General features: G+C 61.6%; 52 protein-coding genes. 21 read left to right on the top strand and 31 right to left on the bottom strand.

Annotated elements, in window-relative coordinates:
* The first annotated feature begins 573 nt into the window (after nucleotides 1-573).
* The 4 genes from EIY71_RS22700 (at nucleotide 574) to dmeF (ending at nucleotide 2614) form a co-directional block, all read left to right on the top strand.
* A complete protein-coding gene (locus EIY71_RS22700; protein WP_102687780.1) occupies nucleotides 574-897 on the top strand; it encodes a type II toxin-antitoxin system RelE/ParE family toxin in 324 nt (107 codons plus the stop codon).
* 3 nt (nucleotides 898-900) lie between these two features.
* On the top strand, nucleotides 901-1212 hold the full coding sequence (locus EIY71_RS22695; protein ID WP_096822566.1) for a helix-turn-helix domain-containing protein: 312 nt from the start codon (nucleotides 901-903) through the stop codon (nucleotides 1210-1212).
* Between the two features lie 182 nt (nucleotides 1213-1394).
* Nucleotides 1395-1670, top strand: a complete 276-nt coding sequence (locus tag EIY71_RS22690; protein WP_085746055.1) for a metal/formaldehyde-sensitive transcriptional repressor — start codon at nucleotides 1395-1397, stop codon at nucleotides 1668-1670.
* An 11-nt stretch (nucleotides 1671-1681) separates the two neighbouring features.
* Entirely contained in the window at nucleotides 1682-2614 is a 933-nt protein-coding gene (gene dmeF, locus EIY71_RS22685; protein ID WP_041475578.1) for a CDF family Co(II)/Ni(II) efflux transporter DmeF, read from the top strand.
* On the opposite strand, the gene EIY71_RS22680 is transcribed toward dmeF, so the two are convergent.
* The gene (locus EIY71_RS22680; RefSeq protein WP_085746056.1) at nucleotides 2611-3711 is read right to left on the bottom strand and encodes a cytochrome P450; all 1101 of its coding nucleotides are present in this window, start codon (nucleotides 3709-3711) and stop codon (nucleotides 2611-2613) included. The genes dmeF and EIY71_RS22680 overlap by 4 nt on opposite strands.
* A 79-nt stretch (nucleotides 3712-3790) precedes the next feature.
* Here EIY71_RS22680 and EIY71_RS22675 point away from each other — a divergent pair, with 79 nt between their 5' ends.
* Nucleotides 3791-4552: a helix-turn-helix transcriptional regulator gene (locus tag EIY71_RS22675; protein ID WP_085746057.1), complete on the top strand. Its 762-nt coding sequence runs from the start codon at nucleotides 3791-3793 to the stop codon at nucleotides 4550-4552.
* Here EIY71_RS22675 and EIY71_RS22670 read toward each other — a convergent pair.
* Complete coding sequence (locus EIY71_RS22670; RefSeq protein WP_085746058.1) at nucleotides 4549-5292, bottom strand: SDR family NAD(P)-dependent oxidoreductase; 744 nt, start codon at nucleotides 5290-5292, stop codon at nucleotides 4549-4551. The genes EIY71_RS22675 and EIY71_RS22670 overlap by 4 nt on opposite strands.
* A gap of 261 nt (nucleotides 5293-5553) precedes the next feature.
* On the opposite strand from EIY71_RS22670, the gene EIY71_RS22665 reads away from it, so the two are divergent.
* A complete protein-coding gene (locus EIY71_RS22665; protein WP_134023216.1) occupies nucleotides 5554-6771 on the top strand; it encodes a putative DNA modification/repair radical SAM protein in 1218 nt (405 codons plus the stop codon).
* Entirely contained in the window at nucleotides 6771-7610 is an 840-nt protein-coding gene (locus EIY71_RS22660; RefSeq protein ID WP_064380563.1) for a TIGR03915 family putative DNA repair protein, read from the top strand. The genes EIY71_RS22665 and EIY71_RS22660 overlap by 1 nt, the downstream gene beginning before the upstream one ends.
* Before the next feature lie 52 nt (nucleotides 7611-7662).
* On the opposite strand, the gene EIY71_RS22655 is transcribed toward EIY71_RS22660, so the two are convergent.
* The 5 genes from EIY71_RS22655 to EIY71_RS22635 form a co-directional block, all read right to left on the bottom strand.
* Nucleotides 7663-8682, bottom strand: coding sequence for a branched-chain amino acid aminotransferase (locus EIY71_RS22655; RefSeq protein ID WP_011334831.1), 1020 nt, complete (start codon nucleotides 8680-8682; stop codon nucleotides 7663-7665).
* A gap of 236 nt (nucleotides 8683-8918) precedes the next feature.
* On the bottom strand, nucleotides 8919-10292 hold the full coding sequence (lpdA, locus tag EIY71_RS22650; RefSeq protein ID WP_085746061.1) for a dihydrolipoyl dehydrogenase: 1374 nt from the start codon (nucleotides 10290-10292) through the stop codon (nucleotides 8919-8921).
* A 4-nt stretch (nucleotides 10293-10296) separates the two neighbouring features.
* Entirely contained in the window at nucleotides 10297-11577 is a 1281-nt protein-coding gene (locus EIY71_RS22645; protein WP_085746062.1) for a dihydrolipoamide acetyltransferase family protein, read from the bottom strand.
* Nucleotides 11578-12636, bottom strand: a complete 1059-nt coding sequence (locus tag EIY71_RS22640) for an alpha-ketoacid dehydrogenase subunit beta (RefSeq protein ID WP_003224000.1) — start codon at nucleotides 12634-12636, stop codon at nucleotides 11578-11580.
* Nucleotide 12637: 1 nt separating this feature from the next.
* Entirely contained in the window at nucleotides 12638-13873 is a 1236-nt protein-coding gene (locus tag EIY71_RS22635; RefSeq protein ID WP_007952906.1) for a 3-methyl-2-oxobutanoate dehydrogenase (2-methylpropanoyl-transferring) subunit alpha, read from the bottom strand.
* Between the two features lie 185 nt (nucleotides 13874-14058).
* On the opposite strand from EIY71_RS22635, the gene bkdR reads away from it, so the two are divergent.
* A complete protein-coding gene (gene bkdR, locus EIY71_RS22630) occupies nucleotides 14059-14547 on the top strand; it encodes a Bkd operon transcriptional regulator BkdR (protein ID WP_085602691.1) in 489 nt (162 codons plus the stop codon).
* A 14-nt stretch (nucleotides 14548-14561) separates the two neighbouring features.
* Here the strand turns inward: bkdR and EIY71_RS22625 are convergent, their stop codons facing one another.
* The gene (locus tag EIY71_RS22625; RefSeq protein WP_085746063.1) at nucleotides 14562-15422 is read right to left on the bottom strand and encodes a tyrosinase family protein; all 861 of its coding nucleotides are present in this window, start codon (nucleotides 15420-15422) and stop codon (nucleotides 14562-14564) included.
* A gap of 127 nt (nucleotides 15423-15549) precedes the next feature.
* Entirely contained in the window at nucleotides 15550-16413 is an 864-nt protein-coding gene (locus tag EIY71_RS22620; RefSeq protein ID WP_102718256.1) for an MBL fold metallo-hydrolase, read from the bottom strand.
* Nucleotides 16414-16511: 98 nt separating this feature from the next.
* Here EIY71_RS22620 and EIY71_RS22615 point away from each other — a divergent pair, with 98 nt between their 5' ends.
* From EIY71_RS22615 to EIY71_RS22605, 3 genes are read left to right on the top strand one after another with little or no spacing between them, the layout of a single operon-like run.
* Entirely contained in the window at nucleotides 16512-16850 is a 339-nt protein-coding gene (locus EIY71_RS22615) for a helix-turn-helix transcriptional regulator (RefSeq protein ID WP_007952897.1), read from the top strand.
* Between the two features lie 38 nt (nucleotides 16851-16888).
* A complete protein-coding gene (locus tag EIY71_RS22610) occupies nucleotides 16889-18133 on the top strand; it encodes an FAD/NAD(P)-binding oxidoreductase (RefSeq protein WP_085746065.1) in 1245 nt (414 codons plus the stop codon).
* A gap of 9 nt (nucleotides 18134-18142) precedes the next feature.
* On the top strand, nucleotides 18143-18943 hold the full coding sequence (locus EIY71_RS22605) for a sulfite exporter TauE/SafE family protein (protein ID WP_085746066.1): 801 nt from the start codon (nucleotides 18143-18145) through the stop codon (nucleotides 18941-18943).
* 47 nt (nucleotides 18944-18990) lie between these two features.
* On the opposite strand, the gene EIY71_RS22600 is transcribed toward EIY71_RS22605, so the two are convergent.
* From EIY71_RS22600 to EIY71_RS22570, 7 genes are all read right to left on the bottom strand, one after another.
* Nucleotides 18991-20271, bottom strand: a complete 1281-nt coding sequence (locus tag EIY71_RS22600; protein WP_011334824.1) for a TRAP transporter large permease — start codon at nucleotides 20269-20271, stop codon at nucleotides 18991-18993.
* Nucleotides 20271-20798: a TRAP transporter small permease gene (locus tag EIY71_RS22595; RefSeq protein WP_129974002.1), complete on the bottom strand. Its 528-nt coding sequence runs from the start codon at nucleotides 20796-20798 to the stop codon at nucleotides 20271-20273. The genes EIY71_RS22600 and EIY71_RS22595 overlap by 1 nt, the downstream gene beginning before the upstream one ends.
* Before the next feature lie 78 nt (nucleotides 20799-20876).
* Nucleotides 20877-21848, bottom strand: a complete 972-nt coding sequence (locus EIY71_RS22590) for a TRAP transporter substrate-binding protein (protein WP_134023214.1) — start codon at nucleotides 21846-21848, stop codon at nucleotides 20877-20879.
* Nucleotides 21849-21905: 57 nt separating this feature from the next.
* Complete coding sequence (locus EIY71_RS22585; protein WP_129974004.1) at nucleotides 21906-22799, bottom strand: SMP-30/gluconolactonase/LRE family protein; 894 nt, start codon at nucleotides 22797-22799, stop codon at nucleotides 21906-21908.
* A gap of 46 nt (nucleotides 22800-22845) precedes the next feature.
* Nucleotides 22846-23670: an NAD(P)-dependent oxidoreductase gene (locus EIY71_RS22580; RefSeq protein WP_129974005.1), complete on the bottom strand. Its 825-nt coding sequence runs from the start codon at nucleotides 23668-23670 to the stop codon at nucleotides 22846-22848.
* A 149-nt stretch (nucleotides 23671-23819) separates the two neighbouring features.
* Complete coding sequence (locus tag EIY71_RS22575) at nucleotides 23820-25115, bottom strand: OprD family porin (protein ID WP_134023212.1); 1296 nt, start codon at nucleotides 25113-25115, stop codon at nucleotides 23820-23822.
* 172 nt (nucleotides 25116-25287) lie between these two features.
* On the bottom strand, nucleotides 25288-26238 hold the full coding sequence (locus EIY71_RS22570; RefSeq protein WP_134023210.1) for a polysaccharide deacetylase family protein: 951 nt from the start codon (nucleotides 26236-26238) through the stop codon (nucleotides 25288-25290).
* 195 nt (nucleotides 26239-26433) lie between these two features.
* On the opposite strand from EIY71_RS22570, the gene EIY71_RS22565 reads away from it, so the two are divergent.
* Both EIY71_RS22565 and EIY71_RS22560 read left to right on the top strand, forming a co-directional pair.
* Nucleotides 26434-28089 carry an MFS transporter gene (locus tag EIY71_RS22565; RefSeq protein WP_134023208.1) on the top strand — a complete coding sequence of 552 codons (1656 nt, stop codon included), beginning with the start codon at nucleotides 26434-26436 and terminating at the stop codon, nucleotides 28087-28089.
* Nucleotides 28086-29228, top strand: coding sequence for an HlyD family secretion protein (locus tag EIY71_RS22560; protein ID WP_039767224.1), 1143 nt, complete (start codon nucleotides 28086-28088; stop codon nucleotides 29226-29228). The genes EIY71_RS22565 and EIY71_RS22560 overlap by 4 nt, the downstream gene beginning before the upstream one ends.
* Nucleotides 29229-29230: 2 nt before the next feature.
* Here the strand turns inward: EIY71_RS22560 and copD are convergent, their stop codons facing one another.
* Genes copD through EIY71_RS22545 form a run of 3 tightly spaced genes read right to left on the bottom strand, consistent with a single transcriptional unit; the run spans nucleotide 29231 to nucleotide 30936 of the window.
* A complete protein-coding gene (copD, locus tag EIY71_RS22555; RefSeq protein WP_134023206.1) occupies nucleotides 29231-30088 on the bottom strand; it encodes a copper homeostasis membrane protein CopD in 858 nt (285 codons plus the stop codon).
* Between the two features lie 3 nt (nucleotides 30089-30091).
* Nucleotides 30092-30454 (bottom strand): copper homeostasis periplasmic binding protein CopC, encoded by a 363-nt coding sequence (copC, locus tag EIY71_RS22550; RefSeq protein WP_134023204.1) that lies wholly within the window; start codon nucleotides 30452-30454, stop codon nucleotides 30092-30094.
* A gap of 47 nt (nucleotides 30455-30501) precedes the next feature.
* Entirely contained in the window at nucleotides 30502-30936 is a 435-nt protein-coding gene (locus tag EIY71_RS22545) for a GNAT family N-acetyltransferase (RefSeq protein WP_134023202.1), read from the bottom strand.
* A gap of 146 nt (nucleotides 30937-31082) precedes the next feature.
* Here EIY71_RS22545 and EIY71_RS22540 point away from each other — a divergent pair, with 146 nt between their 5' ends.
* Nucleotides 31083-31703, top strand: a complete 621-nt coding sequence (locus EIY71_RS22540) for a TetR/AcrR family transcriptional regulator (protein WP_007952885.1) — start codon at nucleotides 31083-31085, stop codon at nucleotides 31701-31703.
* A gap of 295 nt (nucleotides 31704-31998) precedes the next feature.
* Here the strand turns inward: EIY71_RS22540 and preA are convergent, their stop codons facing one another.
* The 3 genes from preA to hydA all read right to left on the bottom strand — a co-directional run bounded on the left by preA (nucleotide 31999) and on the right by hydA (nucleotide 36258).
* Nucleotides 31999-33273: an NAD-dependent dihydropyrimidine dehydrogenase subunit PreA gene (gene preA, locus EIY71_RS22535; RefSeq protein WP_134023200.1), complete on the bottom strand. Its 1275-nt coding sequence runs from the start codon at nucleotides 33271-33273 to the stop codon at nucleotides 31999-32001.
* Nucleotides 33274-34641, bottom strand: a complete 1368-nt coding sequence (locus tag EIY71_RS22530) for an NAD(P)-dependent oxidoreductase (protein ID WP_134023198.1) — start codon at nucleotides 34639-34641, stop codon at nucleotides 33274-33276. It abuts the gene before it with no gap.
* A gap of 177 nt (nucleotides 34642-34818) precedes the next feature.
* The gene (hydA, locus tag EIY71_RS22525) at nucleotides 34819-36258 is read right to left on the bottom strand and encodes a dihydropyrimidinase (RefSeq protein ID WP_085648341.1); all 1440 of its coding nucleotides are present in this window, start codon (nucleotides 36256-36258) and stop codon (nucleotides 34819-34821) included.
* A gap of 620 nt (nucleotides 36259-36878) precedes the next feature.
* Here hydA and EIY71_RS22520 point away from each other — a divergent pair.
* Nucleotides 36879-38363, top strand: coding sequence for an NCS1 family nucleobase:cation symporter-1 (locus EIY71_RS22520; protein WP_102718265.1), 1485 nt, complete (start codon nucleotides 36879-36881; stop codon nucleotides 38361-38363).
* A 129-nt stretch (nucleotides 38364-38492) separates the two neighbouring features.
* Nucleotides 38493-39776 carry a Zn-dependent hydrolase gene (locus tag EIY71_RS22515; protein ID WP_134023196.1) on the top strand — a complete coding sequence of 428 codons (1284 nt, stop codon included), beginning with the start codon at nucleotides 38493-38495 and terminating at the stop codon, nucleotides 39774-39776.
* Nucleotides 39777-39879: 103 nt separating this feature from the next.
* Here the strand turns inward: EIY71_RS22515 and EIY71_RS22510 are convergent, their stop codons facing one another.
* The 9 genes from EIY71_RS22510 to EIY71_RS22470 all read right to left on the bottom strand — a co-directional run bounded on the left by EIY71_RS22510 (nucleotide 39880) and on the right by EIY71_RS22470 (nucleotide 49455).
* The gene (locus EIY71_RS22510; RefSeq protein ID WP_134023194.1) at nucleotides 39880-40089 is read right to left on the bottom strand and encodes a hypothetical protein; all 210 of its coding nucleotides are present in this window, start codon (nucleotides 40087-40089) and stop codon (nucleotides 39880-39882) included.
* A 150-nt stretch (nucleotides 40090-40239) separates the two neighbouring features.
* Nucleotides 40240-41628, bottom strand: coding sequence for an amidohydrolase family protein (locus EIY71_RS22505; protein ID WP_134023192.1), 1389 nt, complete (start codon nucleotides 41626-41628; stop codon nucleotides 40240-40242).
* 12 nt (nucleotides 41629-41640) lie between these two features.
* The gene (locus EIY71_RS22500) at nucleotides 41641-42996 is read right to left on the bottom strand and encodes a nucleobase:cation symporter-2 family protein (protein ID WP_134023190.1); all 1356 of its coding nucleotides are present in this window, start codon (nucleotides 42994-42996) and stop codon (nucleotides 41641-41643) included.
* 91 nt (nucleotides 42997-43087) lie between these two features.
* Complete coding sequence (locus EIY71_RS22495; protein WP_134023188.1) at nucleotides 43088-44152, bottom strand: GTP-binding protein; 1065 nt, start codon at nucleotides 44150-44152, stop codon at nucleotides 43088-43090.
* Entirely contained in the window at nucleotides 44149-44772 is a 624-nt protein-coding gene (locus tag EIY71_RS22490; protein ID WP_129974135.1) for a UbiX family flavin prenyltransferase, read from the bottom strand. The genes EIY71_RS22495 and EIY71_RS22490 overlap by 4 nt, the downstream gene beginning before the upstream one ends.
* 11 nt (nucleotides 44773-44783) lie before the next feature.
* Entirely contained in the window at nucleotides 44784-46169 is a 1386-nt protein-coding gene (locus EIY71_RS22485; protein WP_085746087.1) for a UbiD family decarboxylase, read from the bottom strand.
* A gap of 146 nt (nucleotides 46170-46315) precedes the next feature.
* Nucleotides 46316-47221 (bottom strand): amidohydrolase family protein, encoded by a 906-nt coding sequence (locus EIY71_RS22480; RefSeq protein ID WP_007952854.1) that lies wholly within the window; start codon nucleotides 47219-47221, stop codon nucleotides 46316-46318.
* Between the two features lie 4 nt (nucleotides 47222-47225).
* Nucleotides 47226-48155 (bottom strand): amidohydrolase family protein, encoded by a 930-nt coding sequence (locus EIY71_RS22475; RefSeq protein WP_007952852.1) that lies wholly within the window; start codon nucleotides 48153-48155, stop codon nucleotides 47226-47228.
* Nucleotides 48156-48522: 367 nt separating this feature from the next.
* Nucleotides 48523-49455 carry a LysR substrate-binding domain-containing protein gene (locus EIY71_RS22470; RefSeq protein ID WP_134023186.1) on the bottom strand — a complete coding sequence of 311 codons (933 nt, stop codon included), beginning with the start codon at nucleotides 49453-49455 and terminating at the stop codon, nucleotides 48523-48525.
* Between the two features lie 118 nt (nucleotides 49456-49573).
* On the opposite strand from EIY71_RS22470, the gene EIY71_RS22465 reads away from it, so the two are divergent.
* The 5 genes from EIY71_RS22465 (at nucleotide 49574) to EIY71_RS22445 (ending at nucleotide 55132) form a co-directional block, all read left to right on the top strand.
* The gene (locus EIY71_RS22465; protein ID WP_085602752.1) at nucleotides 49574-50038 is read left to right on the top strand and encodes a (2Fe-2S)-binding protein; all 465 of its coding nucleotides are present in this window, start codon (nucleotides 49574-49576) and stop codon (nucleotides 50036-50038) included.
* Nucleotides 50038-52245: a xanthine dehydrogenase family protein molybdopterin-binding subunit gene (locus EIY71_RS22460; protein ID WP_134023184.1), complete on the top strand. Its 2208-nt coding sequence runs from the start codon at nucleotides 50038-50040 to the stop codon at nucleotides 52243-52245. The genes EIY71_RS22465 and EIY71_RS22460 overlap by 1 nt, the downstream gene beginning before the upstream one ends.
* Nucleotides 52246-52251: 6 nt before the next feature.
* Nucleotides 52252-53142 (top strand): LysR family transcriptional regulator, encoded by an 891-nt coding sequence (locus EIY71_RS22455; protein WP_011334794.1) that lies wholly within the window; start codon nucleotides 52252-52254, stop codon nucleotides 53140-53142.
* Between the two features lie 77 nt (nucleotides 53143-53219).
* Nucleotides 53220-54710, top strand: coding sequence for a helix-turn-helix transcriptional regulator (locus tag EIY71_RS22450; RefSeq protein ID WP_134023182.1), 1491 nt, complete (start codon nucleotides 53220-53222; stop codon nucleotides 54708-54710).
* 179 nt (nucleotides 54711-54889) lie between these two features.
* Nucleotides 54890-55132 carry a DUF1652 domain-containing protein gene (locus EIY71_RS22445; protein ID WP_084776931.1) on the top strand — a complete coding sequence of 81 codons (243 nt, stop codon included), beginning with the start codon at nucleotides 54890-54892 and terminating at the stop codon, nucleotides 55130-55132.
* Nucleotides 55133-55432: the final 300 nt, after the last annotated feature.

Below are 55432 nucleotides of genomic sequence, written 5' to 3'. Positions count from 1 at the left end.
CTCAAAATGAGGCTGACACGTTCTTGCGACTAAACAATAGGTGGCAGCTGTACGCAGGTTAGTCGACCAGTACCCAAGCATTACCGGCGCACCCGAAGGCGCCCTGCGCACAGCTACCATTGAGTACAGGCGTAGAGATACCTGACTGAATGACAGTTTGCGAACTTGAGAAAAAGCACCGAGCGACTAAACCCGTTCACTGACCATTCAGTGATGCGAATCAAGTTACTGGCAGGCCCCAAGCTGCACAAGCCGGCGGATTCTGGCGTAGTTGTAGGCAAAGGCGCAAGGCGATGTAGCCTCTCGGATGAGGGCAAAATGATGCTTCATTTTTCAGTCCGCCATCGCGAGCAAGCTCGCTCCCACAAGGGTTCTGCGTCGGCATATCAGGTGCGCTGGCTCGCGAATTTCTACTTTGTGATACCAAATGTCAGATAAGCCAATTCAAACTTGATTTATATCGGTTTCGATATAGTCTGCTGGTATGTGATCGCTGCCATTCCTTGCAACACACCTGTGCAACACGATTCCGTCCGGGCTATTACGCTTTTCCTTCCAACACAGGAGAAGCCAATGCCAAGACACAAGGACGTGGTATTTGTCGGGAGTGCGCTCAAGGATCTGAGAGCTTTTCCCCTCGATGCTCGCAGAGCTGCCGGATTCCAATTGGATCTGTTGCAGCAGGGTGACGAACCCTTTGACTGGCGCCCCATGAAGACCGTCGGGCGGGGCGTCAATGAAATCCGAATCACCGAGGATTCAGGAGCGTATCGAGTGTTTTATGTGGTCAACCGGCCTGACGCGATTTATGTGCTGCACGCCCTGCAAAAGACCACGCGCAAAACCGAGACGCGAGACATAGAACTGGCACGGGCCAGATACCAGGAAATAGGTTGAACCATGACGGATCATCAAAACTCTTCCCAGCGTTTCGCAAGCGTCTGGGATGCACTGGAAGACACGCCGCAGGAAGCGGCCAACATGCGCCTGCGGGCCAAGCTGATGCGCACGTTGTGCGAAACGATTCGTGCCTGGGAGCTTCCGCAGAAGGAGGCGGCCAAGCGTCTAGGCATCACCCAGCCGCGCCTCAACGACGTACTCAACGGCAAAATCGACAAGTTCTCTCTGGATGCGCTGGTCAACCTGTCGGCTGCAGCGCAACTGGACGTAGACCTCTGCTTCTCGTCGTCCTCGCCACTGCAATGGGCCTGACAGACGAGGGTTCTCAACGATCCTGCCTCTGAAACACCTTCCAGAGGCGGTTGCCGACTGACGCTCCGCCTCAATCCTTTCACGTCAAAAATTCAAGCTGGGACGGATGGTCGAAAACAGGCCTTGCCCCTCTCGATCGGAACAGCGACTATGCTCGCCATATAGGGGTAGGAGGTATAGGTATGTCGCACACGCACGAACACAAAGGCGAATTGCTCAACCGGGTCCGGCGTATTGCCGGGCAGGTTCAGGCGGTTGAACGGGCGCTGGAGTCCGAGGCCGATTGTGCCAAGACGTTGCACCTGATGGCGGCGATTCGCGGCGCGGTCAATGGCTTGATGGAGCAGTTCATCGAGGCCCACGCCCGCGAGCATGTCGCCCGTCCCGACCTTAGCGACGAAGCCCGCGCCCAGGGCGTGGAAGAGTTGCTGCTGGCCATCCGCCGATATTCCAAGTGAGCGCCGACATCATGACCCTCAAGGTTGATGACTTTTCCCACAACCACCAGTTTCTCGGTGCTTCGCACGATGAAAACGCCCGCCGCACCCTGTGGGTGGTGGTGCTGACTTTCGTGATGATGATCGGCGAAATTGCCGCCGGTTATCTCACCGGTTCCATGGCATTGCTGGCCGACGGTTTCCACATGGCGACCCACGCCGGCGCCTTGGGCATCGCGGCGGCGGCCTATGGTTTTGCCCGGCGTAACGCCAACAACCGACGCTACAGTTTCGGCACCGGCAAGGTCGGCGATCTGGCGGGTTTTGCCTCGGCGATGGTGTTGGGGCTGGTGTCGCTGGGGATTGCCGGGGAATCGGTTTTCCGTCTGTTCCAGCCAACCAGTGTGGCGTTCGGCGAAGCAACCTTGATTGCAGTGGTCGGCCTGGGCGTCAACCTGCTCAGCGCTTTTCTGCTGGCCGGTCACCACAGCCATCACGACCACGGCCATAGTCACGACCACAGCCACGATCATGGCCATCACCACCATCACGACAACAACCTGCGTTCAGCCTACGTGCACGTATTGGCGGACGCGTTGACGTCGGTGCTGGCGATTGCCGCGCTGCTGGCCGGGCGCTATCTGGGCTGGGTGTGGATGGACCCGGTGATGGGCATCGTCGGTTCCATCGTCATCGCCAAATGGGCCTGGAACCTGATGCGCGACAGCGCCGCCGTGTTGCTCGACACCACCGATGAACCCGTGGCCGAGGAGATCCGCGAACTGCTGGAAACCTCCGATGATGTGCGCATCAGCGATTTGCACGTCTGGCAGGTCGGCCCGCAGGCGCGGGCGGCGATTGTCAGTGTGGTCGCGGTGGCGGGCGTGACTGCCGACGCGATCCGTGAGCGCTTGGCGCCGGTGCATGAACTTTCGCACCTGACCATCGAATTGCGCAACGCTTAAGGCTGCACCTCGCTGAACATCGGAATTCTCCCATTCAGCGAAGGCCGGTAGTGCCATGCGAATCGCCCCGGATCGATGTCGCGGGCGAGGATTTCAGTGAGTGTGGCGCTGGCGATCGTCATTGCCAGCATCTGTCCGGGACATTGATGCCGACCGCTGCCGAACGTGAAGCTGCGGCGATTCGGGCGATCCGGCATAAAGCGATCCGGGTTTTCATTGAGTGCCGGATCGCGATTGGCCGAGGCCAGCAGCACCAGAATCACGTCACCTGCTTCCAGCCGCACGCCGTCGATTTCACAGCTGTTCGCCACAAATCGACGGGTGTTCTGTACCGAAGGATCGAAGCGCTGGACTTCAGCCAGCAACGAATCCACTGACGCCGCGCGTAATTCAGGCTGACGCTGCAACGCCACCAGCGCATTACCGATAAGCCCGGCGGTGGCTTCGAATGTCTGCGAACAGAGGCCGATCAGGTTGGCGAGCAGCACATCCTCCTCGCCGACAAAACGCTGTTGGATGTCGGCGAGAAACGGATTCGGATCCGCCAGCAATTCAATAAAGTAACCGCGCAATTGCTCCGCCGCCCGATGGGCTGCGGCCAGTTGCAGGTCATTGCTCAGTGGCGACAGACACGCCGCGAAATCCGCCGTCAGTTCACTGATGACCCGCGCCTGCGCCGGGGTGAATCCGAGCAACGATGCAACCACGCACACCGGGCCGCGAAACATGGCTTTATAGAGGCCGTCGGAATCATTGGTGATCAACCGCGCGGACACCAGAGCGCTGACTCCTTCCCGATCAAAGAGCCCCAGCGGAGGCTCAATGGCCGAACGCGGGCAACGCTGAGCTTCACCGTCATTCATACGCATCAAGAGGCCAAACACCTTGCCCGCCATGCCATCGGCGATGGCTTTGGGCACCGGCTCCTGCACCGGACGCACCCTGCAATCCGGATGCGCCAACACCGCGCACACCGCGCGGGCGCTACTGGCAATCCACAGTTTCAGTCCGTGATGAAAAGTCAGCCCGCCCGCTGCGCGCAGTTCGGCGTAGTAGGGGTAGGGATCGGCGTGAGTCGCCGCGATGATCGGGTCCATGGATCGCAACCTTGTCGGTGGGGAAAGTGTTGCTACTATCTCCAGTCCTTGAGGGCGATGATTCGTCCGGGAGCGAAATATGCACGCAGAACATCAAGACATCGGCGTCTCGCAAGTGGCTGCCGCCATCGCGGAGCCGGCGCGGACCAAAATGCTGTGCTCGCTGATGGACGGCCACGCCCGCACCGCCACCGAGCTGGCGACCCTCGCCGACGTCAGCGCCTCGACCGCCAGCGCTCACCTGGCCAAGCTCAAGGACCTGGCGCTGGTGCGCCTGCACGTGCAGGGCCGCCACCGTTATTACAGCCTCGCCGACAAGCGCGTGGCCCAGGCGCTGGAAGCGCTGATGGTGATCGGTCAGAACCCCGCACCGACCTTCAAACCGCACACGCCGGATCGCCTGCAATTCGCCCGCACCTGCTACGACCACATGGCTGGGACGCTGGCGGTGTTGTTGCATGACCGGTTACTGGAGGGTGGTTGGCTGGTGGAAACCGACGAGCAGGTTTATCGCCTCAGTGAAAGCGGGGAGGCGTTTTTTGAAGGGCTGGGCATTGAGGTCAAGGATCTGCCGACGATGCGCCGCCGCTTTGCCTGCCCGTGCCTGGACTGGAGCATGCGTCGGCCACATCTGGGCGGTTCGCTCGGGGCGGCGTTGTTGCAGGCTGCGTTGAAGCGCAAATGGGTGACGCAGGATCTGGACAGTCGGGCGCTGACGTTGACGGTGCAGGGGCGCCGAGAATTGTCATCGCGCTGGGGGCTGGTTTTGCCCGAAGCCGGGCGGGATTCGTCAGGTCGCCAGTTGGCTGATTCCACGCCCGGATCGGTGCATGCGCGTTAGCTCAAGGTGTATCCGCTGTCGACCACCCAGTCCTGACCGATGACGCCGCGTGCGCCATTGCCCAGCTGGAACAGAATGACGTCGGCCACTGCCGCAGGTTCGAGGAATTGTCCGCCCAATAGTCGTTTGTTGACGCCTTGGGCCACGTCGCCGAGCGCTTCGTCACTCAGGCCCAGCGTTGACCAGATCGGCGTTGCGGTCGGGCCGGGGGAGACACAATTGATGCGCACACCGTGGGGTGCCAGCTCGACCGCGAGGGTTCGGGCGTGGGCGATCAATGCTGCTTTTGATGCGATATAGGCGGCCAGTCCCGCGAAACTGATTCCGGCCAGAAAAGTACCGATGAACACCACTGACGCCTTGTCTGCAAGGTGCGGGCGCAGGGCGGCCAAGGTGTTAAGGGCGCCGGCGCCGTTCACTGCCCATTGGCGATCGAACGCCGAACTGTCGAGCCCGTCGGCGAGTTCTGCGATACCGGCATTGGGCACCACGAAACTCACCGGGCCCAGACTCGCAGCTTGCTCGGCCAAGGAGGCAAGGTCAGAGGCTTGAGTGACATCGCCGGGTTGCCAGACCAGTTGCTGCGTATACCGCTCAAGCAGTTCGGCCAGTGCGCCGAGTTTTCGCGACATGGCCAATACGCGCGCGCCTTGATCCAGCAGACGCTCGGTCGCGGCCAGGCCTATGCCTGAACTGGCACCGGTGACGACGGCAAGCTTGCCCTGAAAAACATGATCCATGTTCGACTCCCGTTTTGGTCTTCAGCCAAATGGCTACGGGGAGTCAGTCAATTTTCGGGCCATGCCGGACAGCCTTTGATATCAAGGGCTGCGTAGGGTTGATAGTCATTATGACGCTTGTGGGGTCGAGTCAATCTGACTGCTGCTGAGTCAAATTGACCTGACTGCTGCGGTGCGACATTCCGACGAAGAGCGGCATTGCACCTTGTGTGAGCCAATCGCTGTCTATACTGTATATGCGAACAGTATCGAGTCCGTGCCATGCAAATCATCGACAAGCTCAGCATCCTCGCCGACGCCGCCAAGTACGACGCTTCTTGTGCGAGCAGTGGCGCGCCCAAGCGCAGCTCCGAGGGCAAAAGCGGGCTGGGATCAACCGATGGCATGGGCATCTGCCACAGCTACACGCCGGACGGGCGTTGCGTGTCGCTGCTCAAGATTCTGCTGACCAACTTTTGTCTCTACGACTGCCAATACTGCGTCAACCGGCGCTCCAGTGACGTGCCGCGTGCGCGTTTCACGCCCGAGGAAGTGGTGACGCTGACCCTGGATTTCTACCGGCGCAATTGCGTCAGCGGGTTGTTTCTCAGCTCGGGGATCATTCGTTCGGCGGACTACACCATGGAGCAACTGGTGCGCGTCGCCAAGCTGCTGCGCGAAGAGCATGAGTTCCGTGGCTACATTCATCTCAAGACCATCCCTGATGCGGATCCTGCGTTGATCGAAGAGGCCGGGCGTTATGCTGACCGTTTGAGCGTCAACATCGAATTGCCCACCGATGCCAGCCTGCAAACTCTCGCGCCGGAGAAGCACATCGGCTCGATCAAGCAGGCGATGAACACCATCTACACCGGTGTGCAGACCGTGCTCAACGAACCTCGCGCACCAAAGTTCGCCCCGGCCGGGCAGAGCACGCAAATGATTGTGGGTGCCGATGACACCGACGACAGCACCATCCTGCACAGCGCACAGGCGCTCTACGGCAACTTCCGTTTGCGCCGGGTCTATTACTCGGCCTTCAGTCCGATTCCCGACAGTCCTAAAAGTGTGCCACTGGCCGCACCGCCACTGATGCGCGAGCACCGCTTGTATCAGGCGGATTTTCTGTTGCGCGGTTATGGCTATACCGCCGGTGAGTTGCTTACGGGGCCGGACAATCTGGCGTTGGATATCGACCCGAAACTGGCCTGGGCGCTGCAGAATCGCGAGGTGTTTCCGCTGGACCTCAATCGCGCCGAACCGGCGTTGATTTCACGCATTCCCGGCATCGGCTTGCGCACCACCGAACGTCTGGTGGAACTGCGTCGGCAGCGGCGCATTCGCTACGAAGACGTGGCGCGCATGCGCTGTGTGCTGGCCAAGGCCAAGCCGTTCATCATCACCAGCGATTACCACCCGCAGCAGGCCGAGGTCACTAGCCAGATGCTTTATCAGCAGTTGCGCGACCGACCAATGCCGCAACAGATGGGGCTGTGGTGATGATCAATCTCGACTGCGACGACCTGTTCGACACCTGGCGCCAACAGGCGCGCTGGCTGCTCAGCCATGAAATCGATCCGAGTCTGGTGAGCTGGGCGTCGGAAGGGGTAAGTGATCTGTTTGCCAGTGACGTGTCAGTGCCCGAAGGGCAGGGGCCGTTTCAGGCACGGATTCCGCGTGCTTTGCTCGACACCCTGGAACAAGCATCTCGTTACCGGGGCGATCAACGCTGGAGTCTGCTGTATGAAGTGCTGTGGCGAGTCAGCCACGGTGACCGCACGGCAATGATGGCTGGCGACAAGCTGGGCAGCGAGTTGCAGCGGCGGATCAAGCAGGTGCAGCGCGAAGCCCATCATCTGCATGCGTTCGTGCGCTTCATCGAGCGCCCGCCAGAGCTGCCGGGCCCGCAATACGTCGCATGGCACGAACCGGCCCACGACATTCTGCACAGCGCCAGCGAACACTTTATCGGGCGCATGGGCCGGCATCGCTGGCTGATCGCCACGCCTCGCGACGGGGTTTATTACGATGGTGAACAACTGATCCATGAACGTCAGTGTCCGCTGGAGTGGCAGCAACTGGCGCAGAATGTCGACGATCCCCACGGTGACTTGTGGCTGACGTACTACAGCCACATCTTCAACCCGGCGCGTTTGAACGAGAAAGTCATGCAGGGGCATTTGCCGACGCGGTTCTGGAAGAACCTGCCGGAAGGAGAGCTGATTCCCGGATTGATTACCCAGGCACGAATGGGCAAGCAGCAGAACGGGCAGGCGAGCGGCATTGCCGGTCGTGCGGGCAAGCGGATTGCCATGAAGGCCACGGAGCCAAACGAATAAAAAAGCCCCCATCGATCACTCGATGGGGGCTTTTGTGCATCTGGCCGTCAGGTCAAACCTTGACGATCCAGCCTGCTGGCGCTTCGACGTCGCCAGTCTGTACGCCGGTCAGCTCTTTGTAGAGCTTCTGGGTCACAGGGCCGACTTCGGTTTCGCTGTGGAACACGTGCAGGTGGTCGTTGTAGCTGATGCCACCGATCGGGGTGATCACCGCCGCAGTACCGCAAGCACCGGCTTCCTTGAAGTCCGACAGCTTGTCGATGAACACGTCGCCTTCGACCACTTCCAGGCCCAGACGGGACTTGGCCAGTTCGATCAGCGACAGACGGGTGATACCCGGCAGTACCGAGGGCGAGTTCGGGGTCACGAACTTGTTGTCGTGGGTGATCCCGAAGAAGTTGGCCGAACCGACTTCCTCGATCTTCTTGTGGGTCAGCGGATCCAGGTAGATGGCGTCAGCGAAGTGCGCTTTCTTGGCCTGGGAGCCCGGCATCAGGCTGGCCGCGTAGTTGCCACCGACCTTGGCGGCACCGGTGCCTTGTGGCGCGGCGCGGTCGAAGGTGGAGATCTGGAAGTTGTGCGGGGTCAGGCCGCCCTTGAAGTAGGCACCGACCGGGATCGCGAACACCGAGAAGATGAACTCAGGTGCGGTACGCACGCCGATGTTGTCACCCACGCCGATCACGAACGGGCGCAGGTACAGCGCGCCGCCGGTGCCGTAAGGCGGGATGAAGCGCTCGTTGGCGCGAACCACTTCCTTGCACGCTTCGATGAACTGCTCGGTGGACACATGCGGCATCAGCAGGCGGGCGCAGCTGCGTTGCATGCGCGCGGCGTTCTGGTCCGGACGGAACAGGTTGATCGAGCCGTCCTTGCAACGATAGGCCTTCAGGCCTTCGAAGCATTGCTGGCCATAGTGAAGGGCAGTGGAGCCTTCGCTGATGTGCAGCACGTTGTCTTCGGTCAGGGTGCCTTTGTCCCACTCGCCATTGCGAAAGTACGACAGATAGCGTTTGTCGGTCTTGATGTAGTCAAAACCCAGCTTGTCCCAGTTGATGCTTTCGTTACCCATGACACCCTCTATCACTGAACAACCGCCGAAGCGGTTCAAGGCTTCTGACGTTTTTTTGGATGGGCACAACAATACTTCATTCTTGAGCGGTTTCGCAGCCCGAAATCTCTGCCTTTGATCGTTCCCACGCTCTGCGTGGGAATGCAGTCCGGGACGCTCTGCGTCCCAACAGCCGAACGCGGAGCGTCCGTGGAGGCATTCCCACGCGGAGCGTGGGAACGATCTGCGACCGAGCGTTACAGGTGCAACGCGTGGCCGAGGGCACGCAACGCCGCTTCCTGCACCGCTTCGCCCAGGGTCGGGTGCGCATGGATGGTGCCGCCGATGTCTTCCAGTCGCGCGCCCATTTCCAGGCTTTGCGCGAACGCAGTCGACAATTCCGAGACCCCGACACCGACCGCCTGCCAGCCGACAATCACATGATTGTCCCGACGAGCGACCACCCGCACGAAGCCGGTTTTCGATTCCAGCGTCATCGCCCGGCCATTGGCCGCGAACGGGAAGTTCGACACGATGCAGTCAAGGCCCGCCGCCTTGGCCTCGTCCGGGGTCTTGCCGACGACCACCAGCTCCGGGTCGGTGAAGCACACGGCAGCAATGGCGGTCGAGTTGAATTCGCGGGTCTTGCCGCTGATCAGCTCGGCAACCATCTCGCCCTGAGCCATGGCGCGGTGGGCCAGCATCGGCTCGCCGCTCAGGTCGCCGATGGCGTAGACGTTGCGCATGCTGGTCTGGCAGCGGCTGTCGATCTTGATCGCCGAGCCGTTCATGTCCAGGTTCAACGCTTCAAGGTTCCAGCCCTGGGTATTGGGTTTGCGACCAACGGCCACCAGCACCTGATCGGTTTCCAGGTTCAGGGTGTCGCCGTTCGGATCGCGCACCTGCAACGTGCCGTCGAAGCCCAGCACGCTGTGCTTGAGGTACAGCTTCACGCCCAGTTGCTTCAGCGCGTCGTGCACTGGTTGGGTCAGTTCGGCGTCGTAGGCCGGCAGGATCCGATCCTGCGCCTCGACCACACTGACCTCGGCGCCGAGCTTGCGATAGGCAATCCCCAATTCCAGACCGATGTAACCACCGCCCACCACGATCAGGCGTTTCGGCACCGACTTCGGCGCCAGCGCCTCGGTGGACGATATGATCGGCCCGCCAATCGGCAGGATCGGCAGATTGACGCTTTTCGAACCGGTGGCTAGCACCAGGTGTTCGCACTGGATGCGGGTGTCGCCGACTTCCACGGTCTTGCCGTCGATGACCTTGGCCCAGCCATTGATGACCTGAACCTTGTTCTTCTTTAGCAACGCGGCGACGCCGGTGGTCAGGCGATCAACGATGCCGTCCTTCCATTCGACGCTCTTGGTGATGTCGAGGGTCGGCGCCGAAACGCTGATGCCCAGTGCCGAATGCTGGTTGTGATGCTGAGTCTGGTGAAACTGTTCGGCCACATGAATCAGTGCTTTTGACGGAATGCAGCCGATGTTCAGGCAGGTGCCGCCCAGCGATTCGCCCTCGACCAGAATGGTCGGAATGCCCAGTTGCCCGGCGCGAATGGCCGTCACGTAACCGCCGGGGCCGCCGCCGATGATCAGCAGCGTGGTGTTCAGAGTTTGCATGCCATCACTCCACAAACAGGGTCGCGGGTTGTTCGAGCAAGCCACGAATGGCCTGGATGAAGAGCGCCGCGTCCATGCCGTCGACCACGCGGTGATCGAAGGAGCTGGAGAGGTTCATCATCTTGCGGATCACCACTTGGCCTTTGACGACCATCGGGCGTTCGACGATTTTGTTGACGCCGACGATCGCCACTTCCGGCAGATTCAGCACCGGGGTGCTGACGATGCCGCCGAGGGCGCCGAGGCTAGTCAGGGTGATGGTCGAGCCGGAGAGTTCATCGCGGCTGGCTTTGCCGTTGCGGGCGGCGGTGGCGAGGCGGGAGATTTCCGCCGCGCTGTCCCAGAGGCTGCGCGCTTCGGCGTGACGCACCACCGGCACCATCAGGCCGACATCGCTTTGGGTAGCGACGCCGACATGCACCGCGCCGAGGCGGGTGATGACCTGGGCTTCGTCGTCGTAACGGGCGTTCATTTGCGGGAAGTCGCGCAGGGCGACGACCAGTGCGCGCACGAGGAACGGCAGCAAGGTCAGCTTGCCACGACTCGCGCCGTGTTTTTCGTTTAGGTGGGCACGCAGCTCTTCAATCGCGGTGACGTCGATTTCCTCGACATAACTGAAGTGCGCGGCACGCTGAGTGGCGTCCTGCATGCGCTGGGCAATCTTGCGGCGCATGCCGATAACCTGAATCTGCTCTTCATCGTTGCGCTGGGTGTACGCGGCGGCGACCGGCGCCGAAGCTTTCGACTGACCTTGCGCCAGATAGGCGTCGAGGTCTTCGTGCAACACGCGACCGGCCGGGCCGGAACCGCGCACCAGACGCAATTGAATGCCCAGGTCCAGCGCATGCTTGCGCACGGCCGGCGAGGCCAGCGGACGCTCATCGGCTTGGCGAGCAACCATCGGACCCTGGCAAACGGCAGCTGCCGGACGTGGTGCGGCGGGAGCAGGTTTGCTTTCAACGACAGCTTCAACTTTGGTTGCGACTGGAGTTTCTTTCGCCGCCACAGGTGCCGGTTTGTCCGACTCCTTCAGATTGCCTGCGCCTTCAACCTCGATGCTGATCAGAATACTGCCGACCGCCATCACTTCACCCGGCTGACCGCCCAGCGCAATCACCTTGCCGTGGACTGGCGACGGAATGTCGACCATTGCCTTGTCGGTCATCACATCCGCCAGCACCTGATCTTCAACGACCAGATCGCCGACCTTGACGTGCCACTGCGACAGTTCTACTTCTGCGATGCCTTCGCCGATGTCCGGCATCTTGATAACGTGCGTGCCCATTCAGACCTCCATGACCCGTTTCAGCGCCGCGCCCACTCGGGACGGCCCAGGGAAATACGCCCACTCCTGCGCGTGCGGGTAGGGGGTGTCCCAACCGGTGACGCGTTCGATCGGCGCTTCCAGGTGGTGGAAGCAATGCTCTTGCACCAGCGACACCAGTTCGGCGCCGAAACCGCAGGTGCGGGTGGCTTCGTGAACCACCACGCAACGGCCGGTTTTCTTCACGGATTTGACGATGGTTTCCAGGTCCAGCGGCCACAGGCTGCGCAGGTCGATGACTTCAGCGTCAACGCCGGATTCTTCGGCCGCAACTTGCGATACGTAAACGGTGGTGCCGTAGGTCAGTACGGTCACGTCCTTGCCCGGACGGGTGATGGCGGCAACGTCCAGCGGCACGGTGTAGTAACCGTCCGGCACCTGAGCTTGCGGGTGTTTCGACCACGGGGTTACCGGGCGGTCGTGATGGCCGTCGAACGGGCCGTTGTACAGGCGTTTCGGCTCGAGGAAGATCACCGGATCATCGTTTTCGATGGAGGCGATCAGCAGGCCTTTGGCGTCATACGGGTTGGAAGGCATGACCGTGCGCAGACCGCAGACCTGAGTGAACATCGCCTCGATGCTCTGGCTGTGGGTCTGGCCGCCGTAGATGCCGCCGCCGCAGGGCATGCGCAGGGTCATCGGGGCGGTGAACTCGCCGGCCGAGCGATAACGCAGACGGGCGGCTTCGGAAATAATCTGGTCGGACGCCGGGTACACGTAGTCGGCGAACTGAATCTCGGCGACCGGACGCAAACCATAAGCGCCCATGCCAACGGCGACACCGACGATGCCGCTCTCGGAAATCGGCGCATCGAACACCCGCGAGGTGCCGTACTTGGTCTGCAGGCCTTCGGTGCAACGGAATACGCCGCCGAAGTAGCCGACGTCCTGGCCGAACACCACAACGTTGTCGTCACGCTCAAGCATCACATCCATGGCCGAGCGCAGGGCTTGGATCATGGTCATGGTGGTCGTGGTCATGGCGGTTTCCAACTGAATATTGTTGTTGTGATCGTTCATGTCAGATCCCCAACTGCTGACGCTGGCGCTTCAAGTGCTCAGGCATCTCTTTGTAGACGTCTTCGAACATGGTCGCGGCGCTTGGAATCTGGCCGCCGGCGAGGGTGCCGTACTGTTCGGCCTGTTTCTGTGCAGCGATCACTTCGGCTTCAAGCTCGGCGCTTACGGCGGCGTGCTCTTCTTCCGACCAGTGGCCGACCTTGATCAGGTGCTGTTTCAGGCGGGCGATCGGGTCGCCCAGCGGGAAGTGGCTCCAGTCGTCGGCAGGACGGTATTTGGACGGATCGTCGGAAGTCGAGTGTGGGCCGGCGCGGTAGGTGACCCATTCGATCATGGTCGGGCCGAGGTTGCGGCGAGCGCGTTCTGCAGCCCAGGCGGAGGCGGCGTAGACCGCGTAGAAATCGTTGCCATCGACCCGCAGGGAAGCGATGCCGCAACCGACGCCGCGTCCGGCGAAGGTGGTGGCTTCACCACCGGCGATGGCCTGGAAGGTCGAGATCGCCCACTGGTTGTTGACCACATTGAGGATCACCGGCGCACGATAAACGTGGGCGAAGGTGAGGGCGGTGTGGAAGTCCGATTCGGCGGTGGCACCATCGCCGATCCAGGCGGAGGCGATTTTGGTGTCGCCCTTGATCGCCGAGGCCATGCCCCAGCCCACGCCTTGAATGAACTGAGTGGCGAGGTTGCCGGAAATGGTGAAGAAGCCTGCGTCCTTGACCGAGTACATGATCGGCAGTTGACGGCCCTTGAGCGGATCGCGCTCGTTGGACAGCAGTTGGCAGATCAGGTCGACCAGCGGTACGTCGCGAGCCATCAGAATGCTTTGCTGGCGGTAGGTCGGGAAGCACATGTCGTCGATGTTCAAGGCCAGGGCCTGGGCGCTGCCGATGGCTTCTTCGCCAAGGCTCTGCATGTAGAACGACATTTTTTTCTGACGCTGGGCGACCACCATGCGGTTGTCGTAGATCCGGGTCTTGAGCATGGCGCGCATGCCTTTGCGCAGGATCTCGACCGGCACGTTTTCAGCCCACGGGCCGAGAGCGTTGCCCTGGTCGTCGAGCACGCGGATCAGGCCACGAGCCAGGTCGGCAGTGTCGGCCGGTTCAACGTCGATGGAAGGTTTACGCACCGTGCCCGCATCGGTCAGATGCAGGTAGGAGAAATCGGTTTTGCAGCCTGGGCGGCCCGAGGGTTCAGGGACGTGCAGACGCAGCGGTTCATACGCTTGGGTCATGGCTTCTACGCTCGATCTTGTGAATTTCTTGTAGTGAGCTGGCAGTCATTCTTCGATAAAAGAAATCTTGTCCTACAACAATCATAGGCCCGGGCAAGAAGAATATTTCTCTCTGTTTCGTTGCGCTGAAGATCATTTGCAGATAGAAATTCTGCATAAACATAAAAAACAGGTGGTTTTGTCTCATGCGCAAACTGGACCGTACCGACATCGGCATTCTCAACAGCCTTCAGGAGAACGCGCGCATCACCAACGCCGACCTGGCCCGTTCGGTCAATCTGTCGCCGACGCCGTGCTTCAACCGGGTCAAGGCAATGGAAGAGCTGGGGCTGATCCGCGAGCAGGTGACCCTGCTGGATGCCGACCTGCTGGGGCTGCACGTCAACGTGTTCATCCACGTCAGTCTCGAGAAGCAGGTAGAGGAAGCGCTGCAGCATTTCGAAGAGGCGATTTCCGACCGCCCCGAAGTCATGGAGTGCTACCTGATGGCCGGCGACCCGGATTATCTGATCCGCGTGCTGGTGCCGACCATTCAGGCGCTTGAACGCTTCATGATGGACTTTCTGACCAAAGTCCCCGGCGTGGCGAACATCCGGTCAAGCTTTGCCCTCAAGCAGGTGCGCTACAAAACGGCACTGCCATTACCGGCCAATGGCCTGATCCTCGGGAGCTGAGTGCTCAGCCCTGATCAGAGATCGGCATAGCCGTAATCCAGACTTGCCGTGTTCAAGGTCTGTTCCACCCTGAAAGGCTGAAGCCAGGGCGCAGGTTCATTGTCCGGATTGAACATCAGCGTTGAACCGAGCATCCCGTGTGGTGCGTTCTCGGGAAATGCGATCACCGGCTCGGTCGGGTGTTTGCGCTTCCAGCGCTCCCAGAGAAAGTCGAGATAACAGTGGTGCAAGAAGAACAACGGATCGTTGGGAGAGGAGGCTTCGCCCATGTTGCCTCCAACCCAGGCATGCACATCGTTGTGCATCATTTCCGTCAGATTTTCCCATCCGGTCGGTTCGAGCCAGTAGGGCGTTCTGTTCAATAAGGTTTCGACATCCAGCGCAGAGGGGAGCGGTGAGGGGCCTGCTCCGAAGTTGCGCCGCAAGCCAGGATCTCCTGTCTCACCATCCCAGACCTTTATGCCGAATAAACGACGCTCGAGGGCAAACGGGCCAATGGTTACCCGCTGGTTTTGCGTCGGGTCGCCGTCTCTGCCCATGAAATCGTCAGTAAAGGGGTCATCCGCACCATTCATGCTCCAGTTCCAGTACGGCAGCGTGATGGTCGGGTTGTCTGCGGCGGCTTGCAGTTCAAGCTCGAACTGGCGAATCAGGACGCGATGCCAGGGAAAAAATAAAGGGGTTCCATGGGGGTTGGGGAAGATCGGGTTACCTCGTCCCATGGAATTCTTGTGGATCTGTACAAAGTCATCGTAGCGACTCTGCTGACCCGGGCGCAGTACGCTGGGCGTCTGGTTTTTCAGTATCAGAATGGCATTTACGAAGGCGTGTTTCTGTTCCGGCGTCAGGTCGCGATGGTTACGGCGAATATCCATATTGCCAAATCTCCATGGGTTGATTACCCCATGAAGTCTGCCTGTTGGCCGAGATTACGCCCAGTTCATGGGATCCGACGTGCCAGGTACGAATCCCCTTGTTTCCGGTTCCTTCAATGATTTTTTCTTACACGGAGTTGATCGGAATCTTCAGGTAGACAACGCCATTGCCTTCCGCCGGCGGCAAATTTCCTGCGCGCACATTCACCTGAATCGCCGGCAGCAACAGCGTCGGCATGCCCAACCCTGCATCGCGCTTGGTGCGCATCTCGACAAACGCGGCTTCGTCGACGCCGTCATGCACGTGGATATTGCTTTTGCGCTGTTCACCCACGGTGGTCTGGCACTGCGAGTCGCGACCTTGCGGCGGGTAGTCGTGGCAGACGTAGAGCTTCACGCTGGCGGGGAAGGCCAGCAGCTTGTGAATCGAATTGAACAATTGATGGGCGTTGCCGCCGGGAAAGTCGCAACGGGCGGTGCCGACGTCGGGCATGAACAGCGTGTCGCCCACCAGGATCTGTTCGCCGTCGATCAGGTAAGCCATGTCCGCCGGGGTGTGGCCGGGAACGTGCAGGGCGGTGGCCTTGAGATTGCCGATCCTGAACGATTCGTTCGGTGCGAACAGGTGATCGAACTGCGAGCCGTCGACGCGAAATTCCGGTTCCAGGTTGAACAGCGCCTTGAACACGTTCTGCACTTTGCTGATCGATTCGCCAATCGCGATTTTCCCGCCCAGTTCCCGGCGCAGGTACGGCGCGGCGGACAAGTGATCGGCGTGGGCGTGGGTTTCCAGCAGCCACTGCACTTGGAGGTTATGGGCGTGCACGAAGGCGATGATCTTGTCCGCCTGAGCCGTGCAGGTGCGGCCGGCGGCGCCGTCGTAATCAAGCACCGGATCGACGATTGCGCACTGCCCGCCGTCGGCCTCGTAGACCACGTAGCTGTAGGTCGAAGAGGCGGGGTCGAGGAAAGCTTCAATCAGCGCGGGCATGTACGCGGTCCTGTGCAGGAAGGTGAAAAGTCAGGTTGCAACACTTTATGTAAACACATAATGTCCGCAGCTTAAGTGACGTTGAAGGCATCCTGCAAATGCAATCCAGTCTGACCGAATGTGAAGTCGCCCAGCTGAGGGCCTCGGCCTCCAAGGCCTGTTCGCTGCTCAAGGCCCTGGCCAACGAGGATCGGCTATTGATCCTGTGCCAGTTGACCCAGGGCGAGCGCAACGTCGGCGAGCTGGAGAAAATGACCGGCGTGCGTCAGCCTACCCTGTCCCAGCAACTGGGCATCCTGCGCGATGAAGGGCTGGTCGCGACCCGTCGTGAAGGCAAGTACATTTTTTACGGTCTCGCCAGTCACGAAGTGATCCAGGTGATGAAAACCCTTTCCGGACTCTACTGCGGAGCCGTGCTCAAAAGCTGGGCGCAATAGACCCGGCTATCCTTGCGTGCAGCCATAAGGAACAAACAATGAACGATCAACACTGGGGCCCATCCATCAGTGCGGACATCGTGGTCATCGGCGGCGGCACTGCCGGCATCGGTTTTGTCGCGAGCCTGCTCAAGCGCGATCCCGGCCTGAAAATCACGGTGATCGAGCCGAGCACCCTGCATTACTACCAGCCGGCGTGGACGCTGGTCGGCGGTGGCGCCTTTGATGCCAAAGACACCGCCCGACCGATGAACAAGGTGATGCCGCGTCAGGCCACCTGGATTCAGGCAGCCGTGACCGGCATCGACCCCGACCAGCGCCGTCTCACCCTCAACGATCAACGCACGGTCATTTATCAGAACCTGATCGTCTGCCCCGGCCTGCGCCTGGCGTGGGAGAAGATCGAAGGCTTGCAGGACAGCCTCGGCCAGCACGGCGTCACCTCCAACTACAGCTATCAGCACGCGCAATACACCTGGGATCAGGTGCAGAAACTGAGCGGCGGCAAAGCGCTGTTCACCCAGCCGCCGATTCCGATCAAGTGTGCCGGCGCGCCGCAAAAGGCGCTGTACTTGTCCTGCGATCACTGGCTCAAGCGCAACGTGCTGAGCAAGGTCGAGGTCGAGTTCAATCTGGCCGGAGCTGCGTTATTCGGTGTGCCGACCTTTGTGCCGCCGCTGATGAAGTACATCGACAAATACAACGCGCGGCTGGCGTTCAATTCGAATCTGGTGAAGGTCGACGGCCCGGCGAAAACCGCCTGGTTCGACGTCAAGGATGCGGAGGGTAACGTCACCCGCCAGGCCAAGACTTTCGATCTGCTGCACGTCGTTCCGCCGCAGGTTTCACCGGACTTCATCGCGCAAAGTCCGCTGGCCGATGCCGCCGGCTGGTGCGAGGTCAACCCGCACACCCTGCAACACCCGCGCTATCCCGAAGTGTTTGCCTTGGGCGATATCTGCGGCACCACCAATGCGAAAACCGCCGCGGCAGTGCGCAAGCAAGTTGTGGTGGTGGCGGAAAACCTGCTGGCGGTGCGCAAAGAACTGGCGCTGCCGTTGAAGTACGACGGCTACGGTTCCTGCCCGCTGACGGTGGAGAAGGGCAAGGTGATCCTCGCCGAGTTCGGCTATGGCGGAAAACTGCTGCCAACCTTTCCCCTCGACCCGACCGTGCCGCGCCGCTCCGCGTGGTGGCTGAAGGCGACGTTGCTGCCGTGGTTCTACTGGAACGGCATGCTCAAGGGCCGCGAATGGCTGACAAGCCTGTCCAGGATCGACTGAGAACACTCTATGTTGCTGGCAAGCCTGTTTGGCGTGGTGATGGGATTGATCCTCGGTATGACCGGGGCCGGCGGCGGGATTCTCGCCGTGCCGGCGCTGGTGCTCGGGCTGGGCTGGACGATGACGCAGGCGGCGCCGGTGGCGTTGTTTGCGGTGGGTAGCGCAGCGGCGGTCGGCGCGATCGATGGTTTGCGCCATGGTCTGGTGCGTTATCGCGCGGCGCTACTGATCGCGGCGCTCGGCGCGGTGTTTTCGCCGGTGGGCATCTACTTCGCCCATCAGTTGCCGGAAAAGGTCCTGATGATCCTGTTCAGCCTGCTGATGGTGATGGTGGCGTGGCGCATGCTGCGCCGCGAACGCCAGCAGCAGGGACCCAGCGATCATGGCCACGCCAGTTGGGGCCAGAAGAACTGCATGCTCAATGAGCAGACCGGCCGTTTCGACTGGACCGCCAAATGCACCGCGACCCTCGCGGCACTGGGCGCGGTCACCGGCGTGGTGTCCGGGTTGCTGGGGGTTGGCGGCGGGTTTCTGATCGTGCCGGCGTTCAAGCAACTGACCGATGTGCAGATGCGCGGGATCGTCGCCACGTCCTTGATGGTCATCAGCCTGATTTCCGCCATCGGCGTGATCGGCGCGTTCCATGCCGGGGTGCGGATCGATCATCTTGGCGCGTCGTTCATCGTGGCCAGCATCGTCGGCATGATCATCGGCCGCAAACTCTGCGCGCGGGTGCCGGCGAGGACGTTGCAGGTGGGGTTTGCCAGCGTATGTCTGGTGGTCGCCGCTTACATGTTGCTGTGTGCGTGAGACAAAACCTGTGGCGAGAACCAGGCGCCCTCGCCACAGCGTCAGCGTTACAACACCAGATGCGGTAACCACAGCGACAGCGCTGGAACGTAGGTCACCAGCATCAGCACCAGGAACAGCACGGCGTAGAACGGCAGCAGCGCCTTCACCGTACTTTCGATACTGACCTTGCCCACCGCCGAACCCACGAACAGCACGGCTCCCACCGGTGGCGTTATCAGGCCGATACCGAGGTTGACCAGCATGATCATGCCGAACTGCACCGGGTCGACGCCGATACCGAGGATCACCGGCATCAGGATCGGCGTGAGGATCAGGATCAGCGGCGCCATGTCCATCACGGTGCCGAGCAACAGCAGCATGACGTTGATGCACATCAGGATCACGTAGCGGTTGTCGGACAGGGTCAGGAACAGCGTGGTGATCTTCGCCGGGATCTGCATCAGGGTCATGATGTAGCCGAAACTGGCGGCGAAGCCGATCAGAATCATCACGATGGAAATGGTGCGCACTGTGCGGTGCATGAGTTTCGGCAGTTCACTCCATTTGTAGTCGCGGTAGATGAACATGGTGACGAAAAACGACCACAGCACGGCAATGGCCGCCGACTCGGTGGCCGTGAAGATCCCCGACAGAATCCCGCCGAGAATGATCACCATCGCCATCAGGCCCCACAAGGCTTCGCCGCAGATCTTCAGGGCTTCGCGCAGCGGGATCACTTCGCCCTTGGGGTAGTCGCGTTTGCGCGCAAAAATCAGACACAACACCATCAGGCACGCGCTCATCAGCAGACCCGGCACCACGCCGGCCATGAACAGCGAAGCAATCGAAACGGTGCCGCCGGCGGCCAGCGAGTAGAGCACCGAGTTGTGACTCGGTGGAGTCAGCAGAGCCTGCACCGAACCACTGACGGTGACCGCTGTAGAGAATTCCCGAGGGTAGCCTTTGCGCTCCATTTCCGGGATCAGCACCGAACCCACCGACGCCGTATCAGCAACCGACGACCCGGAAATCGCACCGAAAAAGGTCGAGGCCATGATGTTGACCAGCGACAGCCCGCCACGCACGAACCCCACCAGCACCCCGGCGAACGCCACCAGCCGTCGCGACATGCCGCCCTCGGCCATGATCGCGCCCGCCAGCACGAAGAACGGAATCGCCAACAGGGAGAATTTGTTCACCCCGCCCGCCACCTGGATCATCAAGGCCTGAAACGGGATGTCGATCCACCATGCGCCGATCAGCGCCGACAGCCCGAGCGCGTAGGCAACCGGCATGCCGATCAGGATCAGTGCGATAAAACTGCCCAGCAGAATCAATGCGTCCATCAGGCAGCCCCTTCGTTTTCTTCAACCAGGTCGAACCGCACCACGCGGCGATTGCTTTGATCGCCGAGCAACAGTTTTTCCAGCACGAAAATCAGCGTCAGCGCACCACCCACGGGGATCGGCATGTAGGTGATGCCGACCCGCAATGTCGGCAGGGCGCTCATGAACTGGTTCCACGTCGACAGGCACAGCTTGGTGCCCCAGATGGTCATGAACAGGCAGATGGTGCCCATGAGCACTTGCGAAATAATGCTCATGGTTCGGCGCATCTTCGGTTGCAGGCGATCGGTGACCATCGCCACCGCCATGTGCGCACCGGCGCGATAGCTGGCGGCGGCGCCGATGAAGGTGAAGACCATCATCAGCAGGATGGCGGTGGGCTCCGGCCAGCTTGAACCGGTGCCGAGGACGTAACGGGCGAACACGCCCCAGGGAATGATCAGGGAAATGGTCAGCACCGACAGACCGGCGACCCAGATGCAGGCCATGTAAATCCGGTCATTGATGCGCAGCAGCAAATTCTTCATCGGGTTCCACCGTAACCGGGCAGGCGTGAGCGTCGAGCGACGCCAGCGCTGCCGGGCCTTGTATTGAGGGCAGGGAGGTTACTGAACGGCTTCGATGCGCTTGATCAGGTCGACGTAGGGCGCGCCGTATTTTTCGCGGATCGAAGCGGTGGCCTCGTAGAAGGGTTTCTTGTCGACGGTGATGAACTCGACGCCGGCGGCCTTGAGTTTCTCTTCACTGCTGGCCGACTTGGCATCCCACAAGGTGCGCTCCTGGGCCTGCGCAGCCTTGGCGGCTTTTTTCACCAGGGTCTGCTGATCGGGAGTGAGTTTTTCCCAAGTGATTTTCGACATCACGATCGGTTCGGGCAGGATCAGGTGCCCGGTCAGGCTGTAGAACTTGGCGTTCTGGTAGTGGTTGTGTTCAAGCAGGGTCGGCGGATTGTTTTCCGCGCCGTCGATAACGCCGGTCTGCAGCGCACTGAAGATTTCGCCGGTGTCCATGGCGATCCCGTTGCCGCCCATGGCGTTGATGGTTTCGATGAACATCGGGTTGCCCTGCACACGGATTTTCATACCCTTGAGGTCTTCGAGGCTGCGCACCGGTTTCTTGGTGTAGATGTTGCGCGTGCCGCCGTCCATCCACGCCAGCGCCACGAGGTTGAATTCGGAGTTAGTGATCTTGTCGAGGATTTCGTCACCGATTTCACCGTCGATGATCTTGCGCATGTGCGCCTGATCACGGAACACGAACGGCATGTTGAACACGTTCACGTCCGGCACCACCGGACCGACGATACCGAGGCTGACGCGGGCCATCTGGATGGCGCCGACCTGAGCCTGTTCGACCACTTCCTTTTCCGAGCCGAGCACGCCGCCAGGAAACATTTTGAAGGTCAGCTTGCCGTCACTTTCGGCAACCAGGGTCTTGCCCAACTGTTCTTCAGCGACCACGGTCGGATAACCGGCGGGATGGATGTCGGCGAATTTGATTTCCAGCGCATGGGCGGCGCTGCCGAAGGTGAGCGCGAGGGGGAGAGCGGCGGCGAGCAACGTGCGTTTGAAGTCCATGAGGGGTTCTCCAGTCTTGTTATTTTTGTGTTCAAGGCACAGCGATGCAGCAGGGGGTTACAGCAGGTCGTCGAACAATGGCTCCGGCAGGCCTTTGACGCCGGGGTTGAGGGCGAACACGCCGCCGGCCAGCGATTGCGGATCCTGGTCGTCGCCGGGGCGGATCGAGGTCACGAACAAAGTGTCCATCCGGCTGCCACCGAAGGCGCACATGGTGGGTTTTTTCACCGGTACCTGCAGCGAGCGGTCAAGGCGACCGTCGGGGGTAAAACGATGGATCAGGCCGACATCGTTGGCGCAGATCCAGTAGCAGCCATCGGCATCCACGGCAGCGCCGTCGGGACGGCCGTAAAAATGGTTCATGTCCACGAACACCCTGCGGTTGGAGGGTGTGCCTGTCTCGGTGTCGTAATCGAAAGCCCAGATCAGTTGCACGTTCGGGTGCGAGTCCGACAGGTACATGGTTTTGCCGTCCGGGCTGAAGCCCAGACCGTTGGGCACGATGAAGCCATCAAGCTGTGCCTCGATCACGCCTGTTTGCCCGGCACCGTAACGATAGAGCCGGCCCTCGGGCAGATTCAGGCCCATGTTCAGCACCATGCTGCCGGCCCAGAACCGGCCCTGACGGTCGCAGCGACCGTCGTTCAGACGCATGTCCTGACGGCTGTGTCCGACGCTCGCCAGTTGCTCGCTGTCGAGGCTGCCATCGCTGTGCGGTTGCAAGTGAAAGAACCCGCTCTCCATACCGGCCACCCAGCCGCCCTTGCTGTGGCGGGCGAGGCAGGCAAGCATTTCGGGAGTCTTCCAGGCATGGACGTGGCCAGTGTCGGCGCTCCAGCGTTGCAGACCACCGTTGGGGATATCGACCCAGTACAAGGCGTTTTCCTGTGGCACCCAGACCGGGCTTTCACCGACCGCGTTGCGGGCGTCGACGATCAATTCGGCTTGCATACTCATTCTCTTGGTTTGTGCTTTTGGAGACGGACAAGCGCAGCGATCAATCGCCGAACGGGCCGGCCGCAACGAAGGCGCCGCCCTGATAGATCCGCGCCGGGTCATCGCTGGCGGGCATCGGCTGCGCCTCGACCTTGTCGCGAAACACTTCGGACGTGTCTTTGGCCTCGAAACCGAGGTGGCTGGCGAAGCGGTTGTCCCACCACACGTCCTTGTTGGCGGACATGCCATAAACCACGGTGTGGCCGACGTTGGGGGTGTACAGCGAACGCTCGAGCAGTTGGGTGAGGTCGTCGAAGCTCAGCCAGGTGTGCATCATTCGGCGGTTCTGCGGTTCGGGAAACGACGAGCCGATGCGGATGCTGACGGTTTCGATGCCATAGCGATCGAAGTAGAAACTGGCCATGTCTTCGCCGTAGGACTTGGACAGACCGTAGTAGCCGTCGGGGCGGCGAGCGGAGCTGGCGTCGAGGTGTTCGTTCTGTTTGTAGAAGCCGATGACATGGTTGGAGCTGGCGAAGATCACCCGCTTCACACCGTGTCGGCGTGCCGCTTCATAGATATGGAACACACCGCAGATATTGGCGCCGAGGATTTCTTCGAAGGGGCGCTCCACCGAGACGCCACCGAAGTGCAGGATCGCATCCACGCCTTCGACCAGTTGATGCACAGCGGTTTTGTCAGCGAGGTCGCAGAGCACGATTTCTTCGCGGTCATCGATGGCCGGGGCGAGGGCAGCGATGTCCGACAGGCGCAGTACGTTGGCGTAGGGGCGCAGACGTTCGCGCAAGACTTTGCCCAGGCCACCGGCGGCGCCGGTCAGCAGCAGGCGATTGAACGGAGTTGGGGCGGTGGGGGTGGACGTCATGGCAATCCCTTACACGTTGTTATTAGGTTTGTTGTAGGTTGTCGTATGACTGCGCTGAAGTATCGGTAGGGTTTCCGGAACTTGTCAACGCGACTTTCGGTGTAAATGACGGAAGGCTGATTCACCTTCCGCTCATGCCATGTTCGGGTCTACAGCAAGGAAATCGGGTAACTGATGAAGATCCGGTTCTCGTCGAATTCATTGGTGCTGAAGTCCCGGCGAATCGTCGCGTTGCGCCATTTGACGTTGAGGTTCTTCAGCGGGCCGCTCTGCACGGTGTAGGCCAGTTCCGATTCGCGACCCCATTCCTTGCCATCGGTGATGGTGCCGGTGTGCACGTTGTCGCCGCTGATGTAGCGGTTCATCAGCGTCAAGCCGGGGACGCCGAGGACGACGAAGTTGTAGTCGTGGCGAATCTGCCAGGAGCGCTCCTGCGCGTTGTCGTAACTGGCGTTGTAGCTGTCGTTGGCCAGGGTGCCGCCGCTGGTGCCGTTGACGCGCATCCAGGCATCGTCGCCGCTGAGCTTTTGCAAGCCGATGTAGAACGTGTTGCCGCCGTACCGGGCCGAAAGCATGGCGAACGCGGTTTTGTTGTCGAGGTCGCCGGCCTGGGCGCTGCCTTCCTCCTTGCCGGTGAAGAAACCGAGGTTGGCGCCGAGTGTCCAGTCGCCCAGTGGCTGGCTGTGGTTGAGGTTGAAATACTGCTGCTGGTAGATGTCGCTGAGTTCGGCGTACCACACACCGACGAGCGTGCGCTTATCGTTGAAGGTGTATTCGCCGCCGCCGAAGTTGAAGCGGTCGGAGGTGAATGCGCCTCGGCCGTTCATTGACATGTCTTCCATGCTGGCATCGTTGCGCGGGCTGTTGCCGCGGAACTGGCCACCGTAAAGGGTCAGGCCATTGATTTCGGTAGACGTGATCTGGCCGCCGCGAAAGGTCTGGGGCAGGGAGCGGCCATCATCCGAGCGCAGGATGGGCAGCACCGGCATCCATTCACCCACCTTCAATTCGGTCTTCGACACCTTGGCCTTGAGCGCTACACCCAGGCGCCCGAAATTGTCCGCCGGGCGCCCGTCATCGTGGATCGGTAGCAGTTGCGTACCGCCGGTGCCTTTGCCGCCATCGAGCTTCTGCGAATACATGCCCAGCACGTCCAGGCCAAACCCGACCGTGCCCTGAGTGAAACCGGATTTGGCGTCGAGGATGAAGTTCTGTGTCCACTCTTCAGCCTTGCCCTGCGGATAGTTCGGGTTGACGAAGTTGCGATTGAAGTAGGCGTTGCGCAGGTTCAGGGTGGCTTTGCTGTCTTCGAGGAAACCCTCGGCATCGGCGCTCATCGGCAAGGCGAGGGCGAGACTGCCGTAGCCAATCAGGCTCAGGGTGGAACGCGGGCGGGGGATAGAAAAACGGGACGTGCGGACGGAATTGCAGACGAATGTGCTCACTGTGACGCTCCCTGTTTCATTTGTTGTTTTTATTATTTGTTATACGTCGTCGTACAACATGGTTGCGGATATTTGCGAGGTTTTCCGGAAAAGTCAACAGGGCGTCGTACGATGACTTCCCGTGAGCGAGCAGCCCTCCAAATGCTGTGAGGAAGGCTGCTTCGGGCCGCTTTTATTGGTTGTAGAGCGCCTCCGTGTTATCGATCAGTGGATTTTTTTCGGTCAGCACGATTTGTGCGATCTGATCCTTGCGCATGAAACTCACCTTCGGATGCGACTGGGCGTACCGGATAAAACGCTCCATGGCCTCGACCATCGCGGGCGTGCCGCCAATACGGTCGTGCAGGCTCACCGACATCATCCGCCGCTTGCTCGCGCCTTCGGCGTAGAGGCGATCGAATTCCAGCACCAGTTGCTGGTAGAACTGCTCGGCGGAGAAATGCCGGCCCTCAATCAGCACGATGTCGTTGTTGCGCAGGGTGTACGGCACCACGGCGAATTTGCGCCCGCGAACCATGGTCACGAACGGCTCGTCGCGGCTGACGTCGTCGATGTGATAGGTGAAATTCAGATCCTGCAGCACCTTCAACGTATTGGGGCTGCGGCGCAGCCAGTTGGCGTTGTAGCCGACCGAGCGCTGGCCGGTGATTTTCTCCACCGCCGCAACGCCATCACCGATGAACTGTTTTTCCTGGGCGTAGTTCATGTTGTACGAATCGGCCCAGCGCATGCCGTGGGCCGCCAGCTCATGGCCGCGCTCGGCGATGGCTTTGGCCAGTTCCGGGTGCTTGAGCGCCGCTTCGCCGACCACGTGGGAGGTGACTTTGATGCCGGTGCGATCCCACAGATCGAGCATGCGCCACAGGCCTTCCTTGTAGCCGTAATCGAACCAGGTCTGCGCCGGCAGGTCCGGATAGCCTTTTGGCAGCGGTGTACCGGAGAAAGGGCTTTCAGCGCCTTCCGGCTGGCCGCCGGTTTCGAATTGCATCGACACCGAAATCACCAGTTGCGAGCCGTCCGGCCACGGGCGTTCCTGGGCGAAGGCGAGGGCGGGCAGCATCAGCGCGGCGGCCAGCAGGTTTTTCAGCAGACGCGGGGAGCGTTGCCAGCGGGGAGTGGTCATATCGGGCACCTTGCAGGTTGAGAAGTGCGGCAAGGTTGGCATCCGCTACGCTTGGGAAAAATCCGCTGCGGGCGAGATGACCTTTAAACAAAATTTACGAATCGCGATGCACGAATTCCTGGTGGGAGCGAGCCTGGATAGGTGTTTGGCCAGGATTTGCGGCACACTTAAGCGACTACAAGACAAGGCCTTTCAATGGATCAATACGCCCCGCGCAACTGGCAGCCGCACGAGAAGCCCAGTCTGCCCGGTTCCCCCTCGACGCCGCTGCACTCCAACCCCAAGCGCCTGGCTTATGCGCTGGTGGGCTTGCTGGTGGCGGTGACCGGTGGGCTGGGTAATGCGCTGGTGGTCGCTAACCTGCCTTATCTGCAAGGTGCGCTCGGGGCGACGACGGCGGAGATGGCCTGGCTGCCGGCGGCGTACGTGATGACCAACGTGTCGATGAACCTGCTGCTGGTGAAGTTTCGCCAGCAGTTCGGCCTGCGGGCGTTCACCGAGGTGTTTCTGGTGCTGTATGCGCTGGTGACCTTCGGCCATCTGTTCGTCAATGACCTGAATTCGGCGATTGCCGTGCGTGCGGCCCACGGCATGGTCGGCGCGGCGTTGAGCTCGCTGGGCCTGTATTACATGGTGCAGGCGTTCCCGGCCAAATGGCGGATGAAGGCGCTGGTGTTGGGCCTCGGCACTTCACAGCTGGCCTTGCCGCTGGCGCGACTGTTTTCCGAAGACCTGTTGCAGATCGCCGAATGGCGCGGCCTGTACCTGTTTGAGTTGGGCATGGCGTTGCTGTCGCTGGGCTGCGTCCTGATGCTCAAACTTCCGCCGGGTGACCGGTTCAAGACCTTCGAACCCCTCGACTTCCTGACGTTCGCGATCCTTGCGACCGGCGTTGCGCTGTTGTGCGCGGTGTTGTCCTTGGGGCGGATCGACTGGTGGCTGGAGGCCGACTGGATTGGCATCGCTTTGGCCGCGTCGATTGCTCTGATTCTCGCGGGGCTGGCCATCGAACATAACCGCAGCAACCCGATGCTGATGACCCGCTGGCTCGGCAGCGGGGTGATGATCCGTCTGGCGCTGGCGGTGATCCTGATTCGCATGGTGACCTCGGAGCAATCCACTGGCGCCGTGGGCTTCATGCAGAACCTGAACATGAGCAGCCAGCAGCTTCATAGCCTGTATGTGGTGATGCTGATCGGAAGCGTCGCCGGGCTGCTGACCAGTGCGCTGACCATCGACCCGAAACACCTGCTGATGCCGCTGATCATTTCGCTGGCGTTGATGGCCACCGGCTCGATCATGGACAGCTCATCGAACAACCTGACCCGCCCCGGCAACCTGTATTTCAGCCAGTTCCTGCTAGCGTTCGGCAGTACCTTTTTCCTCGGCCCGACCATGGTGCTGGGCACGCGCAACGTGCTGACCAACCCGCGCAACCTCGTGAGTTTTTCGGTGTTGTTCGGGATCTGCAACAACCTCGGCGGTCTGATCGGCGCGGCGTTGCTGGGGACGTTCCAGATCGTGCGCGAGAAATTTCATTCCAGCCACATCGTTGAGCAACTGGTGATGTCCGATCCCCGCGTCGCCGCGCGAGTTCAGAGCGGCGGATCGGCGGTCGGCTCCGTGATTGCCGACCCGCGTCTGCGCAATCTGCAGGGCATTCGCAGCCTGGCCAACGCCGCCACCCGCGAAGCCAACGTACTGGCCTATAACGATGTGTTCATGCTGATCGCGGTGATCGCGATCCTGACCATGATCTGGATTTCCATCCGTGCGCTGTGGCTGATCAGCACCACCAAAGCCGTCGCCCCGACACCTTCCGTACCTTCCAGCGGTGCCACTTCTTCATGACCGAACCGACTACCACGACCACCAATGCCATCGCCGCCACCCCTGAAGGTGTGGCGCCGCCGTCATCACCGAACACCGAGCCGCGCTCGTTGCGGGTGCGGATCATCTCATCGCTGGGGTTTGCCGCGATTGCCATCGTCGGCGTGCTGATCGTGCTCTATGCCTGGCAGTTGCCGCCGTTCAGCAGCGCGGTCGAGACCACTGAAAACGCCCTGGTGCGCGGTCAGGTAACGATCATCGGCCCGCAACTCAGTGGGTATGTGTTTGAAGTGCCGGTGCAGGATTTCCAGTTTGTGAAGGAGGGGGATTTGCTGGTGCGTCTTGATGATCGTATCTATCAGCAACGCCTCGACCAGTCGCTGGCGCAACTGGCGGTGCAGAAAGCTTCACTGGCCAACGTCGTGCAGCAGCGCAACAGCGCCGAGGCGACGATCAAGTTACGTCAGGCGGTGGTGGCCGACAGCGAAGCGCAGCTACGCAAAAGCGAGGCGGATCTGCGACGCAACAAAGCGCTGGTCAATGACGGCTCCGTGTCCAAGCGCGAGATGGACGTGGCGCTGGCCGCCAACGCCCAAAGCATTGCGGCGGTGGCGCAGGCCAAGGCCAATCTGGAAATCGCCCGGCAGGATCTGCAAACGGTGATCGTCAATCGCGGCTCTCTGGAAGCGGCGGTGGCCAGCGCCGAGGCGGCGGTGCAGCTGGCGCGGATCGACTTGTCCAACACTCGGATCATTGCTCCACGTGACGGTCAGTTGGGGCAGATTGGCGTGCGCCTCGGCGCCTACGTCAACTCCGGGGCGCAGTTGATGGCGCTGGTGCCGAACCAGAAATGGGTGATCGCCAACCTCAAGGAAACCCAGATGGACAATGTGCGCGTCGGGCAACCGGCGAGCTTCACCGTCGATGCCTTGAACCACCGCAAATTCACCGGCCACGTGCAGCACATCTCGCCGGGCACCGGTTCCGAATTCGCGTTGTTGCAGGCCGACAACGCCACCGGCAACTTCGTGAAAATCGCCCAGCGGGTGCCGGTGCGCATCACCATCGATCCAGATCAGCAGGAGAGCGAGCGTTTGCGGCCGGGGATGTCGGTGGTGGTCAGCATTGATACGGCGGCGGGCGACACCCAGAAACACTGACCTCAGGCGGCGATCATCGGCGGCAGGGTGCCGAGCACGGACACCGCCGCCACGGCGCCGATCCCCAGCAGCCATTCGAGCATGACGCTGTGCTTGAGGGTGTCGAGCCGTTGTTCACAATCGTTGATCCGCACGCGATTGAACAGCGCCAGTGCAAGCATGCCGGACACCAGCAGCGCCTTGATCAGCAGTATCAGGGCGAATCCCGAGAACAGCGGTGTCGGCCACCATTGGCCGGTGAGCACGCGCACGTTGATCAGCCCGGTGATCAGCAGGCCGGCGACCAGTGCGTAACCGAGTCCGCTGAATCGCCGCAAGACTTCGCGTATATCTTCGTGACGTTGGCGCAGGATCATCACCAGCATCAGCAGCCCGCCGAGCCAGGCGCCGACACACGTCAGGTGAATGACTTGATTGAGGATCAGCATTTGCCCGCTGAAGCCATCGAGCATCGCCCCGTGTCCGACCGGTGCCAGCGTCATCAGCAGCAGCGCGCTCAGGCCCAGCCGCAATGGCCGGTTCGAACGCCACGGCGTAAACAGCAACGCCAGCAACAGCGCATTGATCAACAGATGCCAGCGCCAGACCTGACCGAAAAACGTATGACCGAGAACCAGCTCGACGGTGGCCGGATCAAAAGCGGCAGCCGCCGAACCGGCCATGCTTGCAGTAATCAACAACGCCCAGATGACGCCGCTGAGCAGGGCAATCGCCACCAGCCAGCGAGCCAGTCGCGCCAACTGCCGATCCAGTGCCGGCGCTTCACCCTTGAGCAGCAGCGGCCGGAACAGCCAGGCCCCGAACAGCATCAACACCACGATGAAATGCAGGAACCGGCACAGCACCAGCGCTTCACTCATGAATTACTGGCCAACCTTGAACTGATAGGCGCCTTCGCTTTTGTGCGTGTCGACCGACACCGCATGCCATTCGACCTTGTATTCGCCAGCGGTCAGTGGTGCTTCGGGGGTGACGATCAGGGTTTTCTTGTCACCTTCGGTGGTCAGCGGTTTGACTTTCACCGGCTTGCCGCCGTGGGTCACGGTGACTTTGGTGAAGCTGGCTTCGACGCCTTCGGAAAACACCAGGCGCAGATCCGCCGGTGCGGCGACGGTGCTGTCGGCGGCCGGGGTCTGGCTTTTCAGGTGGGCGTGGGCGAAGGCCTGGGAAGTGACGATCAGCGAGGCCAGCAGCGCGCCAGCGGTGAACAGTTTTTTCATCGACATGGAAAGATTCCTTTCAGTGAAATGGCGGGCTGAGTATAGAACCTGGATCACAGGGCTTTCAGGCGCATGTGAATGACCGGAAAGGGCCGGCCTTCGCCGTCGAGTGCCGAGCGGCCGATGTCTTCGAATCCGTAGTGCCGATAGAAGCCGTGGGCTTGCGGGTTCTGTTCGTTGACGTCGACCTTCAGCAACGGGCGCCGGACGTGGTCGAGCAAGCGGCGGCCGATACCCTGGCCACGCTGAGCCGGGTCAATGAACAGCATTTGTACGGTGTCGTCATCGGTGGCGATGAAGCCTGCCGGGGAGTGGTCGGGGTTCTCGAAAACCTTCACATCCAGCGCGGGCAGGTAGGTGTCACGCACCAGCGGGAACAGCCGATGGATGTCATCTTCCGGGAGGAAGTCGTGAGTGGCGCGGACCGAGCGCTCCCACAGTGCGGCGAGCTGCGGATCATCCGCAGCGATGCGCTTTCGAATGGTCATGGACAGATCCTTCAGTGTCTGACGGGGAGAAGGAGGGCGATCCTAAACCAGAAAAAAGCCCAAGTGTGTGAAGAATCGTTCTCGGCTGTCGCCCCTTGCCCAGAGCGGATGCTAGTCTTCAACAACGTTGTCTTCAGGGAGCCCTCATGGGCAATCACAAGATCGAAATCCGCCGCACCAACGTCGACAAGATCCTGCTGGCGGCGGAAAAAGTCTTCGCCGAAAAAGGTTTCGGCGGCACCGCCATGGCGGACATCGCGGCTGAAGTGCAGCTGCCGCGATCCAACCTGCATTACTACTTTTCGACCAAGAGCGAACTGTACAGCGCGGTGCTGTTCGACCTGCTGGAAGTGTGGAAGCAGGACGCGCTGTGCTTCGAGATGTTCGACGATCCGCGCGTGGTGCTCAGCAGCTACATCCGCGCCAAAATGAACCACTCGCGCAGCCGGCCTTACGGGTCGAAAGTCTGGGCCAACGAAATCATCCACGGCGCCCCGACCCTCGGCGAGGCGCTGGATGTGAGCCTGTATGACTGGGCGAAGATGAAGGAGGCGAAGATCCGGCAGTGGGTGGAGGACAAGCGGATTCTGCCGGTGGAGCCGTCGAGCCTGCTGTACATGATCTGGGCGTCGACGCAGCACTATGCCGACTTTGATCATCAGGTGAATATTTTGAATGAGCACCAGCCGCTGTCGGACATGCAGTTCGAGCGGGCGGTGCAGACGGTGACCAGCGTGATTTTGCGGGGGATTGGATTAGAACCTTGAAAGTCAAAAGCTGGCCCTCACCCCAGCCCTCCCGAAACGTCGGACCGCCCGGAGGGAGAGGGAGCCGACCGAGGTGTCTTGCGGGTTACATCGACCTGAACCAGCGAGTTGATTATGGATTCAAAGCCTTGTTCCGGCCGTTTCGGTTATGGATTCAAAGCGCAGCTCTAGCAGCTTCGGTTATGGATTCAACGCAAGACTTTCACGTCGGTGTAATTCATCAATATCCCCCAATCAGTCCCCTCTCCCTCGGGGAGAGGGTTAGGGTGAGGGGACTTCTGGATCAGCAGGCAATCTAGACAGCAACGTGATACGGATTCCTCGGATCATGATTCCAGTCCAGGAACGGCTTCCCTGTCTCCATCGGCACCATCTCGATGCAATCCGCTACCGGGCAGGTGATCTGGCACAGATTGCACCCCACACACTCATCATCGATCACTTCATATTGATGCGTGCCATCGGCCTGTTTCATGCTGCTGATGGCCTGGTGTGAAGTGTCCTCGCAGGCAATGTGGCAACGCCCGCAACCAATGCATGCCTCCTGGTCGATCTTCGCGATCACCTGATAGTTGATGTCCAGGTACTTCCAGTCCGTGGTATTGCCCACCGCGCGCCCGGAAAACTCGGCAATGCTGGCGTAACCCTGACTGTCCATCCACCGCGACAGGCCATCCTTCATCTCATCGACAATCCGGAAACCATGCAGCATCGCCGCTGTGCACACTTGCACCGCGCCGCTGCCCAGTGCGATGAACTCCGCCGCGTCACGCCAGCTGCCAATGCCGCCAATGCCGCAGATCGGCAGGCCCTGGGTCTGCGGATCACGGGCGATTTCCGCGACCATATTCAGCGCGATCGGTTTGACCGCCGAGCCGCAATAACCGCCGTGGGTACTTTTGCTGCCGACGGTGGGCAGGGCGACCATGTGTTCGAGGTCGACGCTGGTGATCGAGTTGATGGTGTTGATCAGCGACACTGCATCGGCGCCGCCCCGATGCGCGGCGCGGGCGGCGACGCGGATGTCGGTGATGTTCGGTGTGAGTTTGACGATCACCGGCAGCGAGCAATAGGTCTTGCACCAGCGCGTAACCTGCTCGACGTACTCCGGCACCTGACCGACCGCCGCGCCCATGCCGCGCTCGGGCATGCCGTGGGGGCAGCCGAAGTTCAGCTCGATGCCGTCAGCGCCGGTGGTTTCCACCAGTGGCAGGATGTGTTTCCACGACTCTTCGACGCACGGCACCATCAGCGACACGATCAGCGCGCGATCCGGCCAGTCCTTCTTCACCTGGGTGATTTCCCGCAGGTTGATTTCCAGCGAACGGTCGGTGATCAGTTCGATGTTGTTGATGCCCAGCACTTCGCGGTTGGCGCCGTAGTGCGCCGAATAACGCGACGACACGTTGACCGCCGCCGGGTCTTCACCCAGGGTTTTCCAGACCACGCCGCCCCAGCCGGCCTCGAAGGCGCGCACCACGTTGTAGGCCTTGTCGGTCGGCGGCGCGGAGGCCAGCCAGAACGGATTGGGGGCTTTGATACCGGCGAAGACAATCGAGAGATCGGCCATTTACGCAGCCTCCACATTAAGCATCAGTTGAGCGTTGATCGCCTCAGCGGCGCGCTTGCCGTGTTGCACCGCTTGCACGGTCAGGTCCTGATCGAGGCTGGTGCAGTCCCCGCCTGCGTACACACCGGGGATACTGGTGCGCAGGTTTTCATCGACCTGGATGCGTTCGCCCTGACGCTTGAGTTCGCGGGCCAGCGGGTCGGCGAGGGCGCTGCCGTCGAAGGCCTGACCGATGGCTTTGAAGATCGCATCGGCGGCCAGTTCGAACGTCTCGCCAGTGGTTTGCAGGCGACCATCCACCAGATGGGTGCGGGCGAAACGCATGCCGCGCACCTTGCCTTGCGCGTCGAGCAGCACTTCGTCCGGTTGCGCCCAGGTCAGCAGTCGCACCTGATTGGCCTTGGCGATGTCTTGTTCATGGCCGGTGGCGCCCATGTCCGCCGCGCCACGGCGATAGACCAGATTGACGTCGCGGGCGCCGAGGCGGGCCATTTGCACGGCCATGTCGATGGCGGTATTGCCGGCACCGAGGACGATGCAATGTTCGGCCAGCGGCAGTTGCGACAGGTCATCGGCCTGGCGCAATTCGCGGATGTAGTCGGTGGCGGCGAGCAGGCCGGGGGCGTCTTCGTGGGCCAGGCCGAGTTGCTTGCTGGCGTTCAGGCCTAGACCGAGGAACACCGCGTCGAACTGTTGGTGCAATTCGCTGAGGGTCAGATTCTCACCGAGTTTCTGGCCGTGACGGATTTCGATGCCGCCGATCTGCAGGAGGAAATCCAACTCCTTCTGTGCATAGTCGTCGACCAGTTTGTACTTGGCGATCCCGTATTCGTTGAGCCCGCCAGCCTTTTCCCGTGCCTCGAAAATCACCACGTCGTGACCATGCATGGCGCTGCGATGCGCGCAGGACAAACCCGCCGGGCCGGCACCAACCACGGCGATGCGTTTACCGGTGGCGGCGGCGCGCTGGAACGGGTGCTCGGTAAAGTGCGCGTTGTCCACGGCATAGCGTTGCAGCAGGCCGATCAGCACCGGCGCGCATTCGTGGGCGTTGTTGCGCACGCAGGCTTGCTGGCAGAGGATTTCGGTCGGACAGACCCGCGCGCAGCTGCCGCCAAGGATGTTCGCCGAAAGGATTTTCTGCGCGGCGCCTGGCACGTTGTCCTGATGGATATTGCGGATGAACGACGGAATGTCGATCTCACTCGGGCACGCATTCACGCACGGCGCGTCGTAGCAGTACAGGCAGCGTGAGGCTTCCAGATGCGCCTGACGGTCGTTGAGCGGTGGCGCCAGATCGGTGAAATGGCCGGCGAGGGCGGCCGCACTTTCGTGCGGGTGCGGGAGATGGTTCAGGGTCTCGATCACGGTTTTTTGCCTCACGGTTATTTGAGGTTTTCTGCCTCTGTCGGGCAGTGGTTTTTTGATCGTTCCCACGTCGAGGCGTCGAACCGTCCGCGTGGGAATGCCTCAAGGGACGCTCCGCGTCCAGTGACGCGGAGCGTCACGGGCTGCATTCCCACGCAGAGCGTGGGAACGATCTGATCAGCGCTTGACGGCCACAGGCCTGTGCAACTCAGCCCGTTTGCTCAGCAAATCAAACACCGCCGGATACGCCGGCCGTTCGATATACCGGCCCGCCCCACGCTCGGCGCGCAGGTCGCCGTCGGCCCAGACCACCCGGCCCTGGCTGACGGTATGGCTCGGCACACCGGTCACGGTCTTGCCTTCGAAGATGTTGAAGTCCACCTGCTGATGGTGGGTCTTGGCGGAGATGGTGCGGGTGCCTTGCGGATCCCACAGCACCAGGTCGGCATCGGCGCCGACGCGGATCGCGCCTTTGCGCGGGTAGAGGTTGAAGATCTTCGCAGTGTTGGTGGAGGTGAGGGCGACGAAGTCCTGCATCGACAACCGCCCCGAGTTCACCCCTTCATCCCACAACACCGCCATGCGGTCTTCGATGCCGGCGGTGCCGTTGGGGATCTTGCTGAAGTCGTCACGGCCGGCGGCTTTCTGCTCGGCGCAGAAGCAGCAGTGGTCGGTGGCGGTGGTGTGCAGATTGCCGCTCTGCAGGCCATGCCACAGCGCATCCTGATGCCCGCGCGGACGGAACGGCGGGCTCATCACGTAACCGGCGGCGGTCTGCCAGTCCGGGTGCTGATAGACACTGTCGTCCAGCAGCAGATGCCCGGCCAGCACTTCGCCGTAGACCGGTTGGCCCTTGCTGCGGGCATAGGTGATTTCGTCGAGGGCCTCCTTGGTCGAGACGTGCACCAGGTACAGCGGGGTTCCGATGGTTTCAGCGATGCGGATCGCCCGGCTCGCGGCTTCGCCTTCAACTTGTGAGGGCCGCGACAGGGGATGCGCTTCCGGCCCGGTGATGCCCTGGGCCATCAACTTGCGTTGCAGGTGATAGACCAGCTCGCCGTTTTCCGCGTGCACGGTCGGCACCGCGCCGAGTTCCAGGCAGCGCTCGAAGCTCGCCACCAGCGTGTCGTCGGCGGCCATGATCGCGTTCTTGTAAGCCATGAAATGCTTGAAGCTGTTGATCCCGTGATGGCTGACCAGCTCGGCCATTTCCTCCCGCACCTGCTCGCTCCACCAGGTGATCGCGACGTGGAAGCCGTAGTCGGAGGCGGACTTTTCCGCCCAGCCGCGCCACTGGTGAAACGCTTCGAGCAGCGACTGCTGCGGATTGGGAATCACGAAATCGATGATCGAGGTGGTGCCGCCGGCCAGGCCAGCGGCGGTGCCGCTGTAGAAGTCTTCGCTGGCCACGGTGCCCATGAACGGGAGTTGCATGTGGGTGTGTGGATCGATGCCGCCGGGCATCAGGTATTGGCCGCTGCCGTCGAGTACTTCGGCGCCGGCGGGAACATCCAGGTTTTCACCAATGGCTTTGATCACGCCGTCAGCGCAATAGACATCGGCGCGGTAACTTTCATCATGGGTAACAACGGTGGCGCCACGGATCAACAGAGACATTCCGAGTTCCTCGCAGGCATGACCGACTTGTGCCGGTTCTAGTGTTTTATTGTTTGCAGCACCGAATGCGTAATCTTGTCAGCGCTGTCAGGAATAGACGCTAGTCGCAGTTCTGCAATTGATCAAGATTATTTTTTATAAGCTTATGACTGTTTTAAATTGTTGATAAATAACGATAAAAATACTAAATCACCAAAATGGTGAGGCGCTTCACCATTTTGACGAACTTGACAGGTTGGAAATATGAGCAAGATTTCCTATGTGAAATCAGCCGCTTGAAGTTGAGCTGCGGGTGAGGCGTTCTGAAGAAAAATAATGCAGTGCACCAGATTGAGTCCTGACAGTTCGGACAACTTGCCTGGCATTTGGCCTGAGTGTTCAGTCAAGTTTTCGCGGCCTCACAGGTGAATAATTAAAACTGATAAACATCAGTCGGTTACAAAAAAATAGAAGCACGGCCCGATGCGAAAGCGGGGCACCCGGCACGTTTATTGATGCCGCCGCTGACACCATGGCCGGTGCATGAAAGTTGTCAGTTCCTCCGGCCATCGTCCGGCTCGTACCTGCGTGTGCAGCCGCCTGATGAGCAAAAAAATAATCAGAAGAACAGTGGAGCGGCCATGCAACAGAACAGATCGCAAGTGACCGAGCGCGACGGCTTGTTCGAACTCGAAGCCGGCAGCGACGTCCTCGACAGTCCCCGTTACAACCACGACATGGCACCGACCAAGGTGCGCGAACGAACCTGGAACAAATGGCACATCACCGCGCTGTGGGTCGGCATGTCGATCTGCGTGCCGACCTACACCCTCGGCGGCGTCCTCACCGCGTATTTCGGCCTTAGCGTCGGCGAGGCCTTGCTGGCGATTCTGTTTGCCAACGTCATCGTCTTGATTCCCCTCACGCTCAACGCGTTTCCCGGCACCAAGTACGGGATTCCGTTTCCCGTGCTGCTGCGCTCGTCGTTCGGGATTCTCGGCTCCAACGTGCCGTGCCTGATCCGCGCGCTGGTGGCGTGCGGCTGGTTCGGCATCCAGACCATGTTCGGCGGGCTGGCGATTCACCTGTTTCTCGGCTCGGTGTTCGAGGGCTGGAAATCCCTTGGCGGGACGGGGGAGGTGATCGGTTTCATGGTCTTCTGGGCGCTGAACCTGTGGGTGGTAATCCGCGGTGCCGAGTCGATCAAATGGCTGGAAACCCTGTCGGCACCGCTGCTGGTGGCAGTCGGCATCGGACTGCTGGTGTGGGCCATGCCGAATGTGTCGATGACCGAGTTGCTGGCGATTCCGCCGAAGCGTCCCGAGGGCGCGAGTGTGGTCAGTTACTTCGCCGCCGGTCTTACGGCGATGGTCGGTTTCTGGGCCACATTGTCGTTGAACATTCCCGACTTCAGCCGTTATGCCCGCAGCCAGAAGGATCAGATCCTCGGGCAGATTTTCGGCCTGCCGCTGACCATGTTCCTGTTCGCCGCACTGGGCGTGGTGATGACCGCCGCCTCGGTGAAACTGGTGGGCGTCAGCGTCTCCGATCCGGTGACTTTGATCGGCCACATCCAGAGCCCGGTATGGGTCGCGGTGGCCATGGCGCTGATCATCATCGCCACGCTGTCGACCAACACCGCCGCCAACATCGTTTCACCAACCAACGACTTCCAGAACATCGCGCCCAAGGTGATCAACCGCACCAAAGCGGTGATTCTCACCGGGTTCGTCGGGCTGGCGCTGATGGGCCATGAGCTGCTGAAAAAGCTTGGGCTGATCGTCTCCGATGTCAGCCTGGAAACCGTGTATTCGAACTGGCTGCTGGGCTATTCCAGCCTGCTCGGGCCGATCGCCGGGATCATGGTGGTGGACTATTTCCTGATCAAGAAACAGCAACTGGACCTGGCCGGCCTGTACCGCGACGACGTGTACCCGGCGTGGAACTGGGCCGGGTTCATCGCGTTCGGCGTGCCGGTGGTGCTGACCTTGCTGTCGCTGGGTAGCAGCGCATTCAGCTGGTTCTACAGCTACGGCTGGTTCACCGGCTCGGCGCTGGGCGGGTTGATCTATTACGGGTTGTGCGCGATGCGTGCGCAGCCTTCTGCCGTGAAAACACCGGTATAGCAGATGATCGTTCCCACGCTCTGCGCGGGAACACAGCCCGGGACGCTCCGCGTCCCCACAGCGGACGCAGAGCGTCCATGGATGAATTCCCACGCAGAGCGTGGGAACTAACTGCCTGAGGAGATCCCCATGAACGCAGCCGTAGACGTTCTGCAATCGACCCATCAGCACATCAACCGCGACCGCTTGTGGGCGTCGCTCATGGAGCTCGCCAAACTCGGCGCCACGGTCAAGGGCGGGGTCTGTCGCCTGGCCCTGACCGACCTTGATCGCCAGGCCCGCGACCTGTTCGTGCAGTGGTGCAAGGACGCCGGTTGCAGCGTCACGGTCGATGAAGTCGGCAACATCTTCGCCCGTCGTCCCGGCGGCAACCCGAACCTGCCGCCGGTGATGACCGGCAGCCATATCGACACCCAGCCCACCGGCGGCAAGTTTGACGGCTGCTTCGGCGTGCTGGCCGGGGTCGAGGTGTTGCGCACTCTCAACGACCTCGGCGTGGAAACCGAGGCACCGCTGGAAGTGGTGGTCTGGACCAACGAGGAAGGCTCGCGCTTCGCCCCGTGCATGATGGGCTCCGGCGTGTTCGCGGAAAAATTCACCCTCGAAGAGACCCTGGCCAAGGTCGATGCCGACGGCGTCACGGTCGGCGAAGCACTGAACGCCATCGGCTACGCCGGGCCGCGCAAGGTCAGCGGGCACAAGGTCGGCGCCTATTTCGAAGCACATATCGAGCAAGGCCCGATCCTTGAGGACGAGCAGAAAACCATCGGTGTAGTGCTCGGCGCACTGGGGCAGAAGTGGTTCGACCTGAAACTGCGCGGCGTCGAAGCCCACGCCGGTCCGACCCCGATGCACCTGCGCAAGGATGCTCTGGTCGGCGCCTCGGTGATCGTCGGCGCGGTCAATCGCGCAGCGCTCGGTCATCAGCCCCACGCCTGCGGCACCGTCGGTTGCCTGCAAGCCTATCCCGGCTCGCGCAACGTTATTCCGGGTGAGGTGCGCATGACCCTCGACTTCCGCCACCTGGAACCGGCACGCCTCGACTCGATGATCGCCGAGGTCAAGCAAGTCATCGAAGCCACCTGCGAAGAACACGGCTTGACCTATGAATTGACCCCGACCGCCGACTTCCCGCCGCTGTACTTCGAAAAAGGCTGCGTCGAAGCCGTGCGCGGCGCCGCCAAAGGTCTGGGCCTGTCGCACATGGACATCGTCAGCGGCGCCGGCCACGACGCGATTTTCCTCGCCGAACTGGGTCCGGCCGGGATGATCTTCGTACCGTGCGAAGGCGGCATCAGCCACAACGAAATCGAAAACGCCGCGCCGGACGATCTGGCGGCCGGCTGTGCAGTGTTGCTTCGCGCGATGCTGGCAGCTTCGGCGGCGGTGGCCGGGGGGCAACGCGCGGCGTGAACACGGACAGAGCTGGATGGGTCGGCAAAACATTCTATTGCCAGGCAAAGCTTTACCTGTGGGAGCGAGCTTGCTCCCACAGTTTTTGCACGTTGGCTTGCGACTACCCAGGTCTTTCGTTGGTGTTCGCCGAACCTTTGCGACGGTCACTGCCGTTCGGGTTGCCAACGTCCAGCAATCGTCTTTCCACCAGCACATTCTCGAGCGCCTGGCGTTCGGCCGGCGCCATCTCGTGCTCGCGCTTTTTCAGCTCCAGCAGGATGGGGCTGGACCAGGTGCGATAGGTCTGTTCGATGAGGCGGTTGGATGTCATCAGTCTCTCCTTGATCAAGAGCCCGATCTTGCTGGCTGGGGCTCAATCCGATGAGGTACTAACGTTAGTCGACAAAAGCGCAGGGCGCTAATGCCGCCGGCGGGAGCCGACGAGGCGAATCGTCGCACCGTCGCTCCCACCGGTCATCCATCAATCGTCGACCTTCATCATCGCCTGCACACCCTCCCAGGCCTCGGCCCGCATCCGCTCGATATCCAGCCCCGGAATCACGCCGTTGTCGACGACGATCCGCCCACCCACCAGGCTGTATTTCACGGCAATCGGCTCACCCGCGACGACCGGTGCGACGGCGCTGTCGTGGAAACCGTAGAAGCGTGGGTGGTCGAGACTGTAGATCACCAGATCCGCTGCCTGGCCGACTTCCAGCGTACCGACCGCGCCGAGGCCGAGCACTTGCGCGCCGCCGGCTGTGCCCCAGTGAATGACGTCTTCGGCGGTGGTGGCGGAGGCGCCTTGTTCGGCGCGGTGGATCAGCCAGGCGGTGTTGGCTTCGCCGACCATGCTTCCGGATTCGTTGGAGGCCACGCCGTCGACGCCGAGGGAGATCGGCACGCCGGCCTCATACATCTGCGGGATCGGTGCGACGCCGCTGCCCAGCCGGGCGTTGCTCACCGGGCAGTGGGAGACGCCGGTGCCGGTCTGGGCGAGCATGCGGATTTCCCCCGGTTGCAGGTGCACGGCGTGGGCGAACCAGACGTCCGGGCCGAGCCATTCGTGTTCGGCGACGAATTCCACCGGCAGGCAGTTGTACTTGTCGCGGCAGAAGTTCACGTAGTTTTCGGTTTCAGACAGGTGCGTGTGCAGGCGCAATCCCATGCCTCGGGCGGTGTGCGCCAGTTCGCGCAACAACGTTGGCGGCAGCGAGAAAGTCGGCGTGGTAGGCGCCACGACCACCCGGCGCAAGGCATCCGGGGTGTCCTGGTGGTAGCGCGATTTCAGCCGTTCGATGTCGCCGACCATTTGCTCCAGGGATTCCGGTTGCAGCGCGGTTTTCGAGAAGCCCGGGTGCGCGCTGGCCGACTCCAGTGCGCCGCCACGGCAGAGCACGAAGCGCAGGCCGAATTCCTCGGCGAGGTCGAACAGCAGGTCGCCGGTCTCGGTGCTGCCGTGGGCGTGGTAGAGGTAGTGGTGATCGGCGCAGGTGGTGACGCCGGACAGCAGCAGTTCGACCATCCCCAGCCGTGCGGCGATCCGCGCCAGTTGCGGGGTGAAGCGGTTCAGGCGCGGATAGGGCACGCTGGCCAGCCAGCCTTGCAGGTCCTGATTCAAACCTTCGGGCACGGCTTTGAGCAGGTTCTGGAACAGGTGATGGTGGGTGTTGATCCAGCCCGGGTAGACCACCGAATTTCGCGCGTCGATCACTCGCTCACCGGGTTGCGGCTCAAGGTTGGCGGACATTTCCGCGATCCGGCCGTTGACCACGCGGATGTCCACCGCGCCGGCCCGGGCACGGGGGCCGCGCAGACCGGTCATCACCGCGACCGGGTGCTTGATCAGGATGTTTTGAAGTTGAGTCATGGGCAGCTCCAGTCAGAGGATGTGCGAGGCGGATTTGCCGGCTGTGGTTTCTGGCACGCTGACGCCATTGAGCGCCGCGTTGAGCAGCACCGACACCAGGCAGGCGATGACCACGCTGCTGTGCAGGAACGGCTGTGACCACTCGGGCAGTTGTTTGAACAGGGTCGGGGCGAGCACCGGCACCAGGGCGGCGGCGATGGTGAAACCGACGATCAGCACGTTGTAGCGATTGCGCTCGTAGTCGACCTTGGCCAGGGTCTGGATGCCCGCTGCCGCGACCACGCCGAACATCGCGATGCCGGCACCGCCCAGCGCGGCGGTCGGCATCGAGGCGATGATCGCCCCGGCTTTCGGCACCAGCGCAATCGAGCACATCAACAGACCGCTGATCGCCACCACCCAGCGGCTGCGCACGCCGGTCAGGATCACCAGACCGACGTTCTCCATGAAGGCAATGAACGGAAACGCGGCGAACATCCCGGCGATGGTGCTTGCCAGGCCATTGGCGCGCAGGCCGTTGATCACCTGTTTGTCTTCCACCGGTTTGTCGACGATGTCGCCGATGGCCACGAACAGCCCCATGGATTCGACCATCTGCACGATCATCACCACCACCATGGTGGCGATGGGGATCAGACTGAAGGTCGGCAAGCCGAAGTAGAACGGATAGGGCACGGTCAGCCACGGCGCGTCCTCGACGCTGTGAAAGTTGCCCATGCCCAGACCGTAAGCCAGACCGGCGCCCACCAGCATCCCCACCAGCACCGCCATGTTGCGCAGCAACGGGCTGCCATAACGGTTGACCAGCAGGATGGTCAGCAACACCACCACGGCCACGGCGAGAAACGCCGGCGCGCCGAAGTTGCTCGCGTTGCGCCCGCCGCCGACCCATTCATAGGCAATCGGGAACAGCTGCAGACCGATCACCGTGACGATGCAGCCAGTTACCACCGGCGGGAAAAACCGTCGCAAGCGGCCCACGAACGGCGCGATCAACATGGTGAAAATCCCCGCACCGATCACCGCCCCGCAGACCCCGGAGAATCCCACCTCCGGGTCGCTGCCGATGGCGATCACCGGCCCGACGCTGCTGAACGCCACGCCTTGCAGAATCGGCAGGCGTACGCCGAACTTCCAGAAACCGACGGTCTGCAACAGGGTGGCGATGCCGGAGCAGAACAGCGTGGTGCTGATCAGCACCACCGTGTCGGCGTGGGACATTTTCAGGGCACTGGCGACAATCAACGGCACGGCGATGGCGCCGATGTACGAGACGGCCATGTGCTGCAGGCCGAGGGTGAGCATCTGTCGCACCGGCAGGACGCGGTCGACAGGGTGGACGGTGGAGGAGGAACTGGCTGACGACATGGGGAATCACCTCTAGCTGTTGTTATTCGGTACAGAGGGGTATTCGTTCTGTGTGCCCGGAACCGCCATCCACCGGCTCCGATGCCGGGTTTCAGCCGGCCAGGCAGGCGGCGAAGCCCTGGTTCAGCGCCGCCCGATCCAGGTCGCGGCCGATGAACACGATCTTGCTTGAGCGCGGCTCGCTGCCCCACGCGGTCGAAGCGCGGAACTCCACCAGGCTGTGCACGCCTTGCAGCACGTAGCGCTGGTCTTCGTTGGCCACCGCCAGCACGCCTTTCATGCGGTACAGGTTGTCGGCCTGGGAACTGCGCAACTCGCTGATCCAGCGGTGGAAGGCCATCAGGTTGACTGCGCCGTCCACGGCGATGCCCACTGAGGACACGCTCGGGTCGTGCTCGTGATCGGGCTCTTCAGCGTGATGGTCATGGTCGTGATGGTCATGCTCGTGGTGATCGTGATCGTGCTGATACGCGCCGATTTCCATCAGCTTCTGCGTGCATTCGAAGGCGCCGATGCCGAGGATCTTCGACAGGTCGATCTGTGCGTGGGTCGAGGTCACCAGATCCGCCGTGGCGTTCAATCCGCGGATCTTGCCGCGCAGGGTTTCCACCTCTTCAGCGCTGACCAGATCGACCTTGTTGATGACGATGCGGTCGGCGCAGACGATCTGATCCACCGCCTGATTGTCGACGCCATCCAGTTGCAAGTCTTCCAGGTGCTGGGCGATGTGTTTGGCATCGACCATGGTCACGATGGCGTCGAGTTCGACTTCCTCGGCGATCGGGTCGTTGATGAAGAAACTCTGGGCCACCGGGTACGGGTCGGCCAAGCCGCTGGTCTCGATCAGGATGTGGTCGAGCCGCACCGGACGCGCCACCAGTTCGCGGACGATCCGCACCAGGTCCTCGCGGACTTCGGCGGTGCAGCAGACGCAGCCGTTGACCATTTCGTAGATCTCTTCGGTCTCGGAACTGAGCACCAGATCGCCGTCGATGCCGACTTCGCCGAACTCGTTTTCGATCACCGCGATCTTGCGGCCGTGGTTCTCCTTGAGGATGTAATTGAGCAGGGTGGTTTTGCCGGCACCGAGGAATCCGGTGAGGATGGTGACCGGGATTTTGGTGTTCGGGGTCGGGGCGTTGAAGGGGGTGTTCATGTGAGGCTCCTTGGTATTGATAGACCGGTGCACGATGAAGGGGAGTGAGGCTGGATTTGGCTGGGGGCCGGAGTTTCACCCCAGCGCAGCGCAGTGCCGGCATCGAGGCCGAACAGGTCGAGGACGCGGCCGAGGCTGTGGTCGACCATTTGCGCCAGGCTGTCTGGGCGGGCGTAGAAGGCCGGGACCGGCGGGGCGATGATGCCGCCCATCTCGGTGACAGCGGTCATGTTGCGCAGGTGGGCGAGGGTCAGTGGCGTCTCGCGGGCCATCAGCACCAGGGTGCGGCGCTCCTTGAGGGTGACGTCGGCGGCGCGGCCGATCAGCCCCGATGAGGTGCCGGTGGCGATCTCCGCCAGCGTCCTCATTGAACACGGCGCGACCACCATGCCCAGGCAGCGGAACGAACCGCTGGCGATCCCGGCGGCCACGTCGTCGGCGCGGTGGTAATGGCTGGCGAGGGCGGTGACGTCGGCCAGTTTGTAGTCGGTTTCGTGGGCCATGGTCAGCAGCGCGGCGCGGCTGATGATCAAGTGGCTTTCGATGTTCAGCTCGGCCAGCAACTCCAGCAGGCGCACGCCGTAGATGAAGCCGGACGCGCCGCTGATGCCGACCACCATCCGCTGGCGGTTCACGATGGCAGACCTTCAAGCAGTTGCCGCGCGCGTTCGAGCACGTCCTGATCGAGCTGTGCCTTGATCCCGTCAAACCCAGAACCGCGCGTGGCATCCAGGCCCATGCGCGACGTGGTGCCATTGACCGAGGACGACGGGTCCAGCGGGCTGCCGGGCAAACCGTCAATCGTGAAGATGTCGAGGTGCGGCTGGAAGTGAGTGGCCAGTGCCCACAGCACCTGGCTGTCGTCGGTGAGGTCGATATCGCTGTCCACCGCGATCACGGTTTTCAGGTACGGATCCCAGCCGAGCAGGGCCAGCATGATCTGCCGGGCCTCGCCGTCACGGCTTTGATCCAACGCCACGTAGCAATGAAAATGCGTACCGGAGTTCGGGTAATGCACGGCGGTGACGGCGGGGAAACGTGCCTTGAGCTTCTCGCTCATTTCCGCTTCGCGAGGCAGCCGCGCCAGGGTCAGGTGCTCGGCGTAACGTCCGCCCATCACGTCCACCAGCCAAGCGTCCTTGCGCCGCAACAGGGTATCGACGCGCAGCACGTTGTTGGTCGAGCGATCCGAGGAGTAGCCGCTGAACTCGCCGAACGGGCCTTCTTCGGCATAGGCCGTCGGGTCTATTGCGCCTTCGAGCACAAACTCGGCGTAAGCCGGCACGCCGATGCCGTAGCGCGGAGTCTTCACCAGTTCCAGCGGCGCACCGAACAGCCCGCCGGCCACCGCGCGTTCATCGCTGCCATAGGGCAGCCGTGCAGCAGCGGCGAGCATGAACAGCGGATGCGCGCCGACCACCATGGCCACGCGCAGTTCTTCACCGCGTTCGCGGGCGGTCTGCAACATCCGCCACAGATGCCCGCGCGAGTGCAGGCTGGTAGCCAGGGCCTGACGGGCGTGACGCATCGAGCGGTGGTAGCTCATGTTGGCGATGCCGGTCTGCGGGTCCTCGGCGATGATGATCGCGTTGGTAATGTACGGGCCGCGATCACTGTCGAAATGCTTGAGCATCGGCAGCAGCGCCAGGTCCAGGGTTTCGCCTTCGAAGACTTCGTCGAGCACTGGGCCGGTTTCGACGTAGCGCGGCGCGATCGGCTGGTTGGCGCGGGTCTGGAAGGTTTCGTGCAACTGCGCGGCACTGACGCCGAACAGCCGGGCGATGCGCCGACGGGAGGCGAACAGATTGGTCGCCACCGGCACACCGAGGTTGCTGACGTTTTCGCAGATCAGCAGCGGATCGCGACCCTGGGCGGCGAGGGCATCGACCAGGGCGGTGACGTCCTGATCGGCAGAAAGGGGTTGGGTGATGGTCAGCACATCGTCCGGGTACTGGCGGCGATAGGCGTCGATGAATACGTGAAAATCCTGAGAGTCGCCGAGCGTCGAACGGGTCATGGTTTCACCTCGTAAAAAGCAGGCGCGCAGGGGTGAGGCTGGCGTTCGATCGACAAGCCGTTGGCCTGCCGGTCGAGCGAACGCCGGGTCATCTTCGCGCCTGTAAAGTCGCTGTGTGGCTGGGTTGAAGCCGGGTCAGACCCTGTTTAGAGATAGGTCGTGGTCAGACGAATGTCCGCTTCGGCCAGATCCTTGGGCGGCGGGGTCGGTTCGATCCCGCACAACCGGGCGATGTTGTTGCCCAGGTAATCCTCAAGGTGATCCTCGTCGATCCCCAGGCCCTGCGGCGCCGGCGAGCACAACACTTCCAGCTCGCGCAGCCACATGCCCGGTTCGTTCGGCGGCGAGTCGGTGCCGAACACGATCTTGTTGCGCGGCAGCTCCTTGGCGAACTCGACGATCCGCGACTGGAAGCACCAACCGGATTCGCAGTACACGTTCGGCGTGTCCATCGCCATCCAGAACGCCTCGAACGAGTAGTTGCCGCCGGTCTGGATGCCGAAGTGACCGATGATGAAATTGACCATCGGGAACTCGCGGATGATCGGGTAGAACATCGTCGGAATGGTGTACGGGCCGTCACCGGTGTGGATCAGCACCACGATGTTGTACTTGGCGCAGACCTTCATCGCCGGACGCAGCCAGTCGAGTGCGCGATCCGGGCGATAGCCGTGCATGTTGGCGTGCAGCTTGAGCATCTTGAAGCCGTATTCCTTGATGTGGAATTCCAGCTCTGCCGCACCGTTTTCCGGTCCCCAGCGCGGGTTGAAATTGAAGTTGCCGATGAACCGGTCCGGGTACTTCACGCACAGTTCGGCGACGTACGACATGTAGTCGCGCACGCCCTCGCGGCCACGGCGGTTGCCGTCGCGATAACCGGTGTTGCCCGGTGGCGGCTGGATGAAACCCATGTCGATCCGGCGCGGCTTGCCGTTGATCATGTACGGGCCGTCCATCAGCTTGAGCATGCGCTCGCCGGTGAACGGTTCGCCGGTGTGGCGCCAGGCCTCGTCGACCAGATTGGTGGGGTGCAGATGGGTGTCGATGATCATCGGTTCAGCTCCTGGCCAGTTGGGTGGTGACGGGGCGCTTGAGTTGCGCCTCTGCTTCGGAAACGGAACGCGGCGGCGGGGACGGCTCGAGGCCGATCATCCGTGCGGTGTTGTTGCCCAGGTAGTCTTCGAGGGTGTCCTCGTCGAGGTTAAGGCCCTGCGGCGGCTCGTGGCAGAGCACTTCGAGCAGGCGCAGCCACATGCCCGGTTCGTTCGGCGGGGTGTCGGTGCCGAACAGGATCTTGTGGGTCGGCAGGACCTTGGCGAACTCGACGATCCGCGATTGCAGGCACCAGCCGGACTCGCAATAGACGTTGGGCAGCTCCATCGCCCACTGCATCGGTTCGAACACGTAGACGCCGCCGGTCTGCACACCGAAGTGGGCCATGATGAAATCGACGTTGGGGAACTCCTTGATCATCGGCACCCATTCCGACGGGATGCTGTAAGGCCCGTCGCCGGTGTGCAGCTTGACCGGGATGCCCAGCTCGGCACATTTCTCGAAGGCCGGACGGACCCAGTCCAGCGCGCGGTCAGGACGGTAGGCGTGCATGTTGGCCTGCATCTGCACCATCTTGAAACCGTGTTCTTTCACGTAACGCTCGATCGCCTCGACGCCGTTTTCCACGCCGCAGCGCGGGTTGTAGACGAAGCAGCCGATGAAACGGTCCGGGTAGGTCTGGACCATTTTCAGGGTGTAGGCCATGTAGGCGTCGATGGATTCGCGGCCCGACAATTCGCCGTCGGTCCAGGTGTAGATGGTGTTGCCCTGCGGCGGCTGGATGAAGGCTTTGTCGATGCGGCGAGGCTTGCCGTTGACCATGTACGGGCCATCCATCATCTCCAGCAGACGCTCGCCGGTGAACGGGTCACCGTCATGCCTCCAGGCGAGGTCCACGAGATCCGTGGGATAGCAGCTGATATCGATGATCATTGAAGTCGATCTCCTGATAGCGGGGAAGGGAGCCTTGCGGCTCACAGCATCCACGTCCCGGGCAATCGGCCGTTTCTATGCGCAGCACTCGCGCATTCCCTCGCCTGTTCGCATCCGGCCCGGGTGGGTGGTTGCTTGAGGCGAGTATTGGAAGGCGGGGGAGGGTTCGTACAATATTAATTGGGTGGGGTGGTGATACTTCTGGGATATAGGGGAAGATCAAAAGCCTGCCCTCACCCTAGCCCTCTCCCGGAGGGAGAGGGGACCGATCGGGGAATATTGATGAATGACACCGACGTGACAGTTCAGCAGTGAATCCATAATCGACTCGGTCGTTCAGGTCGATGTATGACGCAAGACACCTCGGTCAGCTCCCTCTCCCACCGGGAGAGGGCTGGGGTGAGGGTTGGTTTTCGAGAGTACTCAGGGCCAACTGTTTGATGATCTCAACCACCGGCGCGACCCGGTCAGCCTGCCCATGCGGCCACACCGCATAAAGATTGTAATGCGCCGCAATCTGCGCCTCGTTCAACGCCACCAGCCGCCCGCTGCGCAACGCATCGGCAGCCAGTAATCCACGCACCAGCCCCGCACCAACACCCGCTTCAGCCGCCGCAATCAGATTCGCCGCATTATCGAAAATCACCCGCGCCGGCGGTTCGGTCGGTGTCATCCCGGCCGCATCCAGCCATGGAATCCACGACCGTCGCGTGTATCCCAACAGCGGCAACTCAAGAATCTGCGCCGGGCTCAGCGGCAGCTGCAATCCATGCCGCTCCGGCAACGCCGGGGACGCCACCGCCAGCACCCGATCCCCGCAGATCTGGGTCATCTCGCAATCGTCCCAATCGCCATAGCCATAGCGCAGCGACAGGTCCACCCGTTCGAAAATACTGCGATCACTGCGCGGCATCGACAGGATTGTCACTTCGTAATCCGGCAAGCCGTCGAGCAACTGCGGCAAGCGCGGATTGAGCCAGCTCTGCGCCAGTTCGCTGTCCACATCCAGGGTCAGTCGCTGGGCCACGCTGCGGTTTTTCACCGAGGACAGCGCCCGGTCAATCTGCGCCAGGCCATCCGACAGCACGCTGGCAAACAGCTGCCCGGCGTCGGTCAGGTTGCTGCCGCCGCCTTCGCGCACGAACAGCGGCTGGCCGATGAAGTCTTCCAGGGCGCGGATCTGCTGGCTGATCGCGCTGTGGGTCAGGTCGAGCTTGCGTGCGGCACTGGAAAAACTGCCGCTGCGCGCTGCGTGAATGAACGCGCTCATGGACTGCACCGACGGGTATCGCTTGTACATGTTGTTAGTCCTGCTTACACCGGTTGGCAGAAATCGTCGCTGGCCGCGCGTTGCCGGGGGTTCCAATAATCGGTCACCAGGCCCGCACAAAGACGGGCCGCTCTTTTGGAGCCTGACAATGATTGCATTCACGGTTAACGGCGAACGACGCGAGCTGGATGAGGCGTCCCCCTCCATGCCCTTGTTATGGGTGCTGCGTGATCAGTTGAAACTCACCGGCACCAAGTTCGGTTGCGGCATGGGCCTGTGCGGTGCCTGCACCGTGCACCTGAACGGCGTCGCGGTGCGTTCCTGCCAGTTGCCGCTGGCCGCCGTCGCGGGCCACAGCATCACCACCATCGAGGGCCTGTCGCCCAGCGAAAACCATCCGCTGCAACTGGCCTGGGTCGCCGAAGATGTGCCGCAATGCGGCTACTGTCAATCCGGGCAGATCATGTCCGCCGCCGCACTGCTCAACACCGGCGCACCGGTCAACGATGACTCGATCCGCAACGCGATGTCCGGGAATATCTGCCGTTGCGGCACTTACGGGCGCATCAACAAAGCGATCAAACGTGCGGCGAATGCGCCGAAGGAGGCGTGATGAGCTTCATCGACGGCACGCTTCATGAACCCTCGCGCCGAGTGTTTCTCAAGCAGGCGGTGACGGTGGCGTCCGGTCTGGCGATTGCGCTGTACCTGCCTTCCGGTGCGGCGGCGACTGAAGCGAAAACCTCGGCCACTGAATTCGAACCCAACGCCTGGGTGCGCGTGCTGCCCGACGGCACGGTGAAACTGGTGGTGCACAAGCACGATTCCGGCACCGGCACCCAGACGGCTTTGGCCGCGTGCGTGGCCGAGGAACTGGACGTGAACCCGATGACGGTGCAGGTCATCACCCCGGAAGATCCGTTCTTCGAAACCTACATTCATCCGGTCTGGAAAGTCTTCTCCACCGGCGGCAGCACCAGTGTGTCGCTGGAGTACGATCGCTTGCGCATGGCTGGCGCCACGGCGCGGGTGCTGCTGATCAGTGCGGCGGCGCAGCAGTGGAAAGTCAGCCCCGACAGTTGCTCTACCGAGGAAGGTCGGGTCGTGCATGCATCGAGCAAACGCAGCCTCGGCTACGGCGAACTGGCCGGCGCGGCGGCGCATCTGCCGGCACCGACGAACGTCACGCTGAAGGATCCGGCGCAGTTCAAATACATCGGCAAGTTGCGCCACAAACGCGATGCGGCGGCCAAGGTTTGCGGGCGTTTCAAGTACAGCATCGACGTGCAGTTGCCGGGGATGCTGGTGGCAGTGATTCAGCGCGCACCGGTGGTGGGCGCGAAGGTTGTCGCCGTGGATTCGGCGGCAGCCTTGCAGGTGCCTGGCGTGCGCAAGGTGATCGCTATTCCCGGTCGGCCGGACGTGCTCGGTGGCAACCTCGAAGGCGTCGCGGTACTGGCCGAAACGTTCTGGGCCGCGCAACAGGGACGCAAGCTGCTGGAGATCAAATGGAGCGATTCCCCGCTGGCCGGCTTCGACAGCGCCGATCTGGCCAGGGCGCAGATCGCAGCGATCAGCGACCCGGCAACGCAAACCGTCAAAGCCATGGCCCAGGGCGATGTCGCGGGACGATGGCCGGGTGCGGCGAAGCTGCTCGAAGCCGATTACACCATGCCCTACAAGGTGCAGAACCCGCTGGAGCCGATCTGCATCACCGCGCAGCTCAAGGACAAGGCAATCACCTACTGGGGTGGCGTGCAGGTGCCGTCGTCGGCGCTGGAAGCGGCGCAAACCGTGTGCGGCATCGGCAAGGAAAAAGTCACCATTCATGAGCTGGTGTCCGGTGGCAGCTTCGGTGCGCGGGAAGCCAAATACTGGTTGTTCGAGGTCGCGTATCTGGCGCAGAAGACCGGCGTGCCGGTGAAACTGCTCAACAGCCGCGAAGACGAGATGCACGCGCTGTTCAATCACCCGGCCACGCTGCATCGGGTAAAAGGCGCGCTGGATGCCCAAGGCAAACTCACTGCGCTGCAACTGCACGCGGTGTCGCCTGCCTCGCCGGAACAGTGGGAGCCGGGCTATTTCGAGCGTCCGGATCACATGGATTACAGCACCACCGAAGCGATCACCGCGTGGGACTTCGCCTACCGTCCGCCGCACCTGGAGCTGAACTGGGTCAAACACGAAAGCAACGTGCCCAGCGGTTGGTATCGCTCGGTGAGCTTCATTCCCAACGTGTTCGCCGTGGAAAGCTTCATGGATGAACTGGCCCACGCGGCCGGTGAAGATCCGTTGGCATTCCGGCTGGTCAACATGCAGGAGCGGCCACGGCATGTGGCGGTGCTGAAGCAGGCCGCTGAACGCGCCGGTTGGGGCCAGAAACTGCCGCCGGACACGGCGCTGGGGATCGCCACCAATCAGGGCTACACCAGTTTCATCGCCGTGGTGGCGCGGGTCGCGAAAGTGGACGGCAAGGTGCGGGTCGAGAAGCTGACCTGTGTGGTCGATTGCGGTCTGGCGGTGTCGCCCGGCGGGGTCGAGGAGCAGATTTACGGCGGATTGATGTGGGGCCTCGGCCACGCGCTATTCGATCGTCTCGACATCCAGCAGGGCAGAGTGGTGCAGAGCAATTTCCACGACTATCGCGTCACCCGCATGTCCGACATGCCGCCGGTGGACATTCTCGTGCTCGATGGCCAGCCGGACAAACCGGGCGGCGTCGGGGAGCTGGGCAGTCCGTCGGTGGTCCCGGCAATTGCCAATGCGCTGTTCAGCCTGACCGGGGTGCGTCAGCGTTCCACGCCACTGAACCTGGGGTAAGTCGCCATGGACCTGCGTTTGCTGCGGTACTTCATGGCCCTGGCCGATGAGCTGCACTTCGGTCGCGCCGCCGAACGGCTGCACATCTGCCAGCCGCCGCTGAGCCAGCAGATTCGTTTGCTGGAGGAAGAACTCGGCACGCCGCTGTTCGAGCGCAGCCACCATCGGGTCGAGCTGACAGCGGCGGGGCAGATGCTCAAGGAGCAGGCGCCGCTGGTGTTCGAGCAACTCGAGCGGGCGCTGGACCTGACCCGCCAAACTGGTCGCGGGCAACTGGGCGAGCTGGAAATCGGCATGATCAGTTCGGTGATGGTCGGCGTGCTGCCCAAGGCGCTGCACCTGTTTCGCGAGCGATATCCGCAGGTGACCTGGCGTTTGCATGAAATGACCCCGGCGGCCCAGGTCAAGGCGTTGAAGGAAAAACGCATCGACGCTTGTGTGTTCCGGGTTGGCTATGACGACCCGCAATTGCGCAATGAATTGCTGATCCATGAGCCGATCCATGTGGTGATGCCGCAGGATCACCCGCTGGCCCGACGCGAGGTGCTGGCGCCGGCTGATCTGGCGCAGGAGCCGTTTGTGGCGCTGGAGCTGAAGCAGTCGCGGTTCGCCAATTTTCTCTATCAGTGCTGCATTCAGGCCGGGTTCACCCCACAGATCCGCCAGCAGGTGATCGAGGTGCAGACTTTGCTCAGTCTGGTTCGCGCCGGGTTTGGCGTGGCGCTGTTACCCGCATCGATCGAGCAGTTGGCTCCCGCCGGACTGGTGTTCCGGCGCCTGACCCCGGCGCTGCCGCAAGTGCCGCTGTACGCGACGTATCGGGCGGACGATGCCTCGCCGGTGCTCAAGCTGTTTCTCGATACGCTGCGCGAGCTGGTCGATCACTCATCGCGGTAATCAGGGATAAAGTTGCCCGGCACGATCACAACCGCCTGCGGTCGTAAACTTCACATGCGCGAACTTGTGGAGAACCAATGAGCCGGGACGTCCTGACCACCGAAACCAATCGCCGTCAGTTGCAGCAGATCATTGCCGGGCTGTCCGACGGGGTGATTCTGCTGGAACTCGACCAGACGATTCTCTGGGCCAACGAAGCCGCGCTGGCGATGCATGGCGTCAGCCGGATCGGCGAGCTGGGCAACAACGCCGGGGAATACGTCGAGCGCTTCAACCTGCGGTATCGCAACAACCACACATTGACGCCGGAGCAATACCCGATCAGCCGTGTGGCGACCGGGGAAACGTTCAGTGATGTGCTGGTGGAGGTTTCCTCGCGCAGCGATGAAGAACGTACCTGGGTGCACAGCGTGCGCAGCATGGTGTTGACCGATCGCGACGGCGACATCGAGTCGCTGGTGCTGATCATGAGCGACGTCACCGACTGGGCCAACGCCGAACAGCGCTTCGAAAAAACCTTCAACGCCAACCCGGCGCCGGCGGTGATCTGCCGCCTCAGCGATCTGCGTTACATCAAGGTCAATCCGGGTTTTCTGGAAATGACCGGCTACACCCGCGATCAGGTGATCGGCGTTTCGACCTATGAGCTGGATATTCTCGAACAGGCCGAGCGCAAGGACCTGGCGATCCAGCGCCTGCGCGATGTCGCGACGATCCCGCAGATGCAGGCCGAGCTGCGATTGCCGGACGGTGGCATTAAACAGGTGATCGTCGCGGGGCAGCCGCTAGTGCTCAATGACGAGGATTGCATGCTGTTCTCGTTCGTCGACATGGAGCTCAGGCATAAGGCCGAAGTCGCCCTGCGCCAGAGTGAAGAGCGGTTCGCCAAGGCCTTTCGCCTGACGCCGGTACCGATCCTGATTTGCAGCGCCGATGAGCAGCGGCTGATCGACGTCAATCAGGCCTTTCTCGATACCCTGGCTTACGAGAGCGACGACGTGCTCGGCAAGACCGTCGCGCAACTGGACTTCATCGATGAACCGGCGGAACGCGCCCGGTTACTGGCGGCACTGGAGAAAACCGGCCGCGTTGACCGCGTCGATATGCGGATCCGCAGGAAAGACGCCGAGCTGCTGGAGTGCGCGATGTCCGCCGACACCGTCAACATCCAGGACGCGGTGTGCTATCTGCTGGTGCTGATGGACATCACCGAGCGCAAGCGCACCGAGCTTGAGCTGGTGGCGGCGATTGAAGAGGTGATGAAGGATGCATCCTGGTTCAGTCGGACGTTGATCGAAAAGCTGGCCAATGTGAAGAAGGTCAACTCGCCGCAGCTGCCGAGCGTGTCGTTCACTGATCTCACCGCCCGCGAGCGTGATGTGCTGGGACTGATCTGTGAGGGGCTGGCGGACAAGGAAATTGCTGCGCGGCTGAAGCTGGCGCCGAACACGGTGCGCAATCATGTGGCGACGGTGTATTCGAAGCTGGATGTGCACAGTCGAAGCGAGGCGATTGTCTGGGCTCGGGAGCGTGGGTTGTTTTCGGGGGGCGGTCGGGGGCAGCGGTAAGGTGCAAATGCACTAGTTTATGGGGTGCAAATTCGGGTGTTTGATCGGGCGGGGTGTTCTTAGTCTGTTGAGGTGCGATGCATTTTTTTGGTGATCGTGTCTTTTTGGAACCTGCTAATGGATCAGCCCTTTATGAATGTGTTGTCGGTTTTTGAGTCTGGTTGTGTGGAGCTGGCGCGATGATTTATCTGGCGCAGTTGCGGGCTCGGCTTGAGCGTAGTTTTTCGCCGTTGGCTTGTGAGTGTGTGGTGGATGGGGATCATTCGCTGACTGTGAAGCTTTATGAGCCGGTTTCGGGGCGGGTGGATCTGGTGATTAGTGGGTTGAGTCTTGGTGCCTTGCGAACTCCAGAGGCGGTGGATGCTTTGATTGGTGAGTTGCGGTATGAGCTTGAGAGTAATTCTTTGCGCTCGCCCAGTTGAGCTTGGCGGCCTTTGGGCCGACCATGCTGTTTTTGGGTTTGGGTGTGTATCCGTTTCTTCGGGTGTTGCGGCTGGCGGTTCCGCTCTTACAGCGGGTCACTTTTGACAAACGCCTCAAAAGTAACCAAAAAGGCTTTACCCTGACGTTCGGCACCTCGCTTTGGCTCGGTGTTCCTTCGCTCCGGGATTGATCCGGGGGCATCGCCTACGGTTTGCTTCGCTGCACCTCCTCTCGATGCATGCGGCTGCGCCGCACGGTCGCTGCGCTCCCACCCCCGGATCAATCCCTCCACTCAGCCT

Origin of the sequence: Pseudomonas sp. CH235 (genome assembly GCF_004368175.1) — a bacterium.
GTDB classification, from domain to species: Bacteria; Pseudomonadota; Gammaproteobacteria; order Pseudomonadales; family Pseudomonadaceae; genus Aquipseudomonas; species Aquipseudomonas paraglycinae.
The sequence above is the reverse complement of the archived record's forward strand: the minus strand, read 5'-3'. Positions and strand labels throughout refer to the sequence as shown.

Excerpts from the sequence above, each read along its gene's own strand:
- EIY71_RS22700 (WP_102687780.1), top strand. The coding sequence starts at position 574 with ATGCCAAGACACAAGGACGTGGTATTTGTCGGGAGTGCGCTCAAGGAT.
- EIY71_RS22695 (WP_096822566.1), top strand. The coding sequence starts at position 901 with ATGACGGATCATCAAAACTCTTCCCAGCGTTTCGCAAGCGTCTGGGAT.
- EIY71_RS22690 (WP_085746055.1), top strand. The coding sequence starts at position 1,395 with ATGTCGCACACGCACGAACACAAAGGCGAATTGCTCAACCGGGTCCGG.
- dmeF (WP_041475578.1), top strand. The coding sequence starts at position 1,682 with ATGACCCTCAAGGTTGATGACTTTTCCCACAACCACCAGTTTCTCGGT.
- EIY71_RS22680 (WP_085746056.1), bottom strand. The coding sequence starts at position 3,711 with ATGGACCCGATCATCGCGGCGACTCACGCCGATCCCTACCCCTACTAC.
- EIY71_RS22675 (WP_085746057.1), top strand. The coding sequence starts at position 3,791 with ATGCACGCAGAACATCAAGACATCGGCGTCTCGCAAGTGGCTGCCGCC.
- EIY71_RS22670 (WP_085746058.1), bottom strand. The coding sequence starts at position 5,292 with ATGGATCATGTTTTTCAGGGCAAGCTTGCCGTCGTCACCGGTGCCAGT.
- EIY71_RS22665 (WP_134023216.1), top strand. The coding sequence starts at position 5,554 with ATGCAAATCATCGACAAGCTCAGCATCCTCGCCGACGCCGCCAAGTAC.
- EIY71_RS22660 (WP_064380563.1), top strand. The coding sequence starts at position 6,771 with ATGATCAATCTCGACTGCGACGACCTGTTCGACACCTGGCGCCAACAG.
- EIY71_RS22655 (WP_011334831.1), bottom strand. The coding sequence starts at position 8,682 with ATGGGTAACGAAAGCATCAACTGGGACAAGCTGGGTTTTGACTACATC.
- lpdA (WP_085746061.1), bottom strand. The coding sequence starts at position 10,292 with ATGCAAACTCTGAACACCACGCTGCTGATCATCGGCGGCGGCCCCGGC.
- EIY71_RS22645 (WP_085746062.1), bottom strand. The coding sequence starts at position 11,577 with ATGGGCACGCACGTTATCAAGATGCCGGACATCGGCGAAGGCATCGCA.
- EIY71_RS22640 (WP_003224000.1), bottom strand. The coding sequence starts at position 12,636 with ATGAACGATCACAACAACAATATTCAGTTGGAAACCGCCATGACCACG.
- EIY71_RS22635 (WP_007952906.1), bottom strand. The coding sequence starts at position 13,873 with ATGACCCAAGCGTATGAACCGCTGCGTCTGCACGTCCCTGAACCCTCG.
- bkdR (WP_085602691.1), top strand. The coding sequence starts at position 14,059 with ATGCGCAAACTGGACCGTACCGACATCGGCATTCTCAACAGCCTTCAG.
- EIY71_RS22625 (WP_085746063.1), bottom strand. The coding sequence starts at position 15,422 with ATGGATATTCGCCGTAACCATCGCGACCTGACGCCGGAACAGAAACAC.
- EIY71_RS22620 (WP_102718256.1), bottom strand. The coding sequence starts at position 16,413 with ATGCCCGCGCTGATTGAAGCTTTCCTCGACCCCGCCTCTTCGACCTAC.
- EIY71_RS22615 (WP_007952897.1), top strand. The coding sequence starts at position 16,512 with ATGCAATCCAGTCTGACCGAATGTGAAGTCGCCCAGCTGAGGGCCTCG.
- EIY71_RS22610 (WP_085746065.1), top strand. The coding sequence starts at position 16,889 with ATGAACGATCAACACTGGGGCCCATCCATCAGTGCGGACATCGTGGTC.
- EIY71_RS22605 (WP_085746066.1), top strand. The coding sequence starts at position 18,143 with ATGTTGCTGGCAAGCCTGTTTGGCGTGGTGATGGGATTGATCCTCGGT.
- EIY71_RS22600 (WP_011334824.1), bottom strand. The coding sequence starts at position 20,271 with ATGGACGCATTGATTCTGCTGGGCAGTTTTATCGCACTGATCCTGATC.
- EIY71_RS22595 (WP_129974002.1), bottom strand. The coding sequence starts at position 20,798 with ATGAAGAATTTGCTGCTGCGCATCAATGACCGGATTTACATGGCCTGC.
- EIY71_RS22590 (WP_134023214.1), bottom strand. The coding sequence starts at position 21,848 with ATGGACTTCAAACGCACGTTGCTCGCCGCCGCTCTCCCCCTCGCGCTC.
- EIY71_RS22585 (WP_129974004.1), bottom strand. The coding sequence starts at position 22,799 with ATGCAAGCCGAATTGATCGTCGACGCCCGCAACGCGGTCGGTGAAAGC.
- EIY71_RS22580 (WP_129974005.1), bottom strand. The coding sequence starts at position 23,670 with ATGACGTCCACCCCCACCGCCCCAACTCCGTTCAATCGCCTGCTGCTG.
- EIY71_RS22570 (WP_134023210.1), bottom strand. The coding sequence starts at position 26,238 with ATGACCACTCCCCGCTGGCAACGCTCCCCGCGTCTGCTGAAAAACCTG.
- EIY71_RS22565 (WP_134023208.1), top strand. The coding sequence starts at position 26,434 with ATGGATCAATACGCCCCGCGCAACTGGCAGCCGCACGAGAAGCCCAGT.
- EIY71_RS22560 (WP_039767224.1), top strand. The coding sequence starts at position 28,086 with ATGACCGAACCGACTACCACGACCACCAATGCCATCGCCGCCACCCCT.
- copD (WP_134023206.1), bottom strand. The coding sequence starts at position 30,088 with ATGAGTGAAGCGCTGGTGCTGTGCCGGTTCCTGCATTTCATCGTGGTG.
- copC (WP_134023204.1), bottom strand. The coding sequence starts at position 30,454 with ATGTCGATGAAAAAACTGTTCACCGCTGGCGCGCTGCTGGCCTCGCTG.
- EIY71_RS22545 (WP_134023202.1), bottom strand. The coding sequence starts at position 30,936 with ATGACCATTCGAAAGCGCATCGCTGCGGATGATCCGCAGCTCGCCGCA.
- EIY71_RS22540 (WP_007952885.1), top strand. The coding sequence starts at position 31,083 with ATGGGCAATCACAAGATCGAAATCCGCCGCACCAACGTCGACAAGATC.
- preA (WP_134023200.1), bottom strand. The coding sequence starts at position 33,273 with ATGGCCGATCTCTCGATTGTCTTCGCCGGTATCAAAGCCCCCAATCCG.
- hydA (WP_085648341.1), bottom strand. The coding sequence starts at position 36,258 with ATGTCTCTGTTGATCCGTGGCGCCACCGTTGTTACCCATGATGAAAGT.
- EIY71_RS22520 (WP_102718265.1), top strand. The coding sequence starts at position 36,879 with ATGCAACAGAACAGATCGCAAGTGACCGAGCGCGACGGCTTGTTCGAA.
- EIY71_RS22515 (WP_134023196.1), top strand. The coding sequence starts at position 38,493 with ATGAACGCAGCCGTAGACGTTCTGCAATCGACCCATCAGCACATCAAC.
- EIY71_RS22510 (WP_134023194.1), bottom strand. The coding sequence starts at position 40,089 with ATGACATCCAACCGCCTCATCGAACAGACCTATCGCACCTGGTCCAGC.
- EIY71_RS22505 (WP_134023192.1), bottom strand. The coding sequence starts at position 41,628 with ATGACTCAACTTCAAAACATCCTGATCAAGCACCCGGTCGCGGTGATG.
- EIY71_RS22500 (WP_134023190.1), bottom strand. The coding sequence starts at position 42,996 with ATGTCGTCAGCCAGTTCCTCCTCCACCGTCCACCCTGTCGACCGCGTC.
- EIY71_RS22495 (WP_134023188.1), bottom strand. The coding sequence starts at position 44,152 with ATGAACACCCCCTTCAACGCCCCGACCCCGAACACCAAAATCCCGGTC.
- EIY71_RS22490 (WP_129974135.1), bottom strand. The coding sequence starts at position 44,772 with ATGGTGGTCGGCATCAGCGGCGCGTCCGGCTTCATCTACGGCGTGCGC.
- EIY71_RS22485 (WP_085746087.1), bottom strand. The coding sequence starts at position 46,169 with ATGACCCGTTCGACGCTCGGCGACTCTCAGGATTTTCACGTATTCATC.
- EIY71_RS22480 (WP_007952854.1), bottom strand. The coding sequence starts at position 47,221 with ATGATCATCGACACCCATCTGCACCCCACCAATCTGGTCGACGAGGCC.
- EIY71_RS22475 (WP_007952852.1), bottom strand. The coding sequence starts at position 48,155 with ATGATCATCGATATCAGCTGCTATCCCACGGATCTCGTGGACCTCGCC.
- EIY71_RS22470 (WP_134023186.1), bottom strand. The coding sequence starts at position 49,455 with ATGTACAAGCGATACCCGTCGGTGCAGTCCATGAGCGCGTTCATTCAC.
- EIY71_RS22465 (WP_085602752.1), top strand. The coding sequence starts at position 49,574 with ATGATTGCATTCACGGTTAACGGCGAACGACGCGAGCTGGATGAGGCG.
- EIY71_RS22460 (WP_134023184.1), top strand. The coding sequence starts at position 50,038 with ATGAGCTTCATCGACGGCACGCTTCATGAACCCTCGCGCCGAGTGTTT.
- EIY71_RS22455 (WP_011334794.1), top strand. The coding sequence starts at position 52,252 with ATGGACCTGCGTTTGCTGCGGTACTTCATGGCCCTGGCCGATGAGCTG.
- EIY71_RS22450 (WP_134023182.1), top strand. The coding sequence starts at position 53,220 with ATGAGCCGGGACGTCCTGACCACCGAAACCAATCGCCGTCAGTTGCAG.
- EIY71_RS22445 (WP_084776931.1), top strand. The coding sequence starts at position 54,890 with ATGATTTATCTGGCGCAGTTGCGGGCTCGGCTTGAGCGTAGTTTTTCG.